The organism is Trebonia kvetii, assembly GCF_007827045.1.
GTDB classification, from domain to species: domain Bacteria; phylum Actinomycetota; class Actinomycetes; order Streptosporangiales; family Streptosporangiaceae; genus Trebonia; species Trebonia kvetii.
In genome coordinates this window covers 1,415,065-1,471,162 of sequence record NZ_RPFW01000001.1, presented here as the reverse complement: position 1 = coordinate 1,471,162, position 56,098 = coordinate 1,415,065, and the positions used below count along the sequence as shown (strand labels likewise).

Below are 56,098 nucleotides of genomic sequence, written 5' to 3'. Positions count from 1 at the left end.
GCCGCCGCGCCGAGCGCCCTGTCGGCCTGGTCGCCTGCCGCCTCGATGTCGCCGAAGTTCAGGTAGGTACGGGCGGCGAGCACGAGCAGGCGGCCGCGATGCTTCGCAGTGATGCCTGGCGCGTCGAGCGCCTGCTTGAGGGTGCCGAACGACTCTTCCGCCCTGCCCGCGAGCATCCTGCACTGGGCAAGGGTCCAGTGCAGGTCGACGATCAGGTCGGGATCGGCCGCGTGCCCGAGCGCCCGCTCGGCGACCCGTTCCGCCTCGGCCCGGTCCCCCATCCGGTAGAGGGCATCGGCGAGCCTGCTCGCCAGCCAGCCATGCCTGAACGATCCGGTGGGGATTCCGCTTACCGCCTGGCCGAGCAGTTCTGCCGCTACTCCTGGCGCCTGCCCGACCAGTGATTCCGCGGATATGACCAGCCACTCCAGCATCCAGGGGTCCATGGGCTCCGGCGTCTGGGCGGCGACGAGAGCGATCGGCGGTCGTTCGAAATTGATGGCCGGAGCGGTGAACACGGCGGCTGTGCCGCCGTTGGCCGCCGCCGGACCAGCGGGCTGTCCCGGCCCGGTAGGCAGTTCCTGGTCGGCTTGCGGCACGCTGCCGCCGCCGGCCGTCGCCGGGCCGGCCAGCGGATCGGGTCCGGTTCCGCCACCGGCCTGGCCGCTGATCGCGCAAAGCAACTGCCTGGCCACCCGGTCCGGAGGCGCTCCCGCCGTCGCGAGGGCGTGTCCCGCGTCGCGGTGCCACTCGCCGCGCACGGCGGCGGGCAGGTCCGCGTACAGCGCCTCCCTGATCAGCGGGTGGCGGAAGGCGAGGCCGCCGCGCACGTCGGTGAGCACCCCGGTCGCCCTGGCCTCGTCGAGCGCGGGCACCAGGTCGGCCACGTTTCTGCCGAGGACTGTGGTGAGGTCGGGGACCGCGAATTCGACGCCGAGCAGGGCCGCCGCGCGCAGCACCTCCTTGGTGGGTCCGGAGACGAAGCCGAGTCGGTGCGCGATGGCCGCGGGCAGCGATTCGGGCACGGACCCCGTCGTGAGTTCGGCAATGCCGCCCGCGGTGACCGTGATGCCGCCGGACCGGCTGAGCGCCGCGAGAAGCTCCGTGAGGTAGAGCGGGTTGCCCGCGGCGCCGGCCGCGAGCTCGAGCAGCGCGGCATCCGGGCGGCCGCCGGCCAGGGTACGGAGGAGTTCCGCGGTGGCAGGCTCGGGCAGCGCGCCGAGCTGCAGTATGGCATCCTCGTCAACCGCCCGGCGCAGCGCGAGGAGATCCTCCCGGTGGGCGGCGGGCCTGGTCAGGCCGAGGAGCAGCAGCGGCACCTGGTGCGCGGTCCTGGCGAGCCGTCCCCACAGCCGCACGCTGGCCGGATCGGCCCACTGGAGGTCGTCAAGGACGAGCACCACCGGCTGCGCGGCGGTTTCGTCGATGGTCAGCGCAATGAGCTGCTCGGCAATCGTCGCCGGTACGTCGGTGCCGCGATCGGTGGCCATCTCGCCCCGCAGCAGTCCGGTGATCGTGGCCCGGCGCGCGTTCGCGGACGGGCGCCTGACCTGGAGCGCGTCGAGGAAGGGCAGCAGCGGCAGCTCCTGGCCGAGCTCGTCGCCCGCACCCCAGAAGACCTGGCAGCTGCCCGGCGGCAGCGCGGCAAGCGCCGCGCGCGCCAGGGCGGTCTTGCCGATGCCCGGCTCGCCTTCGATGAGCATTGCGCCGCCGCCGCCACGGGTAAGTTCTCTCAAATACCCGTCGAGCAGCGCGAGCTCGTTCGCGCGTCCGGCAAGCACGCCGACCCGGGTTACCGGATGCATGTTACGAAGCGTACTAGCTGCACATCTACCGAACAAGCGGTTCGAATTAGGACAGAAATTCGGCTAGTTAGGGCATTCAAAGCCGCCTGCCGGGTGTAATCCATTGTAATATGCGGTGCAACTTGCATTGCAAGGCTCACTGCAATCGATTGAGGTTTATGCACTGCATCAGGGACTGCAATTTCCGTGCATATTGCCATAGCAATCTGTAACGCCTGTTTTACTATTTGAATATGCATGCCTCCTGGATTTACTCTAGCTTATGTAACAGCCAAAGACCGGCGAATCAAAAAGACGGGACGAAGGAGTCCTGTCGGGCCGCCGATGCCGGGTCGTAGGCACCTGACCACGGTAACCGCATGGAGGTAGTCATGCGAATTCGGCGCAACATTCTTGCCTCGGCCATCCTCACGGTGGGCACAGTCGGCTCACTCGTGGCCGCTCCAACCCTCGCTCTCACGGCAGCAACGCCGGCCGCGGCGGCCGTCGTGTCCGCGAGTGTGTCCCCCAACGCCTTCACCTATCACGGGTGAAGTGCGGCGAATCACGAAACGGACCCTCTCCGGGTTCCCTCACTCGGAGTCGGTCCGTTTTATTGATCCTTCGAGGAGGGTGAAAACTTCCTGCGAGACCAATATCATCGGTAGCGAGAATTCGCTTTCAATCATTGTCTCTGGCAACTCCGGCCGTCGCGCGTCACGTCAGAACCGTCGGTCAGTCTTCGCCCCGCAACTGTCATAATTGATCAGTTTTAACCATTGAATGCTGTTCATTCCGAGTTAACCAATCTGCATCAGAAGTCCCATACGCATCTGCTCTCACGGACTTAACCTAAGTGCATTCGCGTCACTATGTTCCCGCTGCTCGCGGTCGGCCTAGCCGCAAAGGGATGGATTAGCCCGATTTCTTGTTTCGGCGAATCTTTCCGTGAAATATTCATCATCGGCGTTACTTTGCTGTCCACATACTGCTATTACCGCGGACCGGCGGTACCAGAGGCAGGAGAGGAGGCGGTGCCCGATGGTGGAAGAGGGAAGCCCCACCGTGCGCCGCCGTCGGCTTGCCGCCGAACTGCGGGCACTGCGCGAGACGAAGGGGCGCAGCGGCGAGTCCGTGGCGCACGCGCTGCGCTGGAGCCCGTCGAAAATCTCTCGGTATGAGCGCGCCAAGACAGGACTGCGCCCCAGGGAGGTCGAGCGACTGCTCGACTACTACGGCGTAGGCGGCCAGCACCGGGCGATGCTGCTCGCACTCGCCGAGGATGCCTCCCAGAAGGGCTGGTGGGAGGAGTATGCCGACAGCCTGCCCGAGGATTACCAGCAGTTCATCGGACTCGAGCATGAGGCGACCTCGGCCGCCATCTGGCATGTAGACGTGGTGGCCGGCCTGCTGCAGACCGAGGCGTACGCCAGGCACATCATCGACAGCTACGACAGGATCGAGCCGGTACCTCCGTCCCAGGTGACCCGGCTCGTCCGGGTGCGGATGCGCCGCCAGCAGGTCCTCGACAGGATCGGCCTGAAGCTCTCCGTGGTGCTCGACGAGTCGGTGCTGCTCCGCAGGATCGGCTCCGACCTCACCATGTACGAGCAGTTGCAGCGGCTTGCCAAGGAGTGTGACAGGCCCAACCTGACGCTGCAGGTCCTTCCCCTCGACGGACCGCACACGGTGATCGGCGAGTCCTTCGTGCTCTTCGGCTTCGAGGCCGACGGTGACGCGGTGCTGCAGGACGTGGTGGCCACCGAGCAGATGCGCAGTGGCTTCATCATCGAGGGCGAGCGGGAGACGCATTTGCACCGGGTGGCATTCCGGGCCCTCACCGAGGTGGCACTCAGCCCAGCCGACTCGAAGCAAATGATCCTGGAACTGGCCGAATCGCTCTGGACTGGCCGGCGCCGCACCGCTTCCTGACGGTTCCGCCGCGCAGCGGCCCGCTCTTCCTGTCTTAGCGATGACCTCCGCATTTGCGTGAGCAGTGCAGCCAACTGTTGCTTACTTGACAGTAGTGTTACCTGGGTTGGATCAGACCGGATGATGTTTATGGGGTCCGTCTGCTAACCTCAGCGCAAAGCGACTACCCACGGTAAGGCTCATGCCGTCGGTAGCCGTGTGTGCAGGGCAAACACGAAAAATCTGTTAGGGGGTAGCGTCGCTGTGCCTACGATCGGAAGTAGCCCCGAATGGGTAAAGAGCTCGCTTAGTTTCGCTAACGGCAACTGTGTTGAGGTGGCGAACCTCTCCGGCGATGAAGTGGGTGTTCGCAACAGCCGGGACTCCGCAGGAGCGGTTCTCCGCTTCACGCCGGACGAGTGGCATGCGTTCATCGGAGGCGTCCGAAACGGCGAATTCGACCGTTTCGGCGCATAATAGTTCAAACCACAAGGCGGGTCGCCCAGCAAGCCTGGGGACCCGCCTTATCGGTTTCAGCGGTTGATGAGACTCGGCTGGACGCCCATGGCAAGCAGGCGCACGTTGCCGGGCTGTGCGTCGTCGAAGTTGTACATGCGCCCGTACTTCGGGCGCAGCCGTTCGATGATGCGCGGCACCGCCTCGTCGACGGCCCTGGCCCGCTCGGCGGACCATTCGCCGATCAGGCCGCTAAGGAACGGGTTGCCGCCGCCCGACCGCTCCTCGCCTGCCACGATCTTCCTGCCGTACAGGTAGAGCCCGAAGTGATTGTCGAGTTCCGACAGCAGCCGTGACCTCGCGCCTGAGTCAAGGCCACTCAGGTAGTCCGTCAGTGACAGGTCGGGGACCGACTCCGGGCGCGGCACGTACTCGTCGACGAGCGCGGCGACCTCGTCCAGGTAAGCGAGGTAGAAGTCGAAGTCGGATTTCTCGCCGATGTTGCCGTGGCCACCGCAGAACCAGTCGAACTCGAGCGACCGTGCGAACTCTAGGTTGGGCCTGAACAGCACCAGCGGGTCCTGGCCGGCGAAGCCGCCGAACGGGAGCTGGTCGATGTTGATCAGGTCGGCGGAGTGCCCGCCCGTTCCTCCTCGAAGGAGGAACACCGAATGGTCGGGCGCGTGACCTGGCCGCGGCAAGCCGCGCAGCCGAAGCGTCACGTCCTCGAACGACCAGGCGCCCGAGGGCCAGTCAAGCACCTGCGCGGGCCGGGGCAGGTCGCTGCCGAAGCGCTCCATCCAGACGGCGGTGTGCTCAGAGGCGATCACTCGCGGCGGCGCCGCCGCGAGCAGTTCGAACAGCCGCCGCGCGCCGCCGATGTGGTCCGCGTGGAAGTGCGAGTACACCACCGCCGTCACCGGCAGGTCCGTCACCGAGGCGACGGCCTTTACTGTCGCCTCAGCGCCGCCGAGGAAGGGGTCGAGCAGCAGCACCCCGCGCGTACCGACATAGAACAGCGAACCGTAGAAGTGCCGGGAGACCCACCAGACCCGTTCGGTCACCCGCTGCAGGATGTACTCCTCCATGACGCTGCGCGGGAACAGGTGGGCGACTCGCTCGCCAGGCTTGATGGGATCCGCCGCGGACGGCTCGACGTACACGGCCCCGGTGGTCGAGACCGGCTCCGCCTTCCACTCGTCGCGCATCGCGAACGCCATGGCGCCTCCCTGAGTCACGGCATGCCGACCGCTGCAGCTCCGCCAGAGCGGGGAAAGCGGTCTTCCTCAGGATGCGCCGGCGGCGCGGAAAGGTTCATCGGTGCGCGGCACAAAGAAGACAGCCCGGGATTTCTTGCACATACGGCAGATGACCGATGTCTTGCGCTGCAACTTGCAGCAGCATTCTCTATGCAACCAGCGTGCTGCTGAGGCCAGGCCCCGCCGCCGCTGCTGCACAAACTATCGGCCGGACTCGGCCGGGTGCCCGCTTTGCAAGCTTCCCCGTGGGCTAGGGCCGTGACGCTCCCGCGACACGCTGCCTTACGTCCGCGACCGATGCCGCACGGAGGACGGACGCGGCCCGCGGGGGAGGCGGGGACGGTGAGCCATAGCCCCCGGAGGCTCACCGTCCCCGCTGCAAGCGCATCGTGAAGACAGTCGGCGAAGGGATGACGTGGGAACTGCGATGGCGGGAAATATGTCCGCAACCGTGAGCGCCGGGCCTGCCTGGATCAAGAGCTCATTGAGTTACGCCAACGGCAACTGTGTCGAGGTATCCGAACTGGAGCTCGGCGCCGTCGGCGTCCGCAACAGCCGGGATCGCGAGGGTCCGGTTCTCCGGTTTACCCCGGAGGAGTGGCGCGCCTTCATCGGCGGAGTGCGCAAGGGCGAGTTCGACGACTTCGGCAGGAACCGGATGTAGCGCAGGCGGGCAGCCCGGACACGGGTAAAGCCCCCGCCGCACGCGTGCGGCGGGGGCGCGGCAGCGACTGGTCGCTACCTGATGACCCGCGTCTCGCTCTCGTCTACCACCGAATCGTCGACTGGCTCCCGGCTCGCCGGGACCTCGGCGACAGGGACGGTCTCCACGGCGCGCAGGCTGGGAACGGCGCTGAGCCGCCCGGCGGCCGCGGCAGCGACCATCACGATGGCAATGCCGAGCCCGGTGAAGAAGCCCACCTGCTCAACCGCGCGCATCAGCGTGCCGGTGCTGGCGGGGCCGCCCGCTGGGCCCGCCACCGTCCACAGCGGGGCGAAGACGTTGCCGAGGGCGAACCACGCACCGCTGGCGATCGCGATCAGCGCGCCGAACAGGCAGACATACCTGCTGCGCGCGGCGATGAGGAGCAGACCGCCGAGCAGGGCGCCGGCGCCGGGCAGGATCTCGAGTTCAAGCCTGCCGGTGGTGTAGGTCCATGCCTTGTCCGGAGTGTAGGCATAGTGGAAGTAAGGCCCGACGAACGGAATGATGCCGCCCCAGATGCCAAGCAGGGCGACAAGCAAGCCGCCGAGAATCCCGTGCGTGCGGCGAATGCGCATGGTCCCAATCACTGCTATCACTTCCCATTCGGGTGAACGTGACGTTCGGTGCGTCACCGCTACCCGGGGCAGTGCGGGGTATTCCGGTATTTTCCTATTCGCCGGCGCAGACCGCTCAGGCCTGCTGGTTCGCTGCGATCTCCTCGCGGACCTGGTCCATGTCGAGCTCGCGCACCGCCTGGATCAGCTGCTCGAGCGAGGCGGCCGGCAGCGCGCCAGCCTGCGAGAAGACGAGCACGCCGTCCCGGAATGCCATCAGCGTCGGGATCGAGCTGATCTGCGCCGCGGCGGCCAGGCTCTGCTGGTCCTCGGTGTCGATCTTGCCGAAGGTGATGTCCGTGTGCTTCTCGCTCGCGGCCTCGAAGACCGGCCCGAACATCCGGCATGGACCGCACCACGCTGCCCACCAGTCGACCAGGGTGATCCCCGACTCGGTCACGCTCGACTCGAAGTTCTCCTCGGTCAGTGCGACGGTGCTCATCTCGCTCCTCACGCTCGTCCGCATACCTCCGCGTAAAACACGAACTGGGCGCAGACATTCCCCGGCAGGTCCGGACCCGGTTGCCGCGACGCCGGTAACCAGGCGTTCGCCACGGCGATCGCGATGGCGGCGACCGCGTTGGAGTACGGAGCGCGGGCGGAACTGGCGAGCGCCGACTTCCCGTCCGGCTGCACGATCACCACGAGCCGCCCGTCGGCAAGCGCCCTCGTGAGCCGGGCAGCCGCGTCCGGGTCCGGCTGGAACGAGGCACGCACGGCCATGGTGTCACGCAGGGCGTCGCGCAGCCGCAGCAGCGCGCTGTGCTCGGAGCCGCTCAGCACGGCGTCGTCGGGCAGCAGTCCCGCGGCCCGCAGCCAGGGGACGGCCTTCTCGCGGGTGGCGAACTGGTCGGTGCCGTCGACGGTCACCGTCTCAGCGAGCGAGCGCAGCAGGGCACCACTGTCGGGCCCGGGGCCGCCGGGCGCGGGATCGCCGTCGGGTGCCACAGAGGGCGTGTGATTAGTCACGCTCCGATGGTAGCGGCGGCCGTTGCGCGGGCCGATCCCGGTGCGCGCAACGGGGCTGGCGGTCGCTGCCGGAATCAATCGCGGCCTACTTAGTTGTATCTAGCGAAAGAAATCGATTGCATCCCCCGCTGACTGGAGACTCATGAGTGAGCCACGCGCGCCAAGCGCCGCCGGCGCCGGGCAGCCGGCCGGCGGCGCGGGCCAGCCAGCTGCGGTCGGCGCCCAGGCTCTGGATGATCCGTCGGGGCTTTCCCCCGGCCTGGTCAGGCTCATGGCCGTCACCTGCGCGGTGACGGTCGCCAATCTCTACTACGCGCAGCCGCTGCTGCACTCGATCGGCAGCGACCTGCACGTGAGCCAGGGCAGCGCGTCGCTCCTCGTCACGGTCGGGCAGGCAGGCTACGCGCTCGGGCTGCTGTTCATCGTCCCCGCGGGCGACATCATCCGCCGCCGCCCGCTGCTCACCGCGCTGCTCGCGTGCTGCGCGCTCACTCTCGCTGCCTCCGCGCTCGCCCCCAGCCTGCTCGTACTCGACGTGGCGGCGGGCCTGGCAGGCGTCACCTCAGTGGTTGTGCAGATGCTCGTCCCCTACGCCGCGACCCTGGCGAGCGACCGCGAGCGCAGCCGGGTGATCGGCACGCTGATGGGCGGCCTGCTGATCGGCATCCTGCTCTCGCGCACGTTCGCCGGCGTGGTCGCCGGTTTCGCGGGCTGGCGCGCGGTCTACGGCATCGCGGCCGGGTTCATGGCGCTCACCGCGGTCATGCTGCGCCGCGCGCTGCCCGACCATGGCCCGCAACTCGCCATCTCCTACCGCGAGCAGCTGCGCGGCGTGCTGCGGGTCGCTCGTGCCGAGCCCGCGCTGCGCTGGCGGTCGCTGATCGCCGCCTGCGGCTTCGGCAGCTTCGCCTGCTTCTGGACCACGGTCACCTTCCTGCTCGCCGGCCCGCAGTTCGGCTTTTCTCAGCTCGACATCGGCCTCTTCGCGCTGGTCGGCGCCGCGGGCGCGATCACCTCGATGGCGGCGGGCCGGCTGCTTGACGCGCGCCCGGGCCTTCGCTGGCCTGCCTCGGGAGCGGCACTCGCCCTGCTCGCGGTTGCCTACCTGCCGATCGGCCTCGGCGGTGCGCACCTGGGCGCGGCCGGCCTTGTCCTGCTGATCGTCGGCGTGCTGCTGATGGACGCTTGCGTGCAGGCCTCGCACGTGATCAACCAGAGCGTGATCTACGACCTGCTGCCGGAGGCCAGGTCCAGGCTCACCACCGTCTACATCACGACGATGTTCGCGGGCGGCGCGATCGGCTCCGCCGCGGGCGCCCAGGCCTACGCGCACTGGGGCTGGACCGGCGCCACCCTGACGGCCGCCGCCCTCCCGCTGGCCGGGCTCCTCTGCTGGCTAGCCACCCGCCGCCACGAACACCCCGCCTAACCCATGCGCCTCAACGCGCGATTGCCCGTGTTGTTACCGGGGTCAGGACCCCGGTAACAACACGGGCATTTCCTAAACGATCACCAAACGCCGGTCAGGAGCGCACCAGATCCCGCTCGATCTCCTGCAGGCTGCGGCCCTTCGTCTCCGGCACCTTGCGCCAGAAGTACGCCAGCGCCACCAGCGTGAGGAAGCCGAACAGGAAGAACGCGCCGGTGCCGCCGATGGCCGTCAGCAGGGTCAGGAACGAGACCGTGACGACGAAGTTCGCCGCCCAGTTCGCCGTCGAGGCAACGCTCATCGCGGCGCCGCGGATCTTCAGCGGGTAGATCTCCGCGATCAGCAGCCAGAAGACAGGCCCGAGCCCGATCGCGAACGACCCGGTGTAGATGAGCAGGCCGAGCACCGCGACGATCGCCAGCGCGCCATGCAACTGCGAGCCGCCGATGAAGCAGCATGCGGTGATCGCCATGCCGACGGCCATGCCCGCCGTGCCGGAGAGCAGCAGCGGACGACGCCCCACCTTGTCGAGCAGCCAGATCGCCACGATCGTCATGCCGACGTTGACCGCGCCGTTCACCACGTTCGCGAGCAGCGCGCCCGAGTTGCCGAATCCCGCGCCCTGCAGCAGGGTCGGCGCGTAGTAGATGACCGTGTTGATGCCGGTGATCTGCTGGAACACCGCGAGCATGACGCCCACCATGAGCAGCGGCCGCACCCTCGGCGAGATGAGATCCCGCAGGCCGCCCTCGCGCTGAGAGATCTCGCGGACCTCGCTGATCTCGGCGTCGATGTCGCCGTCGTCGCGCAGCCGGCGCAGCACCTGGCGCGCGTCGTCCTCCCGGCCCTGCCTGATCAGCCAGTGCGGGCTCTCCTGCTGGAAGAGCATGCCGATGAACAGTGCCGCCGCCGGGATCGCGGCGAGGCCGAACATCAGCCGCCAGTTGCCCGTGCCGGAGAGCCCGTAGTCGATCAGGTAGGAACTGAGGATGCCCACGGTGATCGCGAGCTGGTTGAGGCTGACCAGGCCGCCGCGAACTCGCGGCGGCACGATCTCGCCGATGTACAGCGGCACGATCATCGACGCGGACCCGACGGCCAGGCCGATGATGACACGCGCGACGAGCAGCAGGGGGTAGGTGGGGGTGAACGCCGCCAGCAGCACGCCGACGATGAACACGACCGCCGTGATCAGCACGGCGGGACGCCTGCCGATCTTGTCCGACACCCGCCCCGCGACAAGCGCCCCGACCACCGCTCCGACCAGCAGCAGGCTGGTGACCAGTTCCTGCTGGAAGTTGGACAGGCCGCCGAAGTCCTTCTTGACGAAGAGCAGCGCACCGGACACCACGCCGGTGTCGTAACCGAAGAGCAGTCCGCCGAGCGCGGTGATCGCCGCGCTGACCGCGACGTGCCTGCGCACGCTTGCTGGATCCGCCTCGAGAGCGCGTGGCGCCATCCGAACCATTGTCATCGCCTCCGATCAGTAACGTGACGCACCCGCTACCCACGGAGACGGCGCTATGCATTTCCTGAAGGAAAAGCCCGAACCCGTTCGGGATAATGATCTTTACGATTCCGAACGGGTTCGGGCTTCGCGTGGCCCGCCCAGGCTCAGCCCTTCTTGCCCGCGACGGAGTAGATGACCTGCGTGTTCCTGGTCTTGAGGAAGTCCTCGAGCGTCTCGCCGCGCTGCGCGGCGTACACGTGCAGGTTGGACATGCCGATCACCGCGGCGAGCTTCTCAAGCATGAAGAAGATCACTCCATAGTGGATCATGCCGGGCCAGTCCCTGGTCCTGATGAGGTGCTGCTCCTCCTCGGAGAGGCCCGCCTCCTTGAACGCGCGCTCCTGGTCGTCGAGGAACCGGGCGCGGTGATCGGGATCCACCAGGTCGTGCAGGAACCGGTTGATCCGGTAGCCCTTCACGCTGCGCGCGATGTCGAAGGGGTAGGTGCCCGTCATCTCCTCGACGCCGGCCAGTTGCTCGGCCATCCTGGCGCGGTGCCGGTCGTTGACCGCCTGCGCGTCGGGCAGCTCGGCCGCCTCGTTCTCCAGCACCAGGGTCGCGATGCCGGTCATCGAGGGCAGGTAATAGGAGCTGTGCACCCTCTTGACCTTGTCCGACAGTGCGCCGCGCATCACCAGCCACATGATGACCTCGGCCCCCTCGAACCCGCCGAGCTTGGCGTACTCGGCGTGGGTCATCCGGGTAAGCGCGGTCGGGTCGTCGGTGATCGCGTCGAGGAACCTGGCGTCCCACTCCGGGTTATTGAAGCCTGCGCCCTCGCCGTGCACCTGGTGGGAAAGACCGCCGGTGGAGACGACGGCCACGTCGATGTCCTCGGGGTAGCTTTCGATCGCGCGGCGCAGCGCCTTGCCGAGTTTGAAGCAGCGGGCGGCGGTCGGGATCGGGAACTGCAGCACGCCGATCTGCAGCGGCACGATCTTCGTCGGCCACTGGCCGTCAGGCCGGTCGAGCAGCACCGACATCGGCGAGAAGAAGCCGTGGTCGAGCGGCTTGTCCTGGAAGTAGGACAAGTCGAACTCGTCGGTGACCAGGCTGCTCGCGATGTGCGCGGCGAGCTTCGGGTCGCCCTTGATCGCGGGCAGGTCGCGGGGGCCGCCGCCCTCGTCGGCGACCTGGTACTCCTCGCCGATGCCCAGCGTGAAGGCCGAGTAGTGGTCGAAGAAGAACGAGGTCACGTGGTCGTTGAAGATGTAGACGAGCGCGTCCGGCTTCTTCTCCTTGAACCAGTCCTCGACCGGCTTGAACGCCTGGAAGATCGGCCCCCACGACGGGTCGTCCTGCTTGTTCTGGTCGTAGGCGAAGCCGATGGTCGGCGTGTGCGATGCCGCGACGCCGCCAATGATCCTGGCCATGTTCCCCTCCAGTGAAGAGAGCCGCGGTCTCGTCGTCTTGAGCACGGTCCGTAACTGCTCCCTTCCGTTCGGTACTGGAAGGGTTTTCTCTGGCTAGCGGGACCAACAGCGGTATAGGTGACTCTATAGTTTCGCACAAGTGAAGTAAATTGACTTATTCACCATTCATCCATAACTTGAAGTTATGGATGTCCGTGATTCCGTGCCGCAGTCGGCCGATCGCAGTGTGTTGACGGCGTCCGTCGCTTACTCACGGATACGGCTGCGGCATCTCACTTGTTTCGTGGTCGTCGCGCAGGAGCGGACCCTCGCCCGCGCCGCCGCCCGGCTGCACCTGAGCCAGCCCGCCGTCTCCAAGACTCTCGCCGAACTCGAAGACCTGGCCGGGCGGCGTCTTGTGGAGCGCGGCAGGGCGGGGACCGCGCTGACCCCGGCGGGCGAGCAGTTCCTGAAATACGCGGTCGACGTCACCCAGGCGCTCAAGTCGGCGGCCGAGGCGCTGACCGGGACCGCACCCGCCCTCACGCCGGTGCTGCGGGTCGGCGCGCTGCCGACGGCGGCGGGCGGCGTGCTTGTCCAGGCGATCGCCAGGCTGCACGAGCGCCGGCCGCACGCCGGGGTGAGCGTGCGGACCGGCGACAACCCCGAGCTGCTCACCGCGCTCAAGTCGGGCGAGATCGACGTGGCGGTCGGCCGGATCGCCGAGCCCGCGATGATGCAGGGCGTGTCGTTCGAGCTGCTCTACGCCGAGTCCCTCGCGGTGGTAGCACGGCCGCAGCATCCGCTGGCGATCGCCGGCGACAAGCCGGTCTCCCCGGTGGCACTGCTCGATTACCCGCTGGTCATCCCTGGTGCGGGCACCGCGCCCCGGCACGACGTCGAGGAATTCTTCGAGGCGCACGGCGTCGCACTGCCGCCGGGCAGGACGGAGACCCAGTCGGTCTCTGTCGCCCGCACGCTGACCCTGCTGTCTGACGCGGTGTGGATCACTCCGCTGTACCCGGTCAAGCTTGACCTGGACAGGCGCTGGCTGCGCCGGCTCAACCTGCCGGTGCCGGGCGGGGCCGAGCCGGTCGGCATCCTGTCCCGCAGTGGGGTGGCGCCCGGCGAACTGGCCAGCCAGCTCATGGACACCCTGCGCGAACTGTCCTGACTTGATAGGGACCAGCTGGCGGTCGGGCCGATCCATTTTCGCGGCGCTTAACGGCCATGCGCTTGGATAGGTCTGGACAGGGATCGGTCTGATGTGTGTCGCCCGCCCGCCCCGGGCGGCGCGGGCGACGGCGCGACGAAGGGTGGCTCACGATGGAGTACCGGCAGCTTGGCCGCAGCGGACTGCGGGTGTCCGCGCTGACGCTCGGCACGATGACGTTCGGCGGGCGCGGCGGGTTCAGCGCCGTTGGCGCGACGGACGTCGACGGCGCGCGCAGGCAGGTCGACATGTGCGTGGACGCGGGCGTGAACCTGATCGACACCGCCGACGTGTACTCCGGCGGCCTGGCCGAGGAGATCACCGGCGAGGTGATCAAGGGCCGCAGGGACTCGCTGCTGCTGTCCACCAAGGTGCGGATGACGATGGGGGACGGGCCCAACGACGCGGGGCTTTCCCGCCACCACATCATCTCCGGCTGCGAGGCCAGCCTGCGCAGGCTGGGCACCGACCACATCGACATCTATCACGTGCACGAATGGGACGGGCAGACGCGGCTCGAGGAGACCATGTCCGCGCTCGACTCGCTGGTGGCGGCGGGGAAGGTGCGCTACCTCGCGGCGTCCAACTACGCTGGCTGGCAGCTGATGAAGGCGCTGTCCGTCGCCGACGCATGCGGCTACGAGCGGTTCGCGGCCCAGCAGGTGTACTACTCGCTCGAGTCGCGGGACGCCGAGTACGAGCTTGTCCCGCTCTCTGTCGATCAGGGCCTTGGCATCCTCGTCTGGTCGCCGCTGGCCGGCGGCCTGGTTTCCGGCAAGTACCGGCGTGACGCGTCGCCGTCCGGGCAGACGCGGCAGCTGTCCGGGGAGTGGAACGAGCCGCCGGTCCGCGACCGGGAGAAGCTGTACGACACGATCGAGGTCCTCGTCGACGTGGCGTCCGCTCATCAGGCGTCGCCCGCGCAGGTCGCGCTAGCCTGGCTGCTCGGCAGGCCCGCGGTGACCTCGCTGATCATCGGGGCGCGCACCGAGGAGCAGCTCCGCGACAACCTCGGGGCGGCGGATCTCACGCTGAGTGCGGACGAGCGGGACGCACTGGACAAGGTCAGTGCGCCCGACCTGGTGTACCCGCACTGGCACCAGCTCGCCACGGCACGGGACCGCCTCGGCCCCGCCGACCGCGCCCTGCTCGCCCAGCACCTCAGGGGTCAGTGACCGCCGGGCGGGCATTGTCGGCCGGGCCTGGCCGCCTGGACCGGTTCCACCACAGGGACAGCAGCACCGCGAGGGCGATGAGCAGGCCGCCCGCGCCGGCGAACCAGGATGCGATGTCGATGTGCCGTTGCACGATCGTGAACGCGTCAGGCAGCCGGTTAAGCGCACTGCTGAGCTCTCTTGCGTCCTGCGCGCGGTAGAACGTGCCGCCCGTCGTGTGTGAGATGTTCCGCAGCGCGTCGTAGTCGGCGTTGAACGCGCCGGCGCCTCCGCCGAAGCCGCCTCCGCCCTGGAACCCGCCGAACCCGCCGAACTGCGTGGGGCTGCACGCGAGCGTCGCCGGCCGGTTTGTGCCGTAGCCGATCGTGAACACGCGCACGCCCCGGGCGGCGGACTGACGCGCCGCGGTCTGCGGGTCGACGCCGCGGTTGTTCGAGCCGTCGGTGAGCACCACGATCACGTCGTCCGCGTAGCCCGCGTCTGGGTTGTGCCTGACGGTCGCGCCGGTCGGCGCGACCGTCGGGTCGACCTGGGCGATGGAGTCAAGCGAGGTGAGCAGGCCCTCGCCGATCGCGGTTCCCGCCGCGGTGGTGAGGCCGTCGAGCGCGCTGAGCAGCAGTTGCGTGTTCGTCGTCGGCGGTACGAGGACGTATGCGGTACCCGCGAACACGACGATGCCGATCCGCGGCCCGCCCGTTTGCGACTTGATGAAGTTGCCTGCCGCCTGCTCGGCCGCGGTGATCCTGTTCGGTTTCACGTCGGTGGAGCACATGGAACCGGAGACGTCGAGGGTGAGCATGATGGTGGCGGATGACGAGGCGACAGGGACGGTGGCCTGCGGCCGGGCGGCGCCGACCGCGAGCACGGCGAGGCCGAGCGTGAGCAGTGCGGCGGGGATGCGCCGCCGCCAGCGCGACCGGCCGCGGGCGGCGGCCCGGACCAGCGCGATCGAGGTGACGCGCACCGCGGCGCGCCTGCGCCCGCGCCGCGCAAGCCACCGCGCGGCGAATATCAGCGGGATGACGACGAGCGTCAGCAACGCCCACGGCCAGGAGAAGGACATTCAGACCACCCGGCCCGTCCTGGCCACGGTGAGCACCGCGCCCGCCGCGAGCAGCGCGAGCGCCAGCGCGATGAGCGCGCCCGCGAGCGGCAGCGGCTCCTTGCTGACGGTGAGCCGCAGGTCGATCGACGAGGCGATCCCGTTGAGCTCGCTCGCGTTCGACGCCGGATGGTAGCTGCCGCCGGTGGTCTGCGAGATCGACTTGAGCGTCGCCGTGTCGAGCGCGGTGAACAGGTGATAGCCGTCGGCCTCGACGGTGGTGCCCACGGCGGTGCCCACGCCGACCGTGTCGATGTGCACGCCGGCCTGCTCGGCAACCGCCGCGGCGGTGCCGGCGTCGACATCCGCGCCGCTGCCTGAGCCGCCGCCCCCGGCGGCACCCCCGGCCCGGCCAGCGCCGCCGGCTGACGCGCTCGCGCCACCGCCGTCCTGTCCGTCGGAGAACACCACGATGGTTGCCGAGGGCCAGTACCCGATGCCTGGCGCGTTCCCCGCTGGCGTGATGGTGACCGTCTTGCGGGTGATCGCGGACAGCGCGGCGACGATGGCCGACCCGAGCGACGTGCCGCCGCCGGTGCTCAGCCGGCGGACGGCGGCCACCGAGGTCGCGTGATCGGCGCTGGGTATCGCCGTCTCGATGCCGCCATCCTCGAACGCGACGACGCCGATGTCCACGCTGCCCGGCTGCGCGTTGATGAACGCCTCCGCCGCCTGCTTCGCGGCGGTCAGGCGGCTCGGTGTCACGTCGGTGGCGGCCATGCTGCCTGACACGTCCACGGCGAGGATGACGGTGCCCTTGGCGTGGGACACCGGGATGGACACGGTCGGGCTCGCCACGGCGAGCGCGAGTACGGCGATGCCGGCGATGGTGAACCAGGCGCCGGCCAGCCTGCCGCGCCCCGACCCTGCCGCGACTCCCGCCGCGGCGAGAGCCGCCGTTCGCCGCCGCGCGACGGCGATCGCGGCCCACGCCAGGGACGCGGCTACCAGGAGGCCGAGGACTAGCAGCGCGGGGTCGGCGATGTTCATGCGCGCCTGCGCTGGGTGCTCGCGACGACCTCGACAAGCGCGCTTGCCAGGTCGGCCGTTGTGTCGATGCGGTGCACGGGCACCCCGGCCCGCCGCGTGCCCTCGGCCAGTCGCGCCTCGCGCTCCGCGACGGCGGCGCGGAGCCTGGCGCGCAGTAGCGGATCGCCCGAGTCGACGAGGAGCTGCTCTCCGGTCTCCGCGTCCTCGATGACGATGAGGCCCGCGTCGGGCAGTTCCTCGTCGGCGGCGTCGGTCACCCGCAGCACGACGACCTCGTGGCGCGGCGCCAGGCGCAGCAGCGATCGTTCCCAGTCGCCCTCGCCGATGAAATCGGAGATGACCACGATCAGGGCACGCCGCCTGGCCAGCTTCGCCACCGCGTCCAGCATCGCCGCCAGGTCCGTCGTGGCTCCAGCACCGCGTCCGCCGTGCCCGTTTCGCCCGTTCGCGGTCCCGTTGCCCGCGACCGCGTTCCCGCTGCCTCGGCTCGCGTTCCCGTCCCGGCCGTGCTCGTCCCGGCTGTTCCTGCCGCCGCTGTTTCTGCCGCGCCAGCTCCGCAGGCGGCCGCCGCGGCCGGCGGCCGGGTCCTGCCCGCCGCCTGCGGTCCTGACGAGTTCGGCGCCGATGCGCAGCACCTGCGAGCGGCCGGTGGCCGGCGGCACGGTCCGCACCGCGCCGGCGCCGGCGGCCCCGGTGTCGTAAAGCAGGGCGCCGACCCGGTTGCCGCTCCTGGTGAAAAGCCGGGCGACCACCAGGGCGAGCTCGCTGAGCACCTCGTGCTTGCCCCGGCCAGGGGCGCCCACCGTCATCGACGCGGAACGGTCAAGCACCAGCCACACGGTGAGCTCGCGGTCCTCATTGAAGACGCGAAGCTGCGGCTCGTTGAGCCGGGCGGTCACGTTCCAGTCGATGTGCCGCGCGTCGTCGCCCTCGGCATAGTCGCGCAGCCCGGCCAGGTCGATCCCGCCGCCCCGGTGCGCGGTGCGGTACCCGCCCGCGATCCGCCCGTCGAGACGGCGCAGCACCTGCCATTCGAGGCGGAGCAGGAGCCGTTCCGTAGCCGTGCGCGTGGCCATCGGCTCAGCGGCCGCTCAGGACGATCTCGGGCGCGGCGACCGTCTCGAGAACCCTGGTGATGATCGCGTCCGGGGTGACGTCGTCGGCGAGCGCCTCGTACGACAGCACGATCCGGTGCCGTAGCACGTCGAAGGCGAGCTCGCTGACGTCGTCTGGCAGCACGTAGTCCCTGCCGCGGGTAAACGCGAGCGCGCGGGCGCCGGTGACCAGCGCGATGGAGGCACGGGGACTGGCGCCGTAGCTGATGTACCGCTTGAGATCGCCAAGGCCGGCGGCGAATGTCCTGCGGGTCGCCGTCACCAGCCGGACGGCGTAGTCGACGACGGCGGGGTCGACGTACAGCTCCCGCACTTGCTGCTGCATGGCGATCAGGTCGGCCGGGGTGAGCATCCCGCGGATCGGCTCTGCGGGGCGCAGCGCGCGATCGACGATCGAGTGTTCCTCGGTGGCGGTCGGGTAGCCGACGACGACCTTCATCATGAAGCGGTCGACCTGCGCCTCGGGCAGCGGATAGGTGCCCTCCGACTCGATCGGGTTCTGTGTCGCCATGACCAGGAAGGGCTCAGGGACCCGGTACGTCTCGCGGCCGATGGTGACCTGGTGTTCCTGCATCACCTCGAGCAGGGCGCTCTGCACCTTGGCGGGAGCGCGGTTGATCTCGTCGGCGAGCAGCAGGTTCGTGAAGACCGGACCGAGCTGCGTCTGGAACTCACCGGAATGCTGATGGTAGACGCGGGTTCCCGTCAGGTCGCCAGGCACCAGGTCGGGGGTGAACTGGATGCGCTGGAACTGGCCGCCGATCGCGGCCGCGAGCGACTTGACGGACAGCGTCTTGGCGAGTCCTGGAACCCCCTCCACGAGCAGGTGCCCGCCGCAGAGCAACGTGATCGCCATGCGCTCGAGCAGCGTGTCCTGGCCGACGATGGCCCGCTTGACCTCGAAGAGCACCGGCTGAAGCGGATGCGGATGCTGGCCGGATGAGGAATCGTCGCTGTCGGCTGGTGACTGAGTCATGGCGCTCCTTTGCCCGAAGCGGTTGCGGGGAGTCGTACCCCCGGAAGGTAGCCGTCATATCTGCGGACCCTTCGGCCCGCTGCCGCTTCCGCCGCCGAGCGCGTCGCCGATGGGTACCGCGAACCCGATGCCGGCGAACGCGTCCCGTCCGCCGGGGTCGGCGATCGCCACCACGATGCCGATGACCATGCCGCGGATGTCGAGCAGCGGCCCGCCCGAACTGCCCGGGTTGACCGACGCGTCGAACTGGATGAGGCCGCTGCGCTTGCCGGTGTCGGTGTCCGCGGTGCGGTCGAGCCCCGAGATCACGCCGGAGGACACGCTGTCGGTCAGCCCCAGCGGATTGCCGATCGCGACCACCGCGGCGCCGACGCCCGCGCCGGCGCCGAGCGTGGCCGGCACCACCACCTGCGGCAGCGCCGCCGGGATCAGCTGGGCGATGTCCGTCTTGCGATCGGCCGAGGTGACGGACGCCGTCGTCACGGTCCCGTCGGCGAAGATGACGGTGATCTTCCCGGCGCCGGCGATGACATGGTCCGCGGTCAGGATGGTGCCGTTGTTGGCGACGATGACGCCGCTGCCTAGCCCGCGGGCGGTACGGACGGTGACCACGGACGGCGCGACCCGCTGGTAGATGCCGGAAACGGTCAGGCTCGCGGTCGCGGTGGGGGAGGGACTGGCCGTCGCCGCGGTGCTCGGGGTTCCCGGCACGCTGGCGAGTCTCGTGGCGAGGACGGCGATCGCGAGCAGGGCGACGACAGCGGTCGCTATCCCGGCCGCTGCCAGGCGACGCGAAACCCGGACTCCGGACGGGCGCATCCCGCCACCTTCAGCATCAGCAGGCTCGCTAGCCATATCCTCACGCTATGAGCGGTAGTTAAGAGAAGGATAAGTGCCCGCTGAGAATCGCGGAAGGGCGGCCTCCATGTTGCGGCCCGCTCACGTGCGAAAGCACGCTGCGTGCCCGCATCCCGCTCGCTCGCGGGCTACCTGCGCGTCTCAGGCGGACGGCTCGGACGTACCGGCCGCGCGGCGGAAGCGGTCGCCCCAGTCGCGGACCCGGTCGGCGAGCTCGGGCGGCGACACCACGTGGAAGTCCGCGCCCGTCACGCCGAACGCGATGACCGGCCAGTCGAGGTCGGAGGGTGTCATCGTGATCCGGCACCTTTCCCTGCCCGCCTCCTCGACGGCCGCCCAGCGGCCGATGCGCTCGCGCACCGCGGCGGCGGGCGCCTCGATGACGGCCTCCACCTGGTACAGGGTGGGACCGCTCGTGGCGATGCTCTTGCGGACGAATTCCGCCGCGTCCGCGGCGGGCAGCGCGCGCGGGCGGAACCTGGCGCCGGTAGCCTCCACCGCGCCCGCCACCCGGTCCAGCCGGAAGTTACGCCAGTCCAGCCTGGACAGGTCGTAGCCGACCAGGTACCAGCGGCGGTCGAGCGTGACAAGCCGGTGCGGCTCGACGTGCCGCTGCGTCCGCTCACCGCTCGCGGCCGTGTAGTCGAAGCGAATCCGCTCCGCGTCACGGCAGGCGAGTGCGGTGCTGGCCAGGACACCGGGATTTACCGCCGACGCCTGGCCGGCCGGTGCGGACGACCAGGTGGCGGGCTCGGTCATGGCCGCGACCGCCTCCGCGCGGCGGCGCAGCCTGGCCGGCATGACCTGGACGACCTTGGCGAGCGCGCGGGCAGAGGCCTCCGCGACGGTGACGTCGGCCGCACGGTCGCCAGCCGCCTGGCCGGCGCCGAGGCCGCCCTGGGTGGCGAGCAGCAGCCCGACGGCGAGCGCGACGGCTTCCTCGTCGTCGACCACTAGCGGCGGCAGCGCCGCCCCCGCGGCGAGCTGATAGCCGCCGTCCACGCCGGGATGCGCCTGCACGGGGTAGCCGAGCTCGCGCAGCCGGTCCACGTCCCTGCGCAGCGTGCGGGCGGAAACCCCGAGCCGCTCCGCGAGATCGGCCCCGCTCCAGTAGCGATGGTTCTGCAACAGGGAAAGAAGGCGGAAGGAACGGGTGCTCGGACTGATCTTCGCCATGACTTTCATGCTTCTGCTAATTGCGGACAGAACCTGACCGCAATACATCCTAGCCTGGTTCTTGTCAGGCAGTCATCCACGAGAAAGGCACAATCTCATGACCTCAGACGGCAGCACCACCACCCTCACCGGCGAGCGGGCGGACCTGCTGGCGATGCTGGGCAAGGCCAGGCACTTCCTCCGCTACACGACCCGCGACCTGACCGAGGAGCAGGCTCGGCAGCGCACCACGGCGAGCGAGCTGACGCTTGGCGGCCTGATCAAGCACGTGACGGCCGTGGAGCGCAACTGGGCGGCCTTCATCGTCAGCGGCCCGTCAGTGGCGCCCGACTTCGCCGCCATGACCGAGGCCGACTACGCGGAATGGGCGAACGGCTTCCGCCTGCTGCCCGACGAGACGCTGGCCGGTGCGCTCGCCGACTACGAGGAAACGGCGAAGCACACCGACGAGCTGACCGCCACGATGCCGGACCTCGACGCGAGTCACCCGCTGCCGCCCGCGCCGTGGAACCCGCCGGGCGAGCGCTGGACGGTGCGGCGCACGCTGCTGCATATCGCGACGGAGACCGCGCAGCACGCCGGGCACGCGGACATCATCAGGGAGTCGCTCGACGGGTCCAAGAGCATGGGCTGAGCCAGCGCTTAGGGTGACAGGGCCAGGACCCGATCGGAGAGGGGTGGCCGTGTCCACGGCGGGCGTCGCTTATCAGGTGCTCGACGGGAGAGCCGCGGTCGGGAAGGCCGAGGACATGCTCGCCCTCGCGCACGAGGTGGATGCGGGGGCGGGCGAAGAGCTCGACAGGCAGTTCCGCGTCTGGTGCCGCCAGCCCGGCTTCGTGCTCGCCGAGGCCAGGCACGGCGGCTTCCTCGTCGGCTACGGCTGCGGGACGCCGCTGCGGCCGTCCACCTCGTGGTGGCGCGGGCTGACGACGCCGCTGCCCGCCGAGTTCACCACGGAGCATCAGGGCAGGACTTTCGCGCTGACGCAGCTTCTCGTGCGCGCCGCCTGGCGACGCCAGGGGATCGCCACGGAGCTGTACCGCCTCGTCATGGTCGGCCGGCCCGAGGAGCGCGGCACGCTGACGGTGCCGCCGGGCGCCGCGGCGGCCCAGAGCGCCTTCCGCGCCTGGGGCTGGCACAAGGTCGCGCGCACCCAGGGGGAGGACCCGGAGTCCGCCGTCCTGGACGTGCTTGTCACTAGCTTGCCCGTGTCGTTGCCGGGGTCATGACCCCGGCAACGACACGGGCATTGCCTGAGCGCTAGCTCAGGGCAGTGGCGGTTGCCCAGGTCGTGTCCTCGTACCAGAGGCTGGACGCGTCCCAGGTGTTGGAGCCGCCGTCGCTTGCGACGTAGCCGATGTAGTTGTAGTGCCTGACGTACTTATAGCTGTAGTTGTAGGACATGAAGGAGTAGTTCGAGCCGCTGTTTCCTGTCCGTGGACAGAAGGTCGCGTCGTTGGCGAACAGGGTGCTGCCGTCGTTCGCTTGCAGATGGAGCTGGAAGCCGGAATGCCTGATGTAGTCGCCGGACCCGTTGTTCGTCTCGAACGAGATGCAGTTGCTGTTGGCCAGGCCGGGCCTGACGATCCAGGTCGCGTCCTCCTTCAGCGTCGTCGAGCTGCTCGAGGTCACCGCATCGGCGCCCACCTCGTCGCCACTCGGGTAGTCGGCGGTCAGGTAGTCACTCGTGCAGCAGGGCGTGGTGGCCTTCAGCGAGACCTTCGCGCCGCTAGTGAACGGGTTGCCTGACAGGCTGTAGTTCGCGTAGCCGACGGAGACGATGTTCGACTGAACGGCCGCCTCGGTGCTCGACGACGGGTATCCGGTGGTCAGCACGCCCTCGTAGAAGGTGCCCGCCGAGCTGTCGCTGTTGTCGCCGCCGATGCCGAGGATGATGGCGCCCTGCTTCTTCATCGTGGTGTAGCCCGACGGCCGCGCGCCGCTGTAGTCGGTGGCGAGTGAGCCGGACTGCGCGTTGCCGCCGTAAATGGCCCACACATTCGCGCCGCCGGTGATCATCGCGGTGGTGAACCGGTAGTTCGTGGTCGGGTCGTTGCTGTTGTAGCCGGCGTTGACACCGGAGAACAGGCCGTTCTCCAGGTCCGCCATGATCCACGGGCCGCTGCCGGTGCCGTAGCCCCAGGTGGTCTCGTTGCCGAAGTTGATGGCCTCCATGGTGCCGTTGCCGTCGTCGTCGTTGTTGGTCTCGGCGTTGCCGTAGTCGAAGCAGCAGCCGTTGTTGTAGTGCGAGCCGTCGAATACCGCGTACTCGCCCTCGGAGGCGTTTCCTGTCGCGATGTTCTTGGTGCTGTCATCGCGGTATCCCATGCCGGGGGAGATGAAGACGCCGTACACCTTGTGACCGCCCGCCGTGGTCGGCGCCGCGGCCGCGTTCGCCAGGATGTCCGGGCCGCTTGCCGCCCCGCCCGCGGGCGCGTCTGTGAGGTTGTTGCCGTTGCCGGACTGGTCGTAGATCTCGGTGATCGAGCAGTAGGTGTTGGCGCAGAACGAGTCCTGGGTCGCCGCGTTCGCGTACCCGCCGGTGGCCAGCGGGAAAATGTTGGTCGTGGCGCTGTCTGAGGCCCGCTTGACCTGGTACAGCGCGCCGTTGTAGGCGGCGTAGAGCGCCCGGGTGGTGCTGTGCGCGGCCACGCAGGGCGTGCCGGCGGAGGCGTAGATGTCGCAGGGCTCCTGCGTCGCCGCCCGTGAGGGCGTACCGCCGCCGGCCAGGAGCCCTGCGGCGGCTAGCGTGGTCGCGGCGGCCAGGGCGAGCAACGCCCTTCTCGTGTGCCTGAGTCGTGGTCTGACAGTCATCGTTGAATCTGCCTTCCTTCCTGGGATGGGAGACCTCTCCCGAGAGCCGGTTAACCCGGACCGCTTGCCGTGCGCGGGCATGCTCGCGCCCGGCCGTGTCGCCATGAGGGGAATGCGCGCGGGCCCGCCGCCTGCGTCGCGGCGGCAGGCCCGCGCGGTGAAGGGACGGCTCAGCTAGCTACGGCAGCGTCCACTTCTGGTTGCTGCCGCCGTTGCAGGTGTAGAGGATGAGCTGCGTCCCGTTGGTGGTGTTCGACGCCGGATCGTCGAGGCACATACCGGAATGCGGGTTCACGATCTCGCCGTTGGACGCTGTCCATTGCTGGTTGGCGCCGCCGTTGCAGGTCCACAGCTCGATGAGGGTGCCGTTGGTGTACTTGGCGCCCGTGATGTCCATGCAGCCGCCGGCGATGGTGAGGGTGCCGTTGCTGTTGACGGTCCAGTTCTGCGCGCTTGTGTTGCCGTCGCAGTCCCAGATCTGCACCTTGGTGCCGTTGGTGCCGCTGCCGTTGTTGTCGTCGGCGCACTTGGAGCTGCTCAGGCCCGACACGATCGTGCCTGTCGCGCCGGACGAGCCACCCGACGAGGTGGTGTAGCCAGCCGCGACGATGTTGGCCTGGACGGAGGCCTCGGTGGTCGACGACGGGTAGCCGGAGGTCATGACGCCTTCGTAGAAGGTGCCGGCTGAGCCCTTGCTGTTGTCGCCGCCGATGCCGAGGATGATCGCGCCCTCCTTGTGCATGGGGTTATAACCCGAGGGGCGGACGCCGCTGTAGTCCGTCGCCAGGGAACCGGACTGGGCGTTGCCGCCGAGGATGGCCCACTGGTTCGACTCGCCCTCGATCATCGCGGTGGTGAACCGGAAGTTGGTGGTCGGGTCGGCGGAGTTGAGGCCGGCGCCCTGGCCGGAGAACAGGCCGTTCTCCATGTCGGCCATGATCCACGGGCCATTGCCCGAGCCGCGGCCCCAGGCGGTTTCCGTCCCGAAGTAGATGGCTTCCATGTGGCCGGCGCCGTTGTCATTGTTGTTGGTCTCGGCGTTGCCGTAGTCGAAGCAGCAGCCGTTGTTGACGTGCGTGCCGTCGAAGACCGCGTACTCGCCTTCGGCTGCGTCGCCGGTCGCGATGCCCGAGGTGCTGTCGTCGCGATAGCCGTCGCCTGCGGCGATGTAGACGCCATAGACCTTCGAGCCGTCGACCGTGGCCGGGGCTGAGGTGGCGTTCGCCAGCGCGTCGGGCCCGCCCGCCGCGCCGCCGCCAGGCGCGTCGGTGAGGTTGTTACCGTGGCCCGACTGGTCGTAGATCTCGGTGATCACGCAGGTGGTGCCGGAACAGAACGAGTCCTGCGCTGCCGAGTTGGCGACCCCTCCGGCGCTGACCACGCCGATGTTCAGCGTGCTGTTGTCGGAGGAGCGGCGCACCTGGTAGAGCGACCCGTTGTAGGCGGCGTAGAGCGCCCGCGTGGTGCTGTGCGCGGCCACGCAGGGCGTGCCGCCTGAGGCGTAGATGTCGCAGGGCTCCTGCGTTGCCGCCCGTGAGGGCGTGCCGCCGCCGGCCAGTAGCCCGGCGACGGCCAGCGTGGTGGCAGCGGCAAGGGCGAGCAGCGCCCTTCTCGTGTGCCTGAGTCGTGGTCTGACAGTCATCGTTGACTCTGCCCTTCCTTTCGATAACCCGGTTGCGGGCCTGCCCGCGGTGACGCGGGCATGCTGGCATGCTCGCGCCTGCCTTCTTGTTAGCGATCACAACCTTTCGTCACTTGCGTACAAATCCCGTCCGATTCACGGATTTCCGCCAGTGTGAACGCTAACAATAAGAGTCGTCAAGATGGAATTTCCAGCCGTTTGCATGGGTGCTCGTCACGGCGTCGCGGCGCCGTCCGATTCGGCCGATGGCCGCCGCGGCGCCCTCCCGGCGTGATGTGATGTTCCCGGCGCCACGACGCGACCGTGGAGTTCTTCCCGGCCACCGATGGCCCGCTGCCGGAGATCGATCCATCGAGGCCGCATCCGGCCCGGATCTACGACTACGGTCTTGGCGGCAAGAACCATTTCGCTGCCGACCGCGCCGTGGCCGACCAGGTGATCGCGAACATGCCGACCGCGCGCACCGTGGCCAGGGAGAACAGGAAGTTTCTCGGCCGCGCGGTCCGGTTTCTGGTGGCGGAGGCCGGGATACGCCAGTTCCTCGACATCGGCGCCGGCCTGCCCACCACGGAGAACGTGCACGAGGTCGCGCAGCGCACCGACCCGACGGCGCGCATCGTCTACGCCGACAACGATCCGCTGGTACGACCACCCGGGAGAAATACTCGCCGCGCTGCTCGGTGCGCTGCCGTCAGGTAGTTACCTGGCCGCCACGCACACTACGGCGGAGCACGATCCCGATGGGTGGGCGGCCACCGGGCGCGCGTACACGGCGGCTGCCATCCGCGGCCAGCTCAGGGACTCAGCGGAGTTCGCCAGGATGGCGTTCACCGGCCTCGACCTCGTGCCGCCCGGTGTCGTGCTTGTCTCGGAGTGGCGTCCGGACGACGACGGCCCGCTCCCGCTCGCCGCCGAGGTGAGCTGCTACGGTGGGGTCGCCCGCAAGCCCTGAGTCACCCATCCAGGGTGAGCGACTGCGGCCATATCCACGTTTAACGGATTCTCAATGCATTTGATCCGGTGGCCATCGTGCAGTGGACATGCTTAGGCTGGCCCCGTAGCGGAAATCGAAGCGCCGAGGGAGGCGGTCAATGGAAGCGACGATCGGTGACGAGATTCGCATTCACGGCAATACCGTCGGGCATGGCGACAAGAGCGGCGAAATCATCGAGGTCCATGGAGTGAGAGGCGAGCCGCCCTACCTGGTGCGGTTCCCGGACGGCCAGACCAGGCTGCTGTTTCCGGGCCCGGACGCGGTAATCGTCCCGCGCCAGCGCAGCGGCTCGGAATCCTGACGCCTGCCCGCTCAGATCCCATCTCAGGGCCATGAATGTGCCGTTGGGCCGGCTATCGCCGGCCCAAACGGCACATTCATGCGCACGCCACCGCGCGCAGGAGTGGAAATGGCCGGTGCGGCTGAATAGCAGGCGGTGACCGCCGCGGCGACCGCCAGCAAGTCGTCGCGCACTTCGGGTGGCGAGAGCACCACCACGTCATCGCCGAAGCTGAGCAGTGGCCGGGCAGCGGGCACCGCGGCGAACCGCAGCGTCACTTCCGCCCATTCGCCGCTGCTGGCCCGTTCGCCGCTGCTGGCTCGTTCGCCACCGTCCGCTCGTTCGCCACCGCCGGCCCGCCCGGCATCGTCCGCGGTGCCCTCCGCATGAGCCCCGCCGGCGCTCAGGTCAGCCGGGGTAGCCGTCAGGTGCGCGGCGAACATGCGCGCGAACATGTCAAGCCGGGCCCGGCGCACCCGGACAAGCACCCGCACCGGTGCCGGCCGTTCATCCACCTGGCGGCGCAGCAACTCCCACAGGCCGGCCAGTTCAACGCCGTCCCGCCGGACCACCGGGGTCTCGTCCACCACGGCGGACTCCACCCGCGACACCCGGAACAGCCTGGGCTCGCCGGATGCGTCGGCCACCAGGTACCAGACACCCGACTTGCACACCAGGCCGTACGGGTCCACTACCCGCTCGGCGGCGTGCGACTGCCCGCTCGACCGGTACCGCAGCACCACCCGCCGGTCGGCGAACACCGCCGACTGAAGTACGCCAAGCGAGCCCGCCGTCTCCGCCGCGCGCATCCAGCCCACGGGGTCCACCAGGATCCGCTGGCTGACCGCCGCCGCCGCGGGCTGGAAGGGCGCGGGCACCGCACGCAGCACCTTCGCGATCGCCGAACGCAGCGGTGCCGCGAGCCCCAGGTCGGCGTGCGCGCCGCCGGTGGTCAGCACGAACAGGGCACGCGCCTCGTCTTGCGTCAGCCCGGTCACGTCGGTGCGGAAGCCGGGCAGCAGCCTGATCCCGCCGCCGCGCCCCCGTTCGGCGTAGATGGGCACCCCGGCCGAGCCGAGCGCCTCCGCGTCCCGGTACACCGTCCTGGTGGAGACCTCGAGCCTGCGGGCAAGCTCCGCGGCCGTCACAGGACCGCGGGCCTGAAGCAGCAGCATCATCTCGAGCAGCCGGCCGGACCTCATGATTTAAATATGACGCGTTCTGTCAAGTTTGGCGAGTTAGCTGGGCCACATGAACGAGATGAACAGCATGAACGATCCACGCGAGATCTTCGGGCGCGCCGTCGCCCAGACGGAATCCATCATCGCGGCCGTCCGCCAGGACCAGGCCGGCCTGCCCACGCCGTGCGACGAGTGGGACGTGCGGACGCTGGCCAGCCACATGGTCGGGGTGGTCATCAGGGTCGCGCTCGTCGGCGAGGGCGCGGACGCGCTCAAAGTGACGCCGTTCGCCGAACTCGCCGACGACCCGGCAGGCAGTCAGCAAGCCGGCTGGGCCGCTGCCTACCGGGCGGCCGTCGCGAGAGCGGCCGCGGCCTGGGCGGACGACGCCAAGCTCGACGCGATGTTCGCCGTGCCGCGGGGCAAGGTGCCCGGCCGCGTCGCGCTCGCAGGCTACGTCAGGGAGGTGCTTGCGCACGGCTGGGACCTGGCGGTCGCCACCGGCCAGGAGACCGAACTCGACCAGGAACTCGGCGCGTTCGCCCTGGCGGTGGCGAGGCGCTCGCTGCCAGCGGACGGCCGTGATGGCATCCCGTTCGGGCCGGTCGTCGAGGTGCCGGCCGATGCGGGAACCTACACGCAGCTCGCCGCCTGGCTAGGCAGGACCCCGCAAGAACGCTGACGGCCGCGAGGCATCACCCGCGGCAGCGCCGTCCATGCTGCCCGGGTGATGCCGGACGGCGACGGACGGCGTTTGATCGGTGGGGGTAGCTACAGTCCGGGGAGGCCAGTGGGGGAGCAGGAACTCTTCACGCTGATCGTCGCGATCACCGTCGTGACGATCGTGGGCAGGACTGTCGCGAAGAGGCTGGACGTCCCCGATGCCATCGTCCTGGTCGTACTCGGCGTGCTCGCCAGCCTGATCCCGCAGGTACCGAACATCGAGCTGTCACCCAACCTCGTCCTGCTCGTCTTCCTGCCGCCGCTTGTCTACAATGCGGCGTTCTTCTCCGCCCCCAGGGAGACCAGGGAGAACGCGGTGCCGATCACCGCGCTTGCCATCGGCGCGACCGCGCTGACCATCGTCGCGGTGGCCTGGGTGACCAAGCTGATCTTGCCGGATCTGCCGACGGCGGCGGTGCTCGCGTTCGCCGCCGCCGTGGCGCCGACGGACGCCGTGGCCGCCACGTCTGTGCTGAGCCGTCTCGGCGCGCCGCAGCGCATCGTCACCATCGTGGAAGGCGAGAGCCTGATCAACGACGCGGTGGCGCTGACCGCGTTCGGCCTCGCCGTCGAGGCGATGGCACACCCGTTCACCTTCGGCCACGGCGTCGTCCGGCTGGTGGAAGTCGTCGCGGGCGGCATCGGCTACGGTCTCGTCCTCGCCCTGGTGATCGGATGGGTCAGGCGGTACGCCAGGGATCCCTCGGTCCAGATCATGATCTCGGTGGTGACGCCGTTCCTCGCCTACTTCCCAGCCGAGCAGCTGCACGTCTCCGGTGTGCTGGCCACCGTGGTCACCGGCGTCTACCTCGGCACCCGCACCGAGGGCATGCTCCAGCCCGCGTCACGGGTCAGCGGTGCCATCTTCTGGCGGACTTTTGTCTTCCTGCTCGAGTCGGCGCTCTTCGTGCTCCTCGGCCTCGAACTGCGCACGGTAGTGGATCACCTATCGGGTTCCTACTCGGTCGGCTGGCTGGCAGGGGCGGCCGCCGCCGAGGTGGCGGTGATCCTCGCGGTCAGGATGGGCTGGGAGCTGATCTTCTCGCCGCTGTCCAGGTTCCTGCCCGGCCGGCACTCGGCCTACGTGCGCAACCCGTGGCGGCAGCGGATCGTCATCGGCTGGAGCGGCATGCGCGGCGCGATCTCGCTGGCGATCGCGCTGACCATCCCCGCCATGGATCGCGGTCACCGGCTCACCGAGCAGCCCACCCTCGTCTTCCTCGCCGCGGTCGTGGTGATGGCCACGCTGATCGGCAACGGCCTGACGCTGGCGCCGCTGATCCGCGCGATCGGCCTCGCGGAGGGGGAGAAGCAGCGCCGCCGGGAGGCGTCGGCCCGGATGAAGGTCACCGAGGCGGGCCTCGCCCGGCTGGACCAGCTCGCCGCGAACGGCGAGGTGGACCAGGACACGGCAAGCCTGTACCGGCAGCTGTTCGAGATGCGCCTCGACCGGGTGCGCGCGATTCTCGACGACATCGACGACGAGACCGGCGACGGCGGCCCGCCCGCGGACACCCATGCCTTCCGCGCCGAGCTCGTCGAGGCGGAGCGCGTGAAGCTCGCCGAGCTTTACGACCGCGGCAAGATCAGCGACGAGATCAGGCGATCCATCTCGCACAGCCTCGACCTGCAGGACCGCACCCGCCGGTATGAGTAGGCAGGCATGAGCAACAGGCATGAGTGAGCAGGAAAGCGGGTCAGCCAGTCATGTTGAACACGGCGATGACCTTGTCCGGGCGCAGCCGCACGACCAGCTCGCCGGGGACGCCGTTGCGCCTGCCGAACTCCTTGGCGCGGTCGTGTCCCATGTACCGCCCGCCGATCGCGGTCGCCGTGCGCACCAGCTCCGAAGGCTCCTCGGACAGCTCGGCGCGACCCTGGACCTGGACGAACCCGTATGGCGGCTCCTCCAGATCCACGCACAGCGCCACCCGCGGGTCGCGCGCGAGCGCGCGGCCCTTCGCGGTGTCCTTGCCGGTGTTGAAGACGACGCAGTCGTCCTCGACGATGAACCAGACCGGCGCCACGAGCGGCCTGCCGTCCGCGCTCGTCCAGGCGAGCTTGCCGGTTCTGGTGCCGGCGGTGAGGAACGCGCTGATCTCGGGGTCAGTTACCGATGCCATGCGCTCACCCTACGAGAACCGCGCGTCACGGTGCCGCAGGGCACATACGGTCACAGATGATTACGCATTAGTAATCACACTGGGGGTATCCGAAGGCAATGGGACTCTCGATCAAGGCCAGGCATCTTCCGCCGCGCATCGCCACCGGCGCGTTCATCCTCAATTCCGGCATCGGCAAGCTGTCCGCCGATGAGGAGACCGCCGCGAAGCTGCACGGCTTCGCCGCCGGCACCTACCCGTTCCTGAAGAAGATGAAGCCGCGGGACTTCACCAGGCTGCTCGCCTACACCGAGATCGGGCTCGGCACCGCGCTGCTGATTCCCGTCGTCCCCGCGTTCGTGGCGGGCGCGGGGCTCGCCGCCTTCTCCGGCGGCCTGCTCGGCCTTTACGCGAAGACGCCTGGCATGCGCCAGGCGGGAACGCCGCTCCCCACCGAGCAGGGCACCCCGTTTGCCAAAGACGTCTGGATGACCGGCATCGGCCTCGGCCTGATGATCGACGACCTCACCGACTGACAGCCAGCCGTCCGCCTATCCCGCTCCGGCATATTCTGCGAGGCATGACAGTCCCTGCCCCGGCGTGGGTGGTGGCGGGTCCGCCAGGCGCGGGCAAGAGCACGGTGGCCCGCCTGCTGCTCGAACTCCTTGACCCGGTGCCCGCGCTGCTCGACAAGGACACGATGTACGGGCCGTTCGTGGCGGCCGTGCTCGCGGGTGCCCGCCGCCCGCCCGGCGAGCGCGAGGGTCCGTGGTACGACGAGCACATCAAAGTGCACGAATACGCGGGCATGACGGCGACGGCCCGCGAGATCCGCGGTCACGGCTGCCCGGTGCTGCTGTCGGGACCGTTCACGCAGCAGATCCACGACGCGGACCAGTGGCGGTCGTGGGCCGGTGCGCTGGGCGGCGGCACGGTGCGCCTGCTCTGGGTCCGCTCGGACCCGGAGACTCTGCGGGAGCGGCTCATCGCCCGCGGCTCGCCGCGCGACACCGCCAAGCTTGACGACTTCGAGACGTTCCTCGCCAGGATGCGCCTCGAGGACCGGCCGGCCGCGCCGCACTCCGTCATCGATAACCGCCGCGCGGCGCCGGTGCCGCTCTCCGGTCAGCTCGCCGCGCTGATCAGCGCCGCCGACGGCTGATCACTGCCGTCGGCGCACGCCCGCGTCCGGGTGCCGCGGTCGCCGGGCGGGTAACCCGAACCCGTTCCGGATAATCCAAAGTACTTATCCGAACGGTTGCCGGCTCCGCCCCCGCCCGCACGCTCCGTGCCGGGCGCGCACTACCTCGCGGGCGGAAACTGCCTGTCGCCGGGCGGTTGGCTCGCGAGGAAGCCGGGGTCGCCCGCGGCGCACGCGGGGCACGCGAGCCGCCCGGCTGCGTCGTAGCGCCAGCCGGCCGCGAGTGCCCGGCCGCGCAGGTCGCGCTCGCCGCTTGCCTCGGCGTGGATGTACCGCTCGATGCAGTGGCCGAACTCGCACCACAGCGCCGGAATCCGGATCTCGTCGCCGATGACCGCGTGCATGGGCCGCCAGCGCCTGATGGCGGGGATCCGGCTGGGCCGCGGTGACGGGGCTCGCCCGTCTCCGTTCAGCCGTGACCTCGGGGTGAAATACGGCCGCGGGGTGAATCGTGGCTGCGGCCGCTGTTCCGCGCCCGGAGTGCCGAGAAACGGGCGTCGCATCGGAACCGGCTCCGCGGTCGTCTCCGGTGGCTGTCGCCATCCCTCTGGCAGGTCGCGGCGCCGGTTCACCGGCAGCACCTCACATTCACGCTGGGGGCAGGGGAAATCGCAGCATGGCCCTTTCCACAGGATCCCAACCCGAAACCTCACGTGCCCCCAGATTTCATCATCCGTAAGGATCTGCTCCGCCCGGGCCGGACCCGGGCGGAGCCCCGGTCCTCAGTCGCGGCAAAACAGCACCGGCAGCCGATTCGCCCAGAACGACGCGTCGCACTGCGCGCAGGAGGGACAAGCGAGCCGCCATAGCGCGTCGTAGCGCCAGCCGGCCTCGTACGCCCGCACGCGCAGGTCCCGCTCGCCGAGCGCGTCGGCGTGCGTGTACCGCTCGATGCACCGGCCGAACTCACACCACAGAATCGGGATCCGGATTTCGTCGCCGATGACGGCGCGCAGCGGCTGCCGGCGCTCGCCGGCCTGTTCCTGCCCCGGGCGTTCAATGGCCGGCACCGCCGAAGGGCGCTCGATCGCCTGCACCTGCGCCTGCTGCGGCCGGTCGATGACCGGCGGCCGCCAAGGCGTCGCCGGCGGAAGCGGTCCGATCGCCTCGGCGTGTCCGCCCAGCCCGGAAACCCGTCCGTCTCCGGCCAGCTGCTGCAGGGGAATGAACCGGGGCTGCGGCCCCGGTGCGGCGGCATCGCCCGGCCCAGGCTGCTGCCCGCTTGGGTTCTCCCGCGGCCGGGGAATGAAGTGGGATCGCCGTGGCGGCGTCGGCGCCCAGTCCGCGGGTGTCTGCTCACAGTCCGCGCGCGACGGCGGCCAGTCATCGAGCGAGTCGTCGCTGTCTGGGTTCGGGCGGGGCAGCGGAACTCGCTCCGCCGTTGCTGAGTGGGACGGCTGATGCCGCCGGCTGGGCAGGTAGCGACGGGGGTTCATGGACACACCTCTCACTTCACGCAGGGCGGGAGGGGGGGCCGCCGGTTGGCACGGAAACGGCCGCTCGCCGTCACCCGTTGAGGGCTGGCCCCAAACCTCAGGGCCAGAATTTCTTCTTCATCCGATGAGATCGAACGGCGGACCGCCGCGCAACGCACGGGCACGGGCCGCATAGTCACTCTCTGTACGGGTAGCTGGCCGCCGTGAATCCCGCCGAGCGTGTCATCAGGTCCATCGACAGGACGCAGCAGCGATTCCGGCCGACGGCCTTCGTCTTCGGCGTCACGAAGAAGTTCGGCGACGACAACGGCGGCGTGCTCGTCGCGAACCTGACCTACACCGCCTTCGTCACGATCTTCCCGCTGCTCCTGGTCCTGGTGACCATTCTCGGCCTGGTCGCGGCGGGCAGCCCGGGGTTCCGCCAGGGCGTGGTGGACGCCGTGGCCCATCAGGTGCCGCTGATCGGGAAAGAGCTGACGGGCAACGTGCATCAGCTCAAGAAGTCGAGCCTCATCGGGCTCATCATTGGCCTGGCCACGCTGATCTGGGGCACGACCGGACTGGCGCAGGCGGGGCTGTTCACGATGGAGCAGGTGTGGAACCTGCCCGGCCCTGCCCGTCCCGGCTTCCTGCCCCGGGTCGCCAGGTCGCTGCTGTTCCTCGTCCTGCTCGGCCTGGTGGTGGCCGCCACGACGCTGCTGGCAGGCCTGTCCACGTTCGGGCATAACGCACTGGGGTGGGTGATCCTGGCCGAGGCGGCCGACGTAACGGTCAACGCCGGGATGTGCTTCATCGGCTTCCGCATCCTCACCCCGCGCGGCGTGCCGTGGCGGGACCTGCTGCCCGGCGCGGTGGCGGCGGGGATCTGCTGGACCGTGCTCCAGGTGCTCGGTGCCTATCTGGTCCACCATTTCCTGCACAGCGACTCCGTCTACGGCATATTCGCCACCGTTCTCGGCCTCGTCGCCTGGCTGTACCTTGCCGCGCGGATCACCGTGTACTGCGCGGAGATCAACGTGGTGCTTGCCCGCAGGCTGTGGCCGAGGTCCATCGTCCAGCCGCCGCTCACCGAGGCGGACCGGGCCAGCCTCGCCCTGCAGGCGCTGCAGAATCAGCGGCGCGAGGAGCAACGGGTCACCGTCACTTTCGTCGACAGGCAGCCGGACGAGCCGGCCTCGCCCGGCACGCCGCGCACGCCCGACGAGATCTCCCCGCCCGCCCCGTAGCCGCACAAGGCTCACGGCGTTCCTCCGCCCCGGCCTCCTCCGGTGCGCGGTCCCGCTGTGCGGCGCGCGGCGGTTCCGATGCGGCGTCGTGCGGTGCTTGTGTGGCGTTTCTCCGGTGCCGCCTCCGCCGGGGCCGTCTCCGATGGTGCCGGCTCCGCCGGGGCCGTCTCCGAGGGTCCGGGCTCCGCTGGCGCGGTGTCCTGCGGTTCTGGCGGGGTGTCCGCTGATGCCGGCGGGGCATCCTCTGGTGCCGGTGTGGCGTGCTCCGCTGCGGTGTCCTCCGCTGCAGCGTCAGTCAGTTCCGGTGCTCCAACCTCTGGTTCCGGTGCTCCAACCTCTGGTTCCGGTGCTCCAACCTCTGGTTCCGGGGCGGCGGCCTCCGGTTCGGGCACGACCGCCGGTTCCGGCGCGAGGGCCTGCGGTTCCGGTTCGGTGTCCTGCGTCGCGGCGGCGTCCGGTTCTGGTTCGGTCACCTCCGTCGCGGCAGCCTCCGGCTCCGGTTCGGTGACCTCGGTCGGGGCGGCCTGCAGTTCCGGCGCGGCGATCTCGGTCGGGGCGGCCTGCGGTTCCGGCGCGGCATCCCGCCATTCCGGCGCGCCAGCCATCGCGTACGCATAGGCGCTGGGATCGCGTGGCATGCTTGCCGCCGCCAGCAGCGCGGACAGCGTGGCGTCCCAGGTGGGCAGCGCGTAGGCGGACTTGAATTCGGCGAGCGCGTCGAGGGTCTGCCTGCCGCAACGCAGCCAGGCGCTGGCGGGGAAATGCTCCTCGATGACGTCATGCCATACCCGGGCCGGCATCGGGAACGGCACCTCGAGGCTCCACGGGATCAGCTCGACGCTGTACGTGTGCCCATGGTCAACGAAGACCGTGCCGCTGAACAGCAGCAGCAGCGGAATGATGCCATCCTCGATCACCTGGAGGTAGCGAGCCGACGCGACTTCGAGGTCGTAGCTGCACGGTACCGGGAGTTCAACCTCGGTCCGCGACGTGAACCCGGGCACCAGGGCCGTCAGCGTGGCGAGCTGGAGGGGCTTCGCCGTTTCCGCCCAGCTGCGCGTGTCGCCGAACAAGTCGTTGAGCCGCCGGGCTTCGTCCGCCGTGTACCGGCGCCGGTGCGGCTCGATGCGGATCTGGCAGCGCAGCGCGATCGCGTGCAGCCGCACCCCGGTGCTCTCGGTGATGTTGAGCGAGAGGGCGAAAGTGGGCGTTGCGGCGTAGCGCACCACGTGTGCCCCGGTACACCCAAAGGTTAGTTCCGCCATCAAGTCCTCGCTTTCTTTATCCTGCGGACGGGGCCGCTAGGACGGTTGGGAAAGAGGAACGCGATAGCGGACCAAGCCCGGAGCCGTGGCGCGCAGGCGCCGGGCCCGGGCAGGACGATATCTAGAGGCGGACGCGAGCCCCGTGTCGCTCAGCCCCTCAATGTGCCGGCCGTAGACGCCGGCTCTCTCCCCGATCATCAGTTGCTCACACCCCGGCTGCTGGCCTTAAATGCCCTCTGCGCGGGTTTGGCCCAGCGTATTCCCGGCCCTTGCCGAGTACAAGACAGCTGTTTTTGCGTCAGATGACGCACCGGTCTTGCGTCAGGTAGCTCAGCCGCCCGTGGGCCACCCGATTTGACTGGTTATATGGATGAATGCCTATCTCCATCGTGGCCTGTTACGTGGCTGCAGCACCAGCTGACTGACCAGACACTTACCGATGACCTGTCATGCGAACGATTGGCGGCGCTTGCTCGCGTCGTCACCGCCACCGGTAACACCCGCCGGCTCACGCACATCCCCGCCGGATTGCTCGCCGCGGTCCTGATCGGTGCCGCCACCGTACTGTGGATGCGCTCTCGATGGCAGCGGTCGCGCTGGCCTGAACACTGGTGAATCAATTGGCCGCTCACCGGATTAATGACGTCATGTACCCACCCGATTTCTGGGGGCAGCTCGGGGCCGCCGAACACGAGGCGCTAAAAGCGGTGGCCAGGTCACGGGTATTTCCGGCGGGCTGTGCACGTCTCGCCCCCGGCGCACGATCCATTAGGCGCGACTGATCCAGTGGCTCGTACCGTGGCGAGTGACCTCGCGGCCGACTCCCTGCTGATCGGACCGGCCAGGACCGGATATCTTGCGTCAGTTGCCCGGGCTTCGCGCGACACCATTGACCGCGGCCGGCGCCAGGGAACATGATCTTTCGGGGCCCTTCTGAACAGAGGGCCTCACGCCTTTGCCGACGTGAATTCTTGCGCCCCCGACGGGTGCGTCGCATTGGCGGGCCGATGTCTGATTGCTAGAGCGGGTCTCGAGAAGAGGAAGCATGTCAGCTGGGCGAAGCATGCCTGAAGTAAAGCATCAGCGATCTAGGACAGGGCGCCTGATAACGGCGGTGGTAACACTGGCCGGCGCGCTCGCGGTGACGATCCCCGCCGCCGCCATGGCCGCGCCGGCGCCGTCTCCGTCGTCCACGCGCCTGATGCAGGTCGGCGCCGCGCCGGTGCTGCCCGCCGGGGCCCGCACCCTGGCGGTGCTCCCGGCGACGGCCAAGGTGAGCGGCGGCGTCGCGCTCAAGCTGCCCGATTCCGCGGCCGTGACCAACTTCATCGCGGCGGTGTCCAACCCGCGCTCCGCGGCCTATCACCACTACCTGTCCCGCGGCCAGTTCGCCAGCCGGTTCGGCCCGAGCGCCGCGGCCGTGGCCGCGGTGCGGCGCGTGCTGGAGAGCGACGGGCTCACGGTGAGCGGCGTGTCGGCCAACCGGCTGCTGGTCAGCTTCAGCGGCAGCGCCGCGGCGGTCGAGGCGGCGTTCCACACCGGGCTGCGCCAGGTCGCCCTCAGGGGCGGCGGCACCGGGGTGGCCACGACGTCCGCAGTGCGGCTTCCCGCGTCCATCGCACCCGACGTGACGGCCGTGATCGGCCTCAACAAGCTAGTGCGCGAGCAGAGCCACGCCACGACCGCCAAGACCGCCCGCGGCGGGGCCGCCACCCTGGCGACCGGACCGCCGCCTCCGGCGGCGGTCCGGTCGCCTGCGCCGACGCGATCGCGCAGGAGCCGAACGGCGCGCTGACCGATCAGCAGGTCGCGAAGGCCTACGGCCTCGACCCGCTGTACGCGGCCGGCGATCTCGCCGCGTCGCAGACCGTCGACATCTACGAGCTCGAGCCGTTCCAGATGTCCGACATCAAGATCTTCACCCAGTGCTACTTCGGCGCCGACCACAGCAAGCAGGTCACCGTGACGTCGGTCGACGGCGGCCCGGGCACCGGCCCGGGCAGCGCCGAGGCCGCGCTTGACGTCGAGGACGTCGCCGGGCTGGCACCGGGCGCGAAGATTCACGTCTTCCAGGGACCGAACATGAACGACCCGTTCGGTCCGCTCGACACGTGGAACGCCATCGCGGTCGCGGACGACGCCAGCCAGGTCTCCTCGAGCTGGGGGCTGTGCGAGACCGAGGTCCAGCAGGGCGCGCCGGGCGTGCTCCAGGTGGAGAACGAGATCTTCGAGCAGATGGCCGCGCAGGGCCAGACGGTCTTCTCCTCGGCAGGCGACGACGGCTCCGATGACTGCGCGGGGCACGGCAGCACGGCGGTGGCGACCAACCTGTCGCTCGACGACCCGGCAAGCCAGCCGTACGTGACCTCGGTCGGCGGTACCACGATCACCAACCCGAGCGAGCCGCCCGCGGAGACCGTGTGGAACAACGGCAACAACGGCGGCGCGGGCGGCGGCGGCATCTCCGCGGTCTGGGCCATGCAGCCGTGGCAGGACGCGGTGGCGGTGCACCAGTCGACGGTCAACCAGGCGTGCAGCAACGACCCGGCGGGCACCGCGGACAACTACCACCTGGCGGGCATCGGCAGCACGCTGCCGTCGGGGACGCAGTGCCGTGAGACCCCCGACGTGAGCGCGCTCGCCGACCCGCAGTCCGGCCCGACGATCTTCTACGACGGGTTCTGGACGCAGATCGGCGGCACGTCCTCGTCCACTCCGATGTGGGCGGCGATGCTGGCCGAGATCAACGGCTCGCAGGGCTGCGCGACCCTGGCGCACGGCGTCGGCTTCGCCGACCCGCTGTTCTACCAGGTGGCGGCCGCCTCGCCCACCGCTTACGCGCAGGCGTTCAGCGACGTCACCAAGGGCAACAACGACAACCTCGGCGTCGGCACCGGCGTCGCGTGGCCGGCGACCAAGGGCTACGACCTGGCCACCGGGCTCGGCGCACCGCGCATCACGGACGCCAACGGCGCCCCGGGGCTCGCCGCGCAAATGTGCGCAGCGGCCACCGGAAAGACGGCCCCGGTCCCGACGGTGAGCGGGCTCACTCAGCTCAGCGGAACGACGTCCATCGCGGGCGGCGAGACGGTGCGCATTGACGGCGCCAACTTCGGCTCCGCCGCGGGCGCGGTGTACTTCGGCAACGTGCGAGCGAGCGTCGTCACCTGGTCGGCGGCCGCCGTCACGGTGAACGTGCCCCCGTTCTACGCGCCCAACGGCACCCCGGCCGGCGCCGGCGGCCGGGCCGACGTCGCGGTGGTGACGGCGGGGCATCAGTCGAGCTCGCCGAGTGCCGCGGCCGTCTACCAGTACACGGCCAACGCCTCCGGTGCGCCCGTCGTCGATTACGTCAGCGCGCCCAACGGGCCGGTGGCGGGCGGCAACACGGTGCACATCATCGGCGCGGGGCTGACCGGTGCCACCAGCGTCCACTTCGGTGACGTGGCTGCCACCTCGTTCACCGTGCTCAGCGCGAACGAGATCAGCGTCAAGGTCCCGGCGAGCGACGCCGCCTGCGCGGTGTCCGCGGCGCAGGGGATGTGCGCGGTCGCGGTGTCGGTGACCACGCCTTCTGGTACCAGTTCGGGTCCGGGCATTCTCCCCGCCTACCAGGGACCGATCGTCTTCAACGCGGCCGGCGCGTTCGTGCCGCCCGCCGGCTGCGGCTGCGAGATCGTGCCCGCACCGCAGGAGTACGACTACGCGGCCAAGCCGGCCATCACCTCGGTGAGCCCGGCGTACGCCGACGAGAACGGTTCCTCGGCTGACGTCATCACGGGCAGCGGGTTCAACCTGCTGACCCTCGAGTACGTCAACGTCGGCACGGCGGGCCAGGGGTTCTCGCAGGACTTCGACGTGCTTGGCATCACGCCCACGCAGATCACCGTGGGCATCCCGTTCGCGCCGCAGTTCACCGTCGAACCCCTGGCGGTGCCGCTGTCGCTGGTGAGCGCGGGCCAGCTGTCCAATGTCTCCAAGGTCGTCTACGCGGGCAACCCGGTGCTTACCAGCATCTCCAAGCACTTGGCCGATCAGGCGAATCCGGGTCACCTCAAGATCACTGGCCACGGCCTGGTGGACGTCACAAGCGTCGTGTTCCAGGCGCAGGGTGACCTGAGCTTCCTCACCTCCACCTCGACCGCGATCACCAACCAGACCGACACGTCGCTGACGGTCGCCATCCCGCAGTTCTTCGAGTTCCCTGTCGACGTGCTTGCCTGCAGCGCGACCGGGTGCAGCGAAATCAACCCGAAGGTTGACACGCTGCTGCTCGTCTACGCGGGGCGGCCAGTCGTCACGTCGAGCAGCCCGGCCGCCGGCCCGGCGCACGGCGGCACGACGGTGACGATCCAGGGTGCGCTGGACTCCGAGGTGACCGCGGTCGACTTCGGGTCGGTGGCAGGCAAGCTGCTCGCCGAGCCGCAGGCGGGGCCGAGCGGCCCGCTCATGGTCGTGGCCCCGCCCGGCAAGGCGGGCACGAAGGTGAACATCACCATCACCACGCTCGGCGGGACGCTGGTCGGCCACCCGCGCAGCGCCGTCACCAAGACCGCCACCTTCACCTACAAGGCGAGCTCCCCCACGGCCCCGCGGAACGTGACGGCGAAGGCGGGCGTCAAGTCGGCGACGGTCAGCTGGTCGGCGCCGAGTGACAACGGCGGCGGCGTGGTAACCCAGTACCGCGTCGTCGTCTCGGCGAAGGGGCATAAGCCGATCGTCGTGAAGGTCGGTCCGCACACGACCAAGGTCACCGTCAAGCTGACGCCCGGGGTCTTGTGGGGCTTCACGGTCTACGCGCGGAACAAGTTCGGCCTCGGCCTCCCGGCCGCGGCCAAGGCGGTAACGCCGAAGCCCTGACGGCAAGGCGATTGGCAACAGGCAAGGCCTCCTGGCGAACAGGGGGCCTTGCTCGTTTGCGCCGCCGCAGGTCAGCCGCGTGCGGCGGCGCCGGCCAGGCTGGCCCGCAGCACATTGAACGCGCCGTAGGTGAGCGCCCAGTCCTGGTGGTACTGGCCGGTGCCCTGGTTCTCGTTGAAGTAGACGCCGGCAAGGCCGTTGGCCCGCACCCCGGCAACCAGGCCGGGGATCGATCCCGCCTGGCTAGCCGCTAGGTTCTGGTCAGCTCGCGGGCGGCGGCGGCGATGTGCTCCGCGTCGATGCCCGCCCAGGCGAGCAGCTCGGGGCCGGTACCTGAGCCCGGCATCCCGCGCACGGCGAGCCTGGTGATCCGCAGGTTCTGCTGCCCCGCGGCGAGCAGCGCATCGGCGACGGCGGAGCCGAGCCCGCCCTCCGGGTGGTGGTCCTCCGCGACGACGATCCGCCCGGCCGTGGCCCCGGCGGCCGCGACCAGCCCGGCGGTGTCGACGGGCTTGACCGAATAGCAGTCCACGACGCGGACCGGCAGGCCGACCCGGACGAGCAGGTCCGCCGCGCGCAGGCACTCGTGCAGCGTCACCCCGGCGCCGATCAGCGTCACCTGGTCTCCGGGCCCGGAACGGAGTACCTTCGAGCCCCCGACGGGGAACTTCTCGCCGTCGGGGTAAAGCCCCGGGTAGGCGCCGCGCGTGGTGCGCAGGTAGCTGATGCCGTTGATGCCCGCCATGGCGTCGACGAGCGCCGCGGTGCTCGTGCCATCGGCCGGGTAGAGCACCGTCGAGCCGTGCACGGCGCGCAGCATGGCCAGGTCTTCGAGTGCCATCTGCGACGGGCCGTCGGCGCCGATTTCGACGCCCGCGTGCGAGCCGACGAGCCGTACGTCGGCGCCGGAGATCGAGCCCATCCTGATGAAGTCGTAGGCCCGGGTGAGGAACGCCGCGAACGTCGAGGCGAACGGCTTGTAGCCGCAGACGGCGAGCCCGGTGGCGGCGGCCACCAGCTGCTGTTCGGCGATGAACATCTCGAAGTAGCGCTCCGGGTAGGCGTGCGCGAACTCGTCGGCGTGGGTGGAGTTGCTCACCTCACCGTCGAGCGCGACCACCTTCTGGTCCCGGCCGCCGAGCGCGACGAGGGCGTCGCCGTAGGCCTTGCGGGTGGCGACCTTGTCACCCACCGGGTAGGCGGGCCACTGCGCGCTCGCCGGGTTCTCCGCGTCGCGCTGCCGCGGGATCGTGCTCGGGTGCTCGGCCGCCGGCCCGGGCTCGGCGGGGACCGGGAGCGGCCCGCGGATCATCAGCTCGCGGACGCCGCCGAGCTCGGCGATCGCCCGCTCGGCCATGTCCGGCGGGAACGGCTTGCCGTGCCAGTCGGGGCTGTCCTCGACCTCGGAGAACCCCTTGCCCTTGATGGTCCTGGCCAGAATCACCGTGGGCTTGGTGCCCTTGGCGTTGTCCGCCGCCTCGGCGAGCGCATGGTCGACCGCGTCCAGGTCGTGCCCGTCGATGACAAGCACGTGCGCGCCGAACGCTTCCGCGCGCCGCGCGTAGGCGTCGAGCTCCCAGCCGAGGTCGGTGGGCCCGCGCTGGCCGAGCCGGTTGATGTCAGCGATAACGACAAGGTTGGACAGCCGGTAGTAGGACGCCTTGTCGAGCGCCTCCCAGATGGAGCCTTCGGCGAGCTCGCTGTCACCGCAGAGCACCCACACCCGGTACGGAAGCCGGTCCAGGTAGCGGCCGGCCAGCGCGACGCCGACGCCGTCCGGCAGACCCTGGCCGAGTGAGCCCGTCGCCACGTCGACCCAGGGCAGTATCGGCGTGGGGTGCCCCTCGAGCCGCTGGCCGAACCGCCGGTAGCCGTTCATCAGCTCGTCCTCAGAGACGGCGCCGACGGCCCGGAACACCGAGTAGAGCAGGGGGGACGCGTGTCCCTTGGAGAAGATCAGGTGGTCGTTGACCGGCAGCCGCGGATCGTCCCAGTCGTAGCGCAGGTGGCGGGCGACAAGAGCCGCGAGCAGGTCGGCCGCGGACATGCTTGAAGTGGGATGGCCGGATCCTGCGCTCGTCGAGCTGCGGATCGAGTCGACCCGCAGCTGTGCGGCCAGGTCGGCCACCACGTCGAGTGATATGTCGCTGGTGATTCCTGTGGTGGTCATAGCTGCACCCTCCCCACCGGGTGGCACTCCATGCCGGCCCTGCGGAGCGAACTGGCCGGCGAACCTGATGGGAGCGAGCGACCTGACGGTCCCGCTAGCGTGGCCGCCGCGCAGGTGGCAGTGTGGAGGGGTGGACACTGCACAGTCTGAGAAGGTCAGGACAGGGCTCGGCTTCTTCGCAGCCCTGGACCAGAGCGGCGGCAGCACACCCAAGGCTCTCGCCGAGTACGGCATACCGAAGGATGCCTACAGCACCGAGGACGAGATGTTCGATCTCGTGCACGCGATGCGCACCCGGGTGCTCACCAACCCTGCGTTCGACGGCAAGCGAGTGCTCGCCGCGATCCTGTTCGAGCAGACCATGGACAGGACCGTCGAGGGAGTCCCCACTGCCGAGTACCTGTGGTCGGCGAAGAACGTGGTCCCGATCCTCAAGGTAGACAAGGGGCTCGCCGCCGAGCAGGACGGCGTGCAGCTCATGAAGCCCATCGACACGCTCGATGAGCTGCTTGAGCGGGCGAACAAGAACCACGTCTTCGGCACCAAGATGCGGTCGGTGATCAACGACGCCAGTGAGGCGGGCATCGAGGCGATCGTCTACCAGCAGTTCGACTACGCTGCACGGATCCGCGCGGCTGGCCTGGTCCCGATCCTCGAGCCCGAGGTCAGCATCTCCAGCCTGCACAAGGAGTACGCCGAGACGCTGTTGCGCGACGCCATTACCAGGCACCTCGAGGGGCTGCCTGCCGAGGCGCGGATCATGCTCAAGCTGACCATCCCCACCGAGGTGGGCCTGTACGGCGAGCTGGCGGCCGACCCGCGGGTGCTCCGCGTCGTCGCTCTGTCGGGCGGCTACAGCCGTGACGAGGCCTGCGAGCTGCTGAAACGCGATTCCTCGCTGATCGCGAGCTTCTCCCGCGCGCTGCTCCAGGGGCTGACCGCGGAGCAGAGCGACGAGGAGTTCGGCGCCACGCTCGAGTCCTCGATCGAGGAAATCTACCGCGCGTCGGTGGACAAGCAGCCGGCCTGATAAGGGCTGCCACTAGTACACGGGCGCGGCGAGGCCGAGGCTCTCCCGGTGCCGCCAGGTCATGCCAGCGCCTCACCGCTCCCGTCTGCTGCCGCCCCGGCCTGCGAGTCACTATCCGACAATAGAGGGATAACGCGGTGATCGCCGGTTACCAGCGAGGCTGCTTGCGCTGATAGCCGGGGACGACGCGGCTCATGTAGCCGGTGTCGTCCCTGTTGCGCAGCCCGCAGGCCAGGTACTGCTCGTGCAGCCGGGCCAACTGGTCCCTGTCCAGCTCGACGCCGAGGCCAGCGCCGGACGGCACGGCGAGCGACCCGCCGCGGAACGTGAACGGGGTGCCCGCCACCACGTCCTGCGACTTCCATGGCCAGTGGGTGTCGCAGGCGTACGTCAGGTTGGGCACCGCGGCGGCCAGGTGGACCATCGCGGCCAGGCTGACGCCCAGGTGCGAGTTGGAGTGCATGGACAGTCCCAGTCCGAATGTCTCGCAGATCCCGGCGAGCAGCTGGGAGCGGCGCAGCCCGCCCCAATAGTGGTGGTCGGACAGGATGACCTGGACCGCGTTCGCGCGGATGGCGGGCGGCACGTGGCCGAAGGCGACCACGCACATGTTGGTGGCGAGCGGCATCGGTGCCTTGCGCGCCACCTCGGCCATGCCGTCGATGCCCGGCGTCGGGTCTTCCAGGTACTCAAGCACGCCGTCGAGCTGGCGGGCGACCTTGACCGACGTGTACGGGGTCCACGCGGCGTTCGGGTCCAGCCGCAGCGGATGATCGGGGAAGGCGTCGCGCAGCGCGCGGACCGCCTCGATCTCCTGCACCGGTGGGAACACCCCGCCCTTGAGCTTGAGCGCGGTGAAGCCGTAGCCGTCGACGAGCCGCCTGGCCTGGGCAACGATGCCGTCCGGGTCGAGCGCCTCGCCCCAGTCGTCGGCGTCGGCGCCCGGATGCTCGGCCCACTTGTAGAACAGGTAGGCAGAGAACGGCACGGCGTCGCGCACCGCGCCGCCGAGCAGGTCGGCGACCGGCCGGCCCGCCGCCTTGCCCTGGATGTCGAGGCAGGCCACCTCGAACGGCGAGAACACCCGGTCGGTCGCCGCGGTCTGCCCGACCAGGCCGGAGGAGACCAGCGTCTCAGCCGGGTGCAGGGCCTGGACCCGGCGGTAGATCTCCTCGGTGCGGTAGACGTCGACGCCCTCGATCGCCGCTGCGGCGGCGCGCAGCGCGGCCAGGTGCTTCTCATCCGCGTAGGTCTCGCCGAGGCCGGTCAGGCCGGCGTCGGTGGCGATTTCGATGATGGCGCGCAGCGCGAACGGCTCGTGCACGCCGACCGAGTTCAGCAGCGGCGGATCGGTGAACGCGACGGGGGTGACGGTGACGCCGGTGATGCGGATGCTCGTGGTCGTCATCGGCTGGTCAGCGCCCTGTGGTCATGGGATCGGCGGCCACCGTATCGGGCAGCGCGTCGAGCCCGGCGGCGAGGATGCGCGCCAGCTCCTCCCGGTGCTCAGGTGCCACCTCGGTGAGTGGCGGCCGGACGCCGCCGCTTGGATGCCCGGCGAGTTCGACGCCCGCCTTGATCAGCGAGACGGCGTACCCGGCGCCGCGCGCCCGCAGCCGGGCGAGCGGGTGGTAGAACGACCGCTCGAGCGCCTCGAGCGTCGCCAGGTCGCCGGCCTCGAGCGCGTCGTAGTAGCCGAGCGCGATCCGTGGCGCGAAGGCGAACGCGGCCGAGGAATACAGCGGCACGCCGATGGCGCGGTAGGCGCGCTGCGTCACCTCCGCCGTCGGCATCCCGTTGAAGAAGAGGAACGAGTTGTGGTCCACCTCATCGCGAACCGCGCGCACGATCCTGCTCATCAGGTCCAGGTCGCCCGCGCCGTCCTTGAAGCCGATGACTTGCGGCAGCTGGGCGACCGCGACCGCGCTGCGCTCGTCGAAGCGCGCGTTGGCCCGGTTGTAGACGATGGCGGGCAGGTCTTCCCTTGTCGCCTCCCGCACGTAGGCGACGAGTCCTGGCCCGCTCGCCTCTGTCAGGTAGGGCGGCAGCAGCAGCACCCCGTCGGCGCCCGCCGCGGCGGCCAGGTCACTGAACCGGCGTGCTGTCCGGACCGGACCGCCCGCGCCGGCGTATACCGGCACCCGGCCGCCGATGGCCGCCACGGCGGCCCGCACGACCTCGCCGTACTCGCCTGGCTCGAGCGCGCTGAACTCCCCGGTGCCGCAGGCGACGAACACCCCGCCGGCTCCCGCGTCCACGCCGCGGCCGATGTGCGCCGCGAGCTCGTCAAGATCAACCTCCCCGTCATCCAGGTACGGCGTGATCGGAAAGAACAGCAACCCGTTGAACATGACGTCCTTCGCCTCAGCCGGTGGTGACCTGACTGCCCGCAGGCATCCGCTCCCATGCTAGATCCCGCCTCAGGCGCCAGCTTCAGCCGACTCCGCATGCCGGTCAATGCGGGCAAAATGCCTGCTCAGGGCATTCGGGAATTACCGGGCAGGGTTGATAGTTGCAGACGCTGCAATTATTCTATGCGTGCAACTTGGAACCGGCCGGAAGATTTCGGTGAGCGCATCATGACCCTGACAGGGACTGCTCCCGTCGCGGAGACGCAGGTATCGCTGCGCGAGCGCAAGAAGCTGGCAACCCGCCGGCTGCTGCGGCGCGCGGCGCTCGAGCTTGTGTCGGAACGCGGCCTGGCCAATGTCACCGTCGAGGACATCGCCGAGGCGGCGGACGTGTCGCCGCGCACGTTCTTCAACTACTTCACGTCCAAGGAGGCCGTGCTTTTCGGCGGCGAACCGGACCGGGCCGCCAGGCTGCGCGAGGCGATCGCCACCAGCGCGCCCGGCCAGCCGGCCATCGACGCGCTGCGCACGGTGCTGGCCGCGGACGCCGAGGCCCGGGCCGACGAGCTCCGGTCGCTCGGCGGCGACCCCGCGGACTGGGTGCGGCGGATGAAGATGGCGCGCAGCGACCCGCAGGTGCGCGCCGCGCACGCGGCGCAGATGGCGATGATCGAGCGGGCCATCGCCGAGGGACTCGCTGACCGGCTCGGCGCGGATCCCGACAGCGACCCCTACCCGCTGGTACTTGCCGCCGCCTCCGTTGGCATCTTCCGCGCCTGCATGGCGTTCTGGGGCGGCTCCGCCGGCGCGGTCCCGCTCGGCCAGCTCGTTGAGCAGGCGTTCCGGGGACTCGCGGAGGGCCTGCCGGAAGACAGCGCCTTCCGTGGCATTCAGGCAACAGTGACAGGACAGAACGTGACAGACAGGAGGGACCGCTGATGGCATCGGCCACCCCCGTGCCCGCGGAGGGACCGCGGTCGGCAATGACGGACGACTACGCCGGCGGCGCGCTGCCGGGGCTCGGCCGCCGCCGCATCCTGCTCATCATCGGCGCGCTGATGTGCGGCATGCTGCTCGCCGCGCTTGACCAGACGATCGTGTCCACGGCGCTGCCGACCATCGTCGGCGACCTCGGCGGCGGCTCGCACATCGCGTGGGTGATCACCTCGTACCTGCTGGCCACCACGGTGTCCACCCCGCTGTGGGGCAAGCTCGGCGACATGTACGGCAGGAAGGTCTTCTTCCAGGCCGCCATCGTCATCTTCCTCATCGGCTCGGTACTGTCCGGCCTCAGCACCTCGATGGTCATGCTCATCGCGTTCCGCGCGGTCCAGGGCCTCGGCAGCGGCGGCCTGATGGTCGGCGCCCAGGCGATCGTCGGGGACGTGGTCTCGCCTCGCGAGCGCGGGAAGTACCAGGGACTGTTCGGCGCGACCTTCGGCCTGGCCAGCGTGGTCGGCCCGCTGCTCGGCGGCGTCTTCGTGGACAACCTGAGCTGGCGCTGGATCTTCTACATCAACATCCCGATCGGCGCGATCGCGCTCGTCGTGGTCGCCAGCCAGGTTCCGGGCAGGCTGCGCCGGGTGCACCACAAGATCGACTACCTGGGCACGATCCTGCTGTCGCTCGCCACCACCGCGCTGATCCTGCTGACCAGCCTCGGCGGCACCACCTACCGGTGGGCGTCCGCGCCGATCTACACCCTCGGCATCGCCGGGGCCGTGCTGATCGTGGCGTTCGTGTTCGCCGAGCGGCGGGCGGACGAGCCCATTCTGCCGCTGCACCTGTTCACCAACCGGGTATTCTCCGTGACCAGCCTGGTGGGCTTCGTCGTCGGCTTCGGCATGTTCGGCGCGATCGCCTTCCTGCCCGCGTTCTTCCAGGTGGTCAGGGGCATCTCGCCCACGATCTCCGGCTTGTACCTGCTGCCGATGATGGCCGGCGTGCTCGCGGTCTCGATCGGTTCCGGGCAGGTCATCGCGCGGACCGGCAAGTACCGGTACTTCCCGATCGCGGGCACGGCCCTGATGACGCTCGGCCTGTACCTGATCTCGCTGATGAGCCCCACGACGTCCACCCTGCAGGACTCGCTGTCCATGCTGCTGCTCGGCATGGGCCTGGGCGGTGTCATGCAGGTGCTGGTGATCATCGTGCAGAACGGCGTCCCGCACAGCGAGCTCGGCGTGGCCACCTCGGGGGCGACGTTCTTCCGCTCGATCGGCGGCTCCTTCGGCACCGCGATCTTCGGCGCCATCTTCGCCAACGTGCTCGTCGGCAACCTGGCAAGCCATCTGCACGGGATCGGCCTGCCCGGGGGCTTCAGCACCAGCGACATCACGCCGGCGACGCTCGCCAAGCTGCCCGCCGTGGTGCACGAGGGCTTCGTGGCCGGCTACGCCGAGTCGATCCAGACGGTGTTCCTCGTCGCGGTGCCGATCGCCGCGATCGCCTTCTTCGCCACCTGGCTGATCCCGCAGGTGGAGCTGAAGCAGTGGGCGGCGCCCGCCACCGCTCCCGCGGCCGGCGCCCAGCCCCCGGCGGTCACCGGAACCGTGGCAGACAGCGCAGTCGCCGAGAACCAGGCGGATGCTCCCGCCAGCCCGAACGGCCACAAACGCCGGCCAGTGTCGCCGGAGTCGCTAGACCCGCAAGACGCCGGCCGCCTAGACGACTAACCGTCCCGGAACGCCGGGCGGGCCTGACCCTGTCCGCCTGGCGTCACGGTGGCTACCGGTAGCGGAAGCCGTCGAGGAAGCGGCGGAACACGCCGCCCTCGCGAGTCAGCGGCGGCGCGGCCGGCGCGACGGCGCGCTGGGTGGCGATGGGCTTGTCGTAATCGGTCCTGGCGATGGCGTCGACGACCTGTGCCTCGTCGAAGTCCTCGGAGCCCGCGATGACCGGCACGTACCCGACGAGCATCCCGTCGAGCATCACCTGGGCCTCAAGCCCCGCGGTGCCGTCGTTGTCCCACTCTGCCTCGCGTCCGCCTGGCAGCGACACGCGCACTCCGAACTCAGTGGTGCCCCGCAGCAGGTGTGCGTTGACGCCACGGTCGCGAAGGGCGTCGACGACGCGGCGCGCCCTGAACTCGTCCATGTCCGGACGGTAACCCCCGTTCCTGAACGTGCACTGAAGGTTGCCTCTGACCCAGTCACAGGCTACCCCGCAGGGCTAACCGGGCACCGAGACCTCGAACTCGGCGAGTGCGCGGGCGATCGTGGCCGGGTCGAACCCGGCCGCGAGCGCGCTGAGCGCGGCGTCCAGGTAGGCGGTCAGGTCGTTGTCCGCCCGGGCCGACCAGCGGTCATAGGCGGCGCGGCAGGCGGCGAGTGCCGAGCGGCCGATGGTCAGCGGGTAGAGCGAGCCGGGCGGCTGGCCGAGGCGGCGCCCGGCGAACTCGCTGATCGCCCGTTCCCAGGCCTCGTAGTGCTCGGCGGCGCTGAACGACAGCGCGGGCACCGTCGCGATCAGGTGCATCCGCATCCGCATCTCCGGCACGTCGTCGGCGTGGTAGTGGTTGGCCGCGCCCACCGCATTCCTGATCGCGTCCATCATCGGCACGTCGTCGGGTACCGACGCCAGGGCAGCCCTGATCGTCTCCACCTCGGTCTCGAACTCGGCCCACAGCACGCTCGCCTTGGTGGTGAAGTACCGGAAGAACGTGCGCTCGCTGACGCCGGCCTCGGCTGCGATCTGCTCGATGGTGGTGCTTTCGAAGCCGTCCTCGGCGAACAGGCGCAGCGCGATGAGCCGCAACTCGCGCCGGCTGGTGGACGGCGGCCGCCCGCGGCGGGCACCCGCCTGATCGGCAGCGCCTTGCTCGGTCATTCCCGAACCTCCCCCGTGAACCTCCGAACCTCCCCGTGGCACCCAGGCCCCGCCCCCCGCCTTTTGGCAGGTGCTGCCATTAACATGTTAACATCCGGGCATTACGTCACTGGCTGTAAGGAGTACCCCGCATTGACCACAAGCCGTGACGGCCGCGAGCCGCTCGCCAACGTCAGGGACCGCGTGCAGGCCCGGGTCGTGGGCCGGGAGAGGGAACTCGCACTGCTGCTCGCCGCGGTCGCGGCGGGCCGTGACGTCCTCCTCGAGGGCCCGCCGGGCACAAGCAAGTCCACGCTGCTGCGCGCGATCACCGCGGAGTGGGGCATCCCGCTGGTGTTCGTCGAAGGCAACGCGGATCTCACCCCTGCCAAGCTGGTCGGGCACCACAATCCGGCCAGGGTGCTCCGCGAGGACTACAGCCCGGCGAACTTCGTCGACGGCCCGCTGGTCGAGGCGATGCGCGCGGGCGGCTTCCTCTACATCGAGGAGTTCAACAGGGCGCCGGAGGACACGATCAACACGCTGCTCACCGCGATGGCCGAACGGCGCATCGCGGTGCCGCGGGCCGGCGAGGTCGTCGCGCGCGACACCTTCCGGGTGATCGCCTCGATGAACCCCTACGACAACATCGGCACCACCCGACTGTCCACCTCCGTGCACGACCGGCTGTGCCGCCTCGCGATCACCTACCAGGACGCGGCGGCCGAGCGCGGCATCGTCACGCTCCGCGCCCCGGTCCCCGACCTCAAGCCCGCCGTCTACGAGCGCCTGGTCGCCGATGCCGTCGCCGTCACCCGCGCCACGCGGCAGCACGAGGACATCAGGCAGGGCAGCTCCGTCCGCGGCGCCATCGACCTGACTCTGGTCGCCGGGCAGCTGTTGAAGCTCGATACACCTGCTTCCGAGAGTGAAACCCCAGGGCGCGGCGATGCAGCGGAGCAGTCCCACCGGGACACCGTCTACGACGCCATGGTCGTCGCGCTGTCCGGCCGGATCTTCCTCGACGAGACCGTAGACGTCACGCCCGAACAGGTGCTCCGCCAGATCTGGGAGGACCACTTCATTCTTGACCCCGCGGCCGCGGCCCCCGGTTGAAGAGCGGTCGAGGCTGACTCGCCGCTGCGCCGCGAGTCAGGCTCGGCGCGCCGCCCGGATCGGGCACACCAGCTCAAGCCACTGCGCCGCAAGCCGAAGACGCTGACCGAGGAACCGTCACTGGTCGACGCCGCACCGCCGCGTGGCGCCGCAGGCGGGCTGACGATAAGCGGGGAACCAGGAACCCGTTCCGGAAAACCCAAGACCTCGGCCGGCAGTGGCGGGCCATCGACCACCGACGAGCGGGCGGCGCTGGTGTCGCCGTCAGGCCTCGACGGCGCGCAGGCGGCGCCGGATCCGGAGACGCTGCGCCGGGCGAGGGAGATAGCGGCGCGGCTGGCGATGCCGCGGCCGCGCACCGACCGCACTGCGCGCCGCGGCCGCGGCGAGGTCGCGAGCGTCCCGTACCGCGGCGGCTCGGACGACATCGACCTGGACCGGACCCTGGAGCAGCTCACCGAGCACCCGGTGCCGGAGGACGAGGACATCGTGGTGCGCGAGCGGGTCACCACCGCCCGTTCTGTGGTGCTACTCGTCGATGTGTCGGGTTCGATGCGCGGCGAGCGGGTGCGTACCGCGGCGGCCGCCGTCGGCGCGCTGGCCGCCGAGCTGGCCAGGGACAACCTGGCGGTGATCGCGTTCTGGTCCGACGCGGCGGTGCTCTCCCACCTGGGACAGCGCGTGCCGCCCGAGCGGCTCGTCGAGTCGATGCTGCGGATACCCGCACGCGGGCTCACCAACCTGGCGTTCCCGCTGCAGGCGGCGCGGCGCGAACTGTCCCGCGTCCCGGCGCGGGAGGCGCGGGTCGTGCTGCTTTCCGACTGCGTGCACAACGCAGGGCCTGATCCGCGACCGATGGCCGCGCGGCTGCCCAGGCTCGACGTCCTGCTCGACACGACGGGCGAGCAGGACCCCGATCTCGCACGGGACCTGGCACGGCTCGGCAGGGGCCGGCTTCGGCAGGCACGGAGCTACCGCGACGTGGCCCCCGCCCTGTCCGCCTTCTTCGCGGGCTGACCTACCCGGCATTGTTGTGGATCGTCAGGAGGGCGGTAGCCCTCCTGACGATCCACCATCTGGCGGTGGCAACCCTCTTGTCCGCCAGAGTCTTGGAGGTCAGGCCTTGTCCAGGGCGCTCTGCAGCGACTGGATGTAGCCGGAACTGGTGTAACTCGCGCCGCTCACCGCGTCGATGCGAGCGCTTTGCGCCGCGAGGGCCTCGGCGGTCAGCTTCGGCAGGGCGGTCGAGTCGATCTGTGCGCTCGTCGTGCCCTCGTCGGTGTGCTGCAGCACCGTGATCTCGGTGATCTTGGTGCCGGTCAGCGTGACTTGGACCTGCATGGGGCCGTACTGGGTGTTCTCGACGGCGCCGGTGAGTGTCCGCTTCGTCGCCATCATGCCCGTGCCGGTCTTCTTGCCGGTGCCCGAGCCCATGCCGGACTTCTTGCTGCCCGACCCCATGCCGGTCTTCTTGCTGGTGCTCTTGCCGGTACCCATGGTGCCCATGTGGGACGGGGTGGTCGGCATCATGGACCCGGACCCGCCCATCGGCGCCGCGGAGGCCGTGCCCGGGTTGCTCGGCGTGCCGAGCGCGGCCACCCCGGCGAGCGAGTGCGTCTTGAACGAGAAAAGCGCGGCGAGGCCGGCGGCGGTGCCGCCGAGAGTCAGGATGGCGCGGCGCATGAAACCTCCAAGGGGTCCGGCTGCGTGGCGGGGTCAGAAGCTGCGGGGCGGGCTCAGAAGGCGAACGACTCGTGGTGGATGCGGCGGCGCGGTATGCCTGCCGCGCGCAGCGAGCGCACGGCGGCCTCGGTCATGCCGGGCGGTCCGCACACGTAGGCCTCGTACCGGTGCAGGCCAGGCACCAGCCGCTGCAGGCAGTCGGCGGAGAGCGGGTCGTAGCCGAGCCGGTCCCTGGCGCCGATCAGGTAGTGCAGCGTCGCGTTCCTGTCCGCGGCGATCGCGTCGAGTTCCCTGCTGAACACCACGTCGCGCGGGTGACTGGCACGGTAAAGCAGCGTGATGCCGTCCGACATCCGGCTCGGCAGCGCGGCGAACATCGCCCGGATCGGGGTGATGCCGACGCCGCCGGCGATCAGCAGCACTCGGCGGCCGCTGAGCGCGGGCGTGAACGCGCCGTACGGTCCCTCGGCGATGATCCTGGTGCCCGGCGCCAGGGAGGCCATGGCGTCGCTGTGCTCGCCGCGGGCCTTGACGGTGATCCGCATCAGGTCCGTCTGCGGCATCGCGGACAGCGAGTACGGGTGGGACTGCCACCACAGCTCGCGGGTGAGGAAGCGCCAGCGGAAGAACTGCCCCGGCTCGGCGCGGAGCCGGTCGAAGTCGCGGCCCGCCACGAACACCGACACGATGCCGGGTCCTTCCGGTCGCACGTGCTGCACGGTGAACCGGTGCCTGGCGGCGCGGCGCAGCGGCGTGAGGATGCGGTACCAGACGATCAGCGCACCGACCATCGCGTACAGCGCCGACCAGGCGATCCGCGCCTTCGCGTTGGCCGCGAAGTCGGCGCCGTCGGCGAACTGGTGGCTGAACGCGAGTGCGATCGCCAGGTAGGTGTACAGGTGCGCGTAGTACCAGGTCTCGTAGGACAGGCGGCGGCGCGCGGCCCTGGCGGAGGAGAAGCCGATGCCGAGCAGCAGGAACCACGCGACGGTCGCCATCAGCACGTCGGGGTAGGAGGTGAGCAGCGTGATGCTCTCGCTCGTCACCTTCTCGTGCGCGGTGACCGCGTAGCCCCACACGATGAACAGGACGTGACCGGTGACCAGGGTGATCACGTACTTGCCTCCCGCGGCGTGCCAGCGGGCAAGCCGGTCGCTGCCGATCCGCCGCTCGAGCGGCGGCAGCCGGGCCATCAGCCCGACAAGGACGACGAATCCGTAGCCGGCGAGCAGGCCGAGCACCCGGCCGGCCGCGGTGAGCAGCTCGCCGGTGCCGGAGATCCGCGGGTTGTCCCGCCACCACAGGGCGATGACGGCGGCGGCGCCGAGGCCGATGACGGCGAGGACGAGACTGGGCAGCACGGCCCGCGCGGTGCCGCGGCCAGGAACGAGCGGCTTGCCCTTGACGGTGGCTGGCGGCGCCAGCCGGTGACCGGGCGCCGGCCGGAGCTGGGCGGTCGTCCGGTCCAGCAGCGTGTCCCGCCTGAGCTGGTCCGTCGTGCGAACCGGGAAAGTATTACCCGGACCTGGCGGCCCGTTCCGCCGCACCGGGCCAGGCGCGGCGGGCAGCGGCCCCGTCTGGCGCCTCGGCAGCAGGCCGGCCGGCGCTCGTCCACCCGGCGGGTCTGGCCACACCGGAGTCGCCTGCGCTATCGGTCCCGACGGGTGCCCCGGCCACATCCCCTGCTGGGGCGGAGCCGGCGGAGCAGGAGTACGCGCTCCCGGAGGCCAGCCACGTCCCGCCGGGTACCGGCCGGCCGGATTGCGGTTCGGGGCTGCCATCGAGCTCCTCTCGGGTCGGGTGTCCGGCCGTGGAGCGACCGAAATGTTCCTTCCACCCTTCATACGTGCCTGTTCGCGGGCCGGTTCGTGACCAGAGCAGCACGTAAGCCTTCGATAAGGATTCGCAGGCCGGCGGGCAGGCCGCGGTGCGTCCCGCCAGCATCCCGTCGATCGTTATCGCAAAATTGCGGAAACTGCGCAGTTTTTTGCAGTAAATCATTGCAGCCTAGTCTTGCGATAGCCTCGTCGTTCGGCTGCGCTTGCACGGAATCTGCTTACCAACTCGTTATCAGAGTGGCAACAAGCCACTGAGCTGCGAATTCCTTCCGCGATCTTCGTCGTAAGTTTTCCTTAATCGGTAAATCTCATCCAGATTCAAGTTCAGATATTGCAAGGGGATGTTAGGAAGTTTACCGTCAACGTCGAAGGCGCCGCTGAAGTCCGGCGTTCCCCGTCGAGAGGAGCAATGGTGTTCCACTCTGTCCGAAATCTGAGGCGGATGCTCGCATTGAGCATCGGCACCGTCTCGCTGGCGGCCGCGAGCGTCGCGGCCGTGGCGATCCAGCCGGCGTTCGCGGCGGCGACCGGAGGCAGTGGCGCAAGCCTGCCGTACACCGAGGTTCAGGCCGAGAGTTCCGCGACTAACGGCACGGTCATCGGCCCGAGCTACACCCAGGGCCAGCTCGCCGACGAGGCTTCTGGCCGCAAGGCGGTGACTCTCCAGGGCTCCGGCCAGTACGTCACCTTCACCACGCCGGTGGCGACCAATTCCATCGACTTCCGGTACAGCATTCCGGACACGTCGGGCGGCTCCGTTTACACAGCCCCACTATCGCTCTACATCAACGGAACCAAGCAGGCCGACTTCACCCTGACCAACGCCTATAGCTGGTATTACGGCAGCTACCCGTTCACCAACTCGCCTGGCAGCAACCCGCATCACTTCTACGACGAGGTGCACCGGCTATTTTCCGCCACTTATCCGGCCGGCACCACCTTCAAGCTGCAGGTCGACTCGGAGGACACCGCGTCCTCCTACACGGTCGACTTCGCCGATTTCGAGCAGGTCGGCTCGGCGCTGACGCAGCCGTCCGGCTCGGTTTCCGTGACGAGCGAAGGCGCGGACTCAAGCGGCGTGAACGACTCGACGAACGCGTTCAACGCCGCGATCTCCGCGGCGGGCGCGGGCGGGACCGTCTGGATACCGCCGGGTACCTACAACATCCCCGGCCACATCGCGGTCAACAACGTGACGATCGCCGGCGCGGGCACGTGGTACTCCACCGTCACCGGCACGGCGCCCGGCTTCTACGGCAACTCGGCGCCGAACCCGAGCAGCAACGTGCACCTGCAGAACTTCGCCATCTCCGGCAACGCCCAGGTGCGCGACGATAGCGCTCAGGTCAACGGCATCGGCGGTGCGCTGAGCAACTCCACCGTGTCGAACATCTGGATCGAGCACATGAAGGTCGGCGCCTGGATGGACGGGCCGATGACCAGCCTGACCTTCAGCGGCATGCGCATCCGCGACACCACGGCGGACGGCATCAACCTGCACGGCGGCGTCACCAACTCGACCATCACCAACAGCGACATCCGCAACACCGGCGACGACGGCATCGCGCTGTGGGCGGACTCGAGCATCGGCGCGGACTCCGGCGACACGATCTCCAATAACACCGTCCAGTACCCGATGCTCGCCAACGGCATCGCGGTCTACGGCGGCAACAGCAACACCGTCAGCGGCAACCTGGTCGTCGACTCTGGCATCACCCAGGGCGGCGGCATCCACGTCGGCCAGCGCTTCACTTCCACCCCGGTCGGCCTGACCACGATCTCTA

Annotated in this window: 52 protein-coding genes (2 of these 52 running past the window's edge); 24 read left to right on the top strand and 28 right to left on the bottom strand. The window is 69.6% G+C overall.

The window, feature by feature from the left end:
- Nucleotides 1-1,805, bottom strand: partial view of a helix-turn-helix transcriptional regulator gene (locus EAS64_RS06700; RefSeq protein WP_145851764.1) — the 5' portion only. The gene continues 1,225 nt to the left of window position 1, outside the view; only the first 1,805 of its 3,030 coding nucleotides appear in the window; it begins with the start codon at nt 1,803-1,805; its stop codon lies off the left edge, out of view.
- 1,020 nt (nt 1,806-2,825) lie between these two features.
- On the opposite strand from EAS64_RS06700, the gene EAS64_RS06695 reads away from it, so the two are divergent.
- Nucleotides 2,826-3,716 carry a helix-turn-helix domain-containing protein gene (locus EAS64_RS06695; RefSeq protein WP_145851763.1) on the top strand — a complete coding sequence of 297 codons (891 nt, stop codon included), beginning with the start codon at nt 2,826-2,828 and terminating at the stop codon, nt 3,714-3,716.
- A gap of 198 nt (nt 3,717-3,914) precedes the next feature.
- Entirely contained in the window at nt 3,915-4,172 is a 258-nt protein-coding gene (locus tag EAS64_RS06690) for a DUF397 domain-containing protein (RefSeq protein ID WP_342782018.1), read from the top strand.
- A gap of 56 nt (nt 4,173-4,228) precedes the next feature.
- On the opposite strand, the gene EAS64_RS06685 is transcribed toward EAS64_RS06690, so the two are convergent.
- A complete protein-coding gene (locus EAS64_RS06685) occupies nt 4,229-5,371 on the bottom strand; it encodes an MBL fold metallo-hydrolase (protein WP_145851761.1) in 1,143 nt (380 codons plus the stop codon).
- Nucleotides 5,372-5,849: 478 nt separating this feature from the next.
- Between EAS64_RS06685 and EAS64_RS06680 the strand changes: the two genes are divergently transcribed.
- Nucleotides 5,850-6,074, top strand: a complete 225-nt coding sequence (locus EAS64_RS06680; RefSeq protein ID WP_145851760.1) for a DUF397 domain-containing protein — start codon at nt 5,850-5,852, stop codon at nt 6,072-6,074.
- Nucleotides 6,075-6,148: 74 nt separating this feature from the next.
- Here EAS64_RS06680 and EAS64_RS06675 read toward each other — a convergent pair whose 3' ends face one another.
- From EAS64_RS06675 to EAS64_RS06665, 3 genes are all read right to left on the bottom strand, one after another.
- A complete protein-coding gene (locus EAS64_RS06675) occupies nt 6,149-6,691 on the bottom strand; it encodes a hypothetical protein (protein ID WP_145851759.1) in 543 nt (180 codons plus the stop codon).
- Between the two features lie 115 nt (nt 6,692-6,806).
- Entirely contained in the window at nt 6,807-7,172 is a 366-nt protein-coding gene (gene trxA / locus EAS64_RS06670) for a thioredoxin (protein ID WP_145851758.1), read from the bottom strand.
- An 8-nt stretch (nt 7,173-7,180) separates the two neighbouring features.
- Nucleotides 7,181-7,699, bottom strand: coding sequence for an ABATE domain-containing protein (locus EAS64_RS06665; RefSeq protein ID WP_187365727.1), 519 nt, complete (start codon nt 7,697-7,699; stop codon nt 7,181-7,183).
- Between the two features lie 142 nt (nt 7,700-7,841).
- Here EAS64_RS06665 and EAS64_RS06660 point away from each other — a divergent pair, with 142 nt between their 5' ends.
- Entirely contained in the window at nt 7,842-9,128 is a 1,287-nt protein-coding gene (locus EAS64_RS06660) for an MFS transporter (RefSeq protein ID WP_145851756.1), read from the top strand.
- Nucleotides 9,129-9,222: 94 nt separating this feature from the next.
- On the opposite strand, the gene EAS64_RS06655 is transcribed toward EAS64_RS06660, so the two are convergent.
- Together EAS64_RS06655 and EAS64_RS06650 are read right to left on the bottom strand one after the other, a co-directional pair.
- The gene (locus EAS64_RS06655; RefSeq protein WP_145851755.1) at nt 9,223-10,587 is read right to left on the bottom strand and encodes a sugar porter family MFS transporter; all 1,365 of its coding nucleotides are present in this window, start codon (nt 10,585-10,587) and stop codon (nt 9,223-9,225) included.
- Between the two features lie 155 nt (nt 10,588-10,742).
- Entirely contained in the window at nt 10,743-12,011 is a 1,269-nt protein-coding gene (locus EAS64_RS06650; protein WP_145851754.1) for a gallate dioxygenase, read from the bottom strand.
- A 184-nt stretch (nt 12,012-12,195) separates the two neighbouring features.
- Here EAS64_RS06650 and EAS64_RS06645 point away from each other — a divergent pair, with 184 nt between their 5' ends.
- Nucleotides 12,196-13,164: a LysR substrate-binding domain-containing protein gene (locus EAS64_RS06645; protein WP_145851753.1), complete on the top strand. Its 969-nt coding sequence runs from the start codon at nt 12,196-12,198 to the stop codon at nt 13,162-13,164.
- A gap of 152 nt (nt 13,165-13,316) precedes the next feature.
- Entirely contained in the window at nt 13,317-14,378 is a 1,062-nt protein-coding gene (locus EAS64_RS06640) for an aldo/keto reductase (RefSeq protein ID WP_145851752.1), read from the top strand.
- Here the strand turns inward: EAS64_RS06640 and EAS64_RS06635 are convergent.
- The 6 genes from EAS64_RS06635 to EAS64_RS06610 all read right to left on the bottom strand — a co-directional run bounded on the left by EAS64_RS06635 (nt 14,365) and on the right by EAS64_RS06610 (nt 20,595).
- Nucleotides 14,365-15,441, bottom strand: coding sequence for a VWA domain-containing protein (locus EAS64_RS06635; protein ID WP_145851751.1), 1,077 nt, complete (start codon nt 15,439-15,441; stop codon nt 14,365-14,367). The two genes, EAS64_RS06640 and EAS64_RS06635, sit on opposite strands and share 14 nt — an antisense overlap.
- Nucleotides 15,442-16,470, bottom strand: a complete 1,029-nt coding sequence (locus EAS64_RS06630; protein ID WP_145851750.1) for a VWA domain-containing protein — start codon at nt 16,468-16,470, stop codon at nt 15,442-15,444. It abuts the gene before it with no gap.
- Complete coding sequence (locus tag EAS64_RS45620; RefSeq protein ID WP_145851749.1) at nt 16,467-17,546, bottom strand: DUF58 domain-containing protein; 1,080 nt, start codon at nt 17,544-17,546, stop codon at nt 16,467-16,469. Before EAS64_RS45620 ends, EAS64_RS06630 begins: the two co-directional genes overlap by 4 nt.
- 4 nt (nt 17,547-17,550) lie before the next feature.
- Nucleotides 17,551-18,561: an AAA family ATPase gene (locus EAS64_RS06620; RefSeq protein WP_145851748.1), complete on the bottom strand. Its 1,011-nt coding sequence runs from the start codon at nt 18,559-18,561 to the stop codon at nt 17,551-17,553.
- 54 nt (nt 18,562-18,615) lie between these two features.
- Nucleotides 18,616-19,380: a S1C family serine protease gene (locus EAS64_RS06615; protein WP_145851747.1), complete on the bottom strand. Its 765-nt coding sequence runs from the start codon at nt 19,378-19,380 to the stop codon at nt 18,616-18,618.
- Between the two features lie 180 nt (nt 19,381-19,560).
- Entirely contained in the window at nt 19,561-20,595 is a 1,035-nt protein-coding gene (locus tag EAS64_RS06610; RefSeq protein WP_145851746.1) for a helix-turn-helix transcriptional regulator, read from the bottom strand.
- A gap of 97 nt (nt 20,596-20,692) precedes the next feature.
- Here EAS64_RS06610 and EAS64_RS06605 point away from each other — a divergent pair, with 97 nt between their 5' ends.
- Nucleotides 20,693-21,229 carry a DinB family protein gene (locus EAS64_RS06605; protein WP_145851745.1) on the top strand — a complete coding sequence of 179 codons (537 nt, stop codon included), beginning with the start codon at nt 20,693-20,695 and terminating at the stop codon, nt 21,227-21,229.
- 49 nt (nt 21,230-21,278) lie between these two features.
- Nucleotides 21,279-21,824 carry a GNAT family N-acetyltransferase gene (locus tag EAS64_RS06600; protein WP_145851744.1) on the top strand — a complete coding sequence of 182 codons (546 nt, stop codon included), beginning with the start codon at nt 21,279-21,281 and terminating at the stop codon, nt 21,822-21,824.
- 31 nt (nt 21,825-21,855) lie between these two features.
- On the opposite strand, the gene EAS64_RS06595 is transcribed toward EAS64_RS06600, so the two are convergent.
- Both EAS64_RS06595 and EAS64_RS06590 read right to left on the bottom strand, forming a co-directional pair.
- Nucleotides 21,856-23,409 carry an alpha-L-arabinofuranosidase B gene (locus tag EAS64_RS06595; RefSeq protein ID WP_145851743.1) on the bottom strand — a complete coding sequence of 518 codons (1,554 nt, stop codon included), beginning with the start codon at nt 23,407-23,409 and terminating at the stop codon, nt 21,856-21,858.
- Between the two features lie 178 nt (nt 23,410-23,587).
- Nucleotides 23,588-25,051 carry an arabinofuranosidase catalytic domain-containing protein gene (locus tag EAS64_RS06590; protein WP_145851742.1) on the bottom strand — a complete coding sequence of 488 codons (1,464 nt, stop codon included), beginning with the start codon at nt 25,049-25,051 and terminating at the stop codon, nt 23,588-23,590.
- Between the two features lie 303 nt (nt 25,052-25,354).
- On the opposite strand from EAS64_RS06590, the gene EAS64_RS47100 reads away from it, so the two are divergent.
- The 3 genes from EAS64_RS47100 (at nt 25,355) to EAS64_RS06580 (ending at nt 26,346) form a co-directional block, all read left to right on the top strand.
- Entirely contained in the window at nt 25,355-25,750 is a 396-nt protein-coding gene (locus EAS64_RS47100; protein WP_342782017.1) for an SAM-dependent methyltransferase, read from the top strand.
- Nucleotides 25,686-26,003: an SAM-dependent methyltransferase gene (locus EAS64_RS47095; RefSeq protein WP_342782028.1), complete on the top strand. Its 318-nt coding sequence runs from the start codon at nt 25,686-25,688 to the stop codon at nt 26,001-26,003. The genes EAS64_RS47100 and EAS64_RS47095 overlap by 65 nt, the downstream gene beginning before the upstream one ends.
- Before the next feature lie 139 nt (nt 26,004-26,142).
- The gene (locus tag EAS64_RS06580) at nt 26,143-26,346 is read left to right on the top strand and encodes a DUF1918 domain-containing protein (protein WP_145851741.1); all 204 of its coding nucleotides are present in this window, start codon (nt 26,143-26,145) and stop codon (nt 26,344-26,346) included.
- 23 nt (nt 26,347-26,369) lie between these two features.
- Here EAS64_RS06580 and EAS64_RS06575 read toward each other — a convergent pair whose 3' ends face one another.
- Nucleotides 26,370-27,527 (bottom strand): helix-turn-helix transcriptional regulator, encoded by a 1,158-nt coding sequence (locus EAS64_RS06575; RefSeq protein ID WP_145851740.1) that lies wholly within the window; start codon nt 27,525-27,527, stop codon nt 26,370-26,372.
- A gap of 67 nt (nt 27,528-27,594) precedes the next feature.
- Between EAS64_RS06575 and EAS64_RS06570 the strand changes: the two genes are divergently transcribed.
- On the top strand, nt 27,595-28,188 hold the full coding sequence (locus tag EAS64_RS06570; protein WP_145852392.1) for a TIGR03086 family metal-binding protein: 594 nt from the start codon (nt 27,595-27,597) through the stop codon (nt 28,186-28,188).
- A 108-nt stretch (nt 28,189-28,296) separates the two neighbouring features.
- Nucleotides 28,297-29,886 carry a Na+/H+ antiporter gene (locus EAS64_RS06565; RefSeq protein ID WP_187365726.1) on the top strand — a complete coding sequence of 530 codons (1,590 nt, stop codon included), beginning with the start codon at nt 28,297-28,299 and terminating at the stop codon, nt 29,884-29,886.
- A 40-nt stretch (nt 29,887-29,926) separates the two neighbouring features.
- Here the strand turns inward: EAS64_RS06565 and EAS64_RS06560 are convergent, their stop codons facing one another.
- The gene (locus EAS64_RS06560; protein ID WP_145851738.1) at nt 29,927-30,352 is read right to left on the bottom strand and encodes a PPOX class F420-dependent oxidoreductase; all 426 of its coding nucleotides are present in this window, start codon (nt 30,350-30,352) and stop codon (nt 29,927-29,929) included.
- Nucleotides 30,353-30,450: 98 nt separating this feature from the next.
- Here EAS64_RS06560 and EAS64_RS06555 point away from each other — a divergent pair, with 98 nt between their 5' ends.
- On the top strand, nt 30,451-30,867 hold the full coding sequence (locus tag EAS64_RS06555; RefSeq protein WP_145851737.1) for a hypothetical protein: 417 nt from the start codon (nt 30,451-30,453) through the stop codon (nt 30,865-30,867).
- Nucleotides 30,868-30,911: 44 nt separating this feature from the next.
- On the top strand, nt 30,912-31,493 hold the full coding sequence (locus EAS64_RS06550) for a P-loop nucleotide/nucleoside kinase family protein (protein WP_145851736.1): 582 nt from the start codon (nt 30,912-30,914) through the stop codon (nt 31,491-31,493).
- Nucleotides 31,494-31,633: 140 nt separating this feature from the next.
- On the opposite strand, the gene EAS64_RS06545 is transcribed toward EAS64_RS06550, so the two are convergent.
- Together EAS64_RS06545 and EAS64_RS06540 are read right to left on the bottom strand one after the other, a co-directional pair.
- The gene (locus EAS64_RS06545; protein ID WP_145851735.1) at nt 31,634-32,035 is read right to left on the bottom strand and encodes a hypothetical protein; all 402 of its coding nucleotides are present in this window, start codon (nt 32,033-32,035) and stop codon (nt 31,634-31,636) included.
- Nucleotides 32,036-32,254: 219 nt separating this feature from the next.
- Nucleotides 32,255-32,968 (bottom strand): hypothetical protein, encoded by a 714-nt coding sequence (locus tag EAS64_RS06540; protein WP_145851734.1) that lies wholly within the window; start codon nt 32,966-32,968, stop codon nt 32,255-32,257.
- A 203-nt stretch (nt 32,969-33,171) separates the two neighbouring features.
- Between EAS64_RS06540 and EAS64_RS06535 the strand changes: the two genes are divergently transcribed.
- Complete coding sequence (locus EAS64_RS06535; RefSeq protein ID WP_187365725.1) at nt 33,172-34,194, top strand: YihY/virulence factor BrkB family protein; 1,023 nt, start codon at nt 33,172-33,174, stop codon at nt 34,192-34,194.
- A gap of 11 nt (nt 34,195-34,205) precedes the next feature.
- Here the strand turns inward: EAS64_RS06535 and EAS64_RS43380 are convergent, their stop codons facing one another.
- Nucleotides 34,206-35,459 carry a DUF6084 family protein gene (locus EAS64_RS43380; RefSeq protein WP_281283197.1) on the bottom strand — a complete coding sequence of 418 codons (1,254 nt, stop codon included), beginning with the start codon at nt 35,457-35,459 and terminating at the stop codon, nt 34,206-34,208.
- Nucleotides 35,460-36,573: 1,114 nt separating this feature from the next.
- On the opposite strand from EAS64_RS43380, the gene EAS64_RS06525 reads away from it, so the two are divergent.
- On the top strand, nt 36,574-37,254 hold the full coding sequence (locus tag EAS64_RS06525; RefSeq protein ID WP_187365723.1) for a protease pro-enzyme activation domain-containing protein: 681 nt from the start codon (nt 36,574-36,576) through the stop codon (nt 37,252-37,254).
- A 104-nt stretch (nt 37,255-37,358) separates the two neighbouring features.
- Complete coding sequence (locus tag EAS64_RS06520) at nt 37,359-40,319, top strand: IPT/TIG domain-containing protein (protein ID WP_145851731.1); 2,961 nt, start codon at nt 37,359-37,361, stop codon at nt 40,317-40,319.
- 71 nt (nt 40,320-40,390) lie between these two features.
- Here EAS64_RS06520 and EAS64_RS43375 read toward each other — a convergent pair whose 3' ends face one another.
- Nucleotides 40,391-40,528, bottom strand: coding sequence for a hypothetical protein (locus EAS64_RS43375; protein WP_187365722.1), 138 nt, complete (start codon nt 40,526-40,528; stop codon nt 40,391-40,393).
- A 41-nt stretch (nt 40,529-40,569) separates the two neighbouring features.
- Entirely contained in the window at nt 40,570-42,489 is a 1,920-nt protein-coding gene (locus EAS64_RS06515) for a transketolase (RefSeq protein WP_145851730.1), read from the bottom strand.
- 130 nt (nt 42,490-42,619) lie between these two features.
- Between EAS64_RS06515 and EAS64_RS06510 the strand changes: the two genes are divergently transcribed.
- Nucleotides 42,620-43,519, top strand: coding sequence for a fructose bisphosphate aldolase (locus EAS64_RS06510; protein ID WP_222849048.1), 900 nt, complete (start codon nt 42,620-42,622; stop codon nt 43,517-43,519).
- A gap of 148 nt (nt 43,520-43,667) precedes the next feature.
- Here EAS64_RS06510 and EAS64_RS06505 read toward each other — a convergent pair whose 3' ends face one another.
- Both EAS64_RS06505 and EAS64_RS06500 read right to left on the bottom strand, forming a co-directional pair.
- Nucleotides 43,668-44,927 (bottom strand): glucarate dehydratase family protein, encoded by a 1,260-nt coding sequence (locus tag EAS64_RS06505; protein ID WP_145851728.1) that lies wholly within the window; start codon nt 44,925-44,927, stop codon nt 43,668-43,670.
- A gap of 7 nt (nt 44,928-44,934) precedes the next feature.
- Nucleotides 44,935-45,912 carry a 5-dehydro-4-deoxyglucarate dehydratase gene (locus tag EAS64_RS06500; RefSeq protein ID WP_281283219.1) on the bottom strand — a complete coding sequence of 326 codons (978 nt, stop codon included), beginning with the start codon at nt 45,910-45,912 and terminating at the stop codon, nt 44,935-44,937.
- A 186-nt stretch (nt 45,913-46,098) separates the two neighbouring features.
- On the opposite strand from EAS64_RS06500, the gene EAS64_RS06495 reads away from it, so the two are divergent.
- Both EAS64_RS06495 and EAS64_RS06490 read left to right on the top strand, forming a co-directional pair.
- Nucleotides 46,099-46,809: a TetR/AcrR family transcriptional regulator gene (locus EAS64_RS06495; RefSeq protein WP_187365721.1), complete on the top strand. Its 711-nt coding sequence runs from the start codon at nt 46,099-46,101 to the stop codon at nt 46,807-46,809.
- A complete protein-coding gene (locus EAS64_RS06490) occupies nt 46,809-48,545 on the top strand; it encodes an MDR family MFS transporter (RefSeq protein WP_246115545.1) in 1,737 nt (578 codons plus the stop codon). Before EAS64_RS06495 ends, EAS64_RS06490 begins: the two co-directional genes overlap by 1 nt.
- Nucleotides 48,546-48,597: 52 nt before the next feature.
- On the opposite strand, the gene EAS64_RS06485 is transcribed toward EAS64_RS06490, so the two are convergent.
- Nucleotides 48,598-48,966, bottom strand: a complete 369-nt coding sequence (locus EAS64_RS06485) for a hypothetical protein (protein ID WP_145851725.1) — start codon at nt 48,964-48,966, stop codon at nt 48,598-48,600.
- 75 nt (nt 48,967-49,041) lie between these two features.
- Nucleotides 49,042-49,698, bottom strand: coding sequence for a mycofactocin system transcriptional regulator MftR (mftR, locus tag EAS64_RS06480; protein ID WP_145851724.1), 657 nt, complete (start codon nt 49,696-49,698; stop codon nt 49,042-49,044).
- A gap of 132 nt (nt 49,699-49,830) precedes the next feature.
- Here mftR and EAS64_RS06475 point away from each other — a divergent pair, with 132 nt between their 5' ends.
- Together EAS64_RS06475 and EAS64_RS06470 are read left to right on the top strand one after the other, a co-directional pair.
- Nucleotides 49,831-50,793 carry an AAA family ATPase gene (locus tag EAS64_RS06475; protein WP_222849047.1) on the top strand — a complete coding sequence of 321 codons (963 nt, stop codon included), beginning with the start codon at nt 49,831-49,833 and terminating at the stop codon, nt 50,791-50,793.
- A 255-nt stretch (nt 50,794-51,048) separates the two neighbouring features.
- A complete protein-coding gene (locus EAS64_RS06470; protein WP_222849046.1) occupies nt 51,049-51,810 on the top strand; it encodes a vWA domain-containing protein in 762 nt (253 codons plus the stop codon).
- A gap of 99 nt (nt 51,811-51,909) precedes the next feature.
- Here EAS64_RS06470 and EAS64_RS06465 read toward each other — a convergent pair whose 3' ends face one another.
- Nucleotides 51,910-52,476: an FMN-binding protein gene (locus tag EAS64_RS06465; RefSeq protein ID WP_222849045.1), complete on the bottom strand. Its 567-nt coding sequence runs from the start codon at nt 52,474-52,476 to the stop codon at nt 51,910-51,912.
- Nucleotides 52,477-52,529: 53 nt separating this feature from the next.
- The gene (locus EAS64_RS06460; protein WP_246115544.1) at nt 52,530-54,110 is read right to left on the bottom strand and encodes a ferredoxin reductase family protein; all 1,581 of its coding nucleotides are present in this window, start codon (nt 54,108-54,110) and stop codon (nt 52,530-52,532) included.
- Between the two features lie 646 nt (nt 54,111-54,756).
- On the opposite strand from EAS64_RS06460, the gene EAS64_RS06455 reads away from it, so the two are divergent.
- Nucleotides 54,757-56,098 carry the start of a choice-of-anchor D domain-containing protein gene (locus EAS64_RS06455; RefSeq protein ID WP_222849044.1) on the top strand. It continues 2,192 nt past the right edge of the window, so only the first 1,342 of its 3,534 coding nucleotides appear in the window; it begins with the start codon at nt 54,757-54,759; its stop codon lies off the right edge, out of view.

Bases quoted from the DNA above. Each gene is read 5' to 3' on its own strand.
- EAS64_RS06555 (WP_145851737.1), top strand. From the start codon at position 30,451: ATGGGACTCTCGATCAAGGCCAGGCATCTTCCGCCGCGCATCGCCACC.
- EAS64_RS06605 (WP_145851745.1), top strand. From the start codon at position 20,693: ATGACCTCAGACGGCAGCACCACCACCCTCACCGGCGAGCGGGCGGAC.
- EAS64_RS06560 (WP_145851738.1), bottom strand. From the start codon at position 30,352: ATGGCATCGGTAACTGACCCCGAGATCAGCGCGTTCCTCACCGCCGGC.
- EAS64_RS06580 (WP_145851741.1), top strand. From the start codon at position 26,143: ATGGAAGCGACGATCGGTGACGAGATTCGCATTCACGGCAATACCGTC.
- EAS64_RS06485 (WP_145851725.1), bottom strand. From the start codon at position 48,966: ATGGACGAGTTCAGGGCGCGCCGCGTCGTCGACGCCCTTCGCGACCGT.
- EAS64_RS06545 (WP_145851735.1), bottom strand. From the start codon at position 32,035: ATGCGACGCCCGTTTCTCGGCACTCCGGGCGCGGAACAGCGGCCGCAG.
- EAS64_RS06520 (WP_145851731.1), top strand. From the start codon at position 37,359: ATGTCCGACATCAAGATCTTCACCCAGTGCTACTTCGGCGCCGACCAC.
- EAS64_RS06515 (WP_145851730.1), bottom strand. From the start codon at position 42,489: ATGACCACCACAGGAATCACCAGCGACATATCACTCGACGTGGTGGCC.
- EAS64_RS06660 (WP_145851756.1), top strand. From the start codon at position 7,842: ATGAGTGAGCCACGCGCGCCAAGCGCCGCCGGCGCCGGGCAGCCGGCC.
- EAS64_RS06620 (WP_145851748.1), bottom strand. From the start codon at position 18,561: ATGACTCAGTCACCAGCCGACAGCGACGATTCCTCATCCGGCCAGCAT.
- EAS64_RS06590 (WP_145851742.1), bottom strand. From the start codon at position 25,051: ATGACTGTCAGACCACGACTCAGGCACACGAGAAGGGCGCTGCTCGCC.
- EAS64_RS06540 (WP_145851734.1), bottom strand. From the start codon at position 32,968: ATGAACCCCCGTCGCTACCTGCCCAGCCGGCGGCATCAGCCGTCCCAC.
- EAS64_RS06695 (WP_145851763.1), top strand. From the start codon at position 2,826: ATGGTGGAAGAGGGAAGCCCCACCGTGCGCCGCCGTCGGCTTGCCGCC.
- EAS64_RS45620 (WP_145851749.1), bottom strand. From the start codon at position 17,546: ATGGCCACGCGCACGGCTACGGAACGGCTCCTGCTCCGCCTCGAATGG.
- mftR (WP_145851724.1), bottom strand. From the start codon at position 49,698: ATGACCGAGCAAGGCGCTGCCGATCAGGCGGGTGCCCGCCGCGGGCGG.
- EAS64_RS06655 (WP_145851755.1), bottom strand. From the start codon at position 10,587: ATGGCGCCACGCGCTCTCGAGGCGGATCCAGCAAGCGTGCGCAGGCAC.
- EAS64_RS06570 (WP_145852392.1), top strand. From the start codon at position 27,595: ATGAACGATCCACGCGAGATCTTCGGGCGCGCCGTCGCCCAGACGGAA.
- EAS64_RS06495 (WP_187365721.1), top strand. From the start codon at position 46,099: ATGACCCTGACAGGGACTGCTCCCGTCGCGGAGACGCAGGTATCGCTG.
- EAS64_RS06490 (WP_246115545.1), top strand. From the start codon at position 46,809: ATGGCATCGGCCACCCCCGTGCCCGCGGAGGGACCGCGGTCGGCAATG.
- EAS64_RS06615 (WP_145851747.1), bottom strand. From the start codon at position 19,380: ATGCGCCCGTCCGGAGTCCGGGTTTCGCGTCGCCTGGCAGCGGCCGGG.
- EAS64_RS06675 (WP_145851759.1), bottom strand. From the start codon at position 6,691: ATGCGCATTCGCCGCACGCACGGGATTCTCGGCGGCTTGCTTGTCGCC.
- EAS64_RS06680 (WP_145851760.1), top strand. From the start codon at position 5,850: ATGTCCGCAACCGTGAGCGCCGGGCCTGCCTGGATCAAGAGCTCATTG.
- EAS64_RS06640 (WP_145851752.1), top strand. From the start codon at position 13,317: ATGGAGTACCGGCAGCTTGGCCGCAGCGGACTGCGGGTGTCCGCGCTG.
- EAS64_RS06465 (WP_222849045.1), bottom strand. From the start codon at position 52,476: ATGCGCCGCGCCATCCTGACTCTCGGCGGCACCGCCGCCGGCCTCGCC.
- EAS64_RS06505 (WP_145851728.1), bottom strand. From the start codon at position 44,927: ATGACGACCACGAGCATCCGCATCACCGGCGTCACCGTCACCCCCGTC.
- EAS64_RS43380 (WP_281283197.1), bottom strand. From the start codon at position 35,459: ATGGCGGAACTAACCTTTGGGTGTACCGGGGCACACGTGGTGCGCTAC.
- EAS64_RS06575 (WP_145851740.1), bottom strand. From the start codon at position 27,527: ATGAGGTCCGGCCGGCTGCTCGAGATGATGCTGCTGCTTCAGGCCCGC.
- EAS64_RS06685 (WP_145851761.1), bottom strand. From the start codon at position 5,371: ATGGCGTTCGCGATGCGCGACGAGTGGAAGGCGGAGCCGGTCTCGACC.
- EAS64_RS06595 (WP_145851743.1), bottom strand. From the start codon at position 23,409: ATGACTGTCAGACCACGACTCAGGCACACGAGAAGGGCGTTGCTCGCC.
- EAS64_RS06650 (WP_145851754.1), bottom strand. From the start codon at position 12,011: ATGGCCAGGATCATTGGCGGCGTCGCGGCATCGCACACGCCGACCATC.
- trxA (WP_145851758.1), bottom strand. From the start codon at position 7,172: ATGAGCACCGTCGCACTGACCGAGGAGAACTTCGAGTCGAGCGTGACC.
- EAS64_RS06610 (WP_145851746.1), bottom strand. From the start codon at position 20,595: ATGGCGAAGATCAGTCCGAGCACCCGTTCCTTCCGCCTTCTTTCCCTG.
- EAS64_RS06550 (WP_145851736.1), top strand. From the start codon at position 30,912: ATGACAGTCCCTGCCCCGGCGTGGGTGGTGGCGGGTCCGCCAGGCGCG.
- EAS64_RS06630 (WP_145851750.1), bottom strand. From the start codon at position 16,470: ATGAACATCGCCGACCCCGCGCTGCTAGTCCTCGGCCTCCTGGTAGCC.
- EAS64_RS06645 (WP_145851753.1), top strand. From the start codon at position 12,196: ATGGATGTCCGTGATTCCGTGCCGCAGTCGGCCGATCGCAGTGTGTTG.
- EAS64_RS06635 (WP_145851751.1), bottom strand. From the start codon at position 15,441: ATGTCCTTCTCCTGGCCGTGGGCGTTGCTGACGCTCGTCGTCATCCCG.